The organism is Vreelandella sedimenti (assembly GCF_013416325.1).
Taxonomy (GTDB): Bacteria; Pseudomonadota; Gammaproteobacteria; order Pseudomonadales; family Halomonadaceae; genus Vreelandella; species Vreelandella sedimenti.
The window spans coordinates 1-56,744 of the sequence record NZ_JACCGK010000021.1 but is presented as its reverse complement, the minus strand read 5'-3'; the positions used below and the strand labels follow the sequence as shown (position 1 = coordinate 56,744).

The 56,744-nt window shown below is 54.9% G+C and carries 57 protein-coding genes and 1 pseudogene (1 of these 58 running past the window's edge); 25 read left to right on the top strand and 33 right to left on the bottom strand.

Annotated elements, in window-relative coordinates; translation table 11 throughout:
- A protein-coding gene (coxB, locus tag HZU72_RS20405) for a cytochrome c oxidase subunit II (protein WP_180095412.1) crosses the window boundary here: on the bottom strand, nt 1-721 show its 5' portion. The gene continues 323 nt to the left of window position 1, outside the view; 721 of the gene's 1,044 nt are visible here — the first part of the coding sequence; its start codon is at nt 719-721; its stop codon lies beyond the left edge, outside the window.
- Between the two features lie 36 nt (nt 722-757).
- On the opposite strand from coxB, the gene HZU72_RS20400 reads away from it, so the two are divergent.
- On the top strand, nt 758-1,219 hold the full coding sequence (locus HZU72_RS20400; protein WP_180095409.1) for a DUF2231 domain-containing protein: 462 nt from the start codon (nt 758-760) through the stop codon (nt 1,217-1,219).
- Nucleotides 1,220-1,244: 25 nt separating this feature from the next.
- Here HZU72_RS20400 and HZU72_RS20395 read toward each other — a convergent pair whose 3' ends face one another.
- The 8 genes from HZU72_RS20395 to HZU72_RS20360 all read right to left on the bottom strand — a co-directional run bounded on the left by HZU72_RS20395 (nt 1,245) and on the right by HZU72_RS20360 (nt 7,471).
- Complete coding sequence (locus tag HZU72_RS20395) at nt 1,245-1,670, bottom strand: CopD family protein (protein WP_071693584.1); 426 nt, start codon at nt 1,668-1,670, stop codon at nt 1,245-1,247.
- A gap of 78 nt (nt 1,671-1,748) precedes the next feature.
- A complete protein-coding gene (locus HZU72_RS20390) occupies nt 1,749-2,594 on the bottom strand; it encodes a DUF2797 domain-containing protein (protein ID WP_180095406.1) in 846 nt (281 codons plus the stop codon).
- On the bottom strand, nt 2,578-2,862 hold the full coding sequence (locus tag HZU72_RS20385) for a YeaC family protein (RefSeq protein WP_088700504.1): 285 nt from the start codon (nt 2,860-2,862) through the stop codon (nt 2,578-2,580). The genes HZU72_RS20390 and HZU72_RS20385 overlap by 17 nt, the downstream gene beginning before the upstream one ends.
- 10 nt (nt 2,863-2,872) lie before the next feature.
- The gene (locus HZU72_RS20380) at nt 2,873-3,724 is read right to left on the bottom strand and encodes a rhomboid family intramembrane serine protease (RefSeq protein ID WP_180095403.1); all 852 of its coding nucleotides are present in this window, start codon (nt 3,722-3,724) and stop codon (nt 2,873-2,875) included.
- A 240-nt stretch (nt 3,725-3,964) separates the two neighbouring features.
- Nucleotides 3,965-4,951: a metallophosphoesterase gene (locus tag HZU72_RS20375; protein WP_180095399.1), complete on the bottom strand. Its 987-nt coding sequence runs from the start codon at nt 4,949-4,951 to the stop codon at nt 3,965-3,967.
- Nucleotides 4,952-4,953: 2 nt separating this feature from the next.
- On the bottom strand, nt 4,954-5,889 hold the full coding sequence (locus HZU72_RS20370; protein WP_180095397.1) for an NAD(+) kinase: 936 nt from the start codon (nt 5,887-5,889) through the stop codon (nt 4,954-4,956).
- A 63-nt stretch (nt 5,890-5,952) separates the two neighbouring features.
- A complete protein-coding gene (locus HZU72_RS20365; protein WP_180095394.1) occupies nt 5,953-6,822 on the bottom strand; it encodes a carboxylate/amino acid/amine transporter in 870 nt (289 codons plus the stop codon).
- Between the two features lie 88 nt (nt 6,823-6,910).
- Nucleotides 6,911-7,471: a YqaE/Pmp3 family membrane protein gene (locus HZU72_RS20360; protein ID WP_180095391.1), complete on the bottom strand. Its 561-nt coding sequence runs from the start codon at nt 7,469-7,471 to the stop codon at nt 6,911-6,913.
- 241 nt (nt 7,472-7,712) lie between these two features.
- On the opposite strand from HZU72_RS20360, the gene HZU72_RS20355 reads away from it, so the two are divergent.
- The 6 genes from HZU72_RS20355 (at nt 7,713) to putA (HZU72_RS20330) (ending at nt 18,499) form a co-directional block, all read left to right on the top strand.
- Nucleotides 7,713-8,120, top strand: a complete 408-nt coding sequence (locus tag HZU72_RS20355) for a CBS domain-containing protein (protein WP_022522993.1) — start codon at nt 7,713-7,715, stop codon at nt 8,118-8,120.
- A gap of 297 nt (nt 8,121-8,417) precedes the next feature.
- Nucleotides 8,418-8,777 carry a hypothetical protein gene (locus tag HZU72_RS20350; protein WP_180095389.1) on the top strand — a complete coding sequence of 120 codons (360 nt, stop codon included), beginning with the start codon at nt 8,418-8,420 and terminating at the stop codon, nt 8,775-8,777.
- Nucleotides 8,778-8,837: 60 nt separating this feature from the next.
- Nucleotides 8,838-9,671, top strand: coding sequence for an AraC family transcriptional regulator (locus HZU72_RS20345; protein ID WP_180095386.1), 834 nt, complete (start codon nt 8,838-8,840; stop codon nt 9,669-9,671).
- A 150-nt stretch (nt 9,672-9,821) separates the two neighbouring features.
- Nucleotides 9,822-13,013: a bifunctional proline dehydrogenase/L-glutamate gamma-semialdehyde dehydrogenase PutA gene (putA, locus tag HZU72_RS20340; protein WP_180095384.1), complete on the top strand. Its 3,192-nt coding sequence runs from the start codon at nt 9,822-9,824 to the stop codon at nt 13,011-13,013.
- A 251-nt stretch (nt 13,014-13,264) separates the two neighbouring features.
- Nucleotides 13,265-14,755: a sodium/proline symporter PutP gene (gene putP / locus HZU72_RS20335; RefSeq protein ID WP_180095381.1), complete on the top strand. Its 1,491-nt coding sequence runs from the start codon at nt 13,265-13,267 to the stop codon at nt 14,753-14,755.
- 78 nt (nt 14,756-14,833) lie between these two features.
- Entirely contained in the window at nt 14,834-18,499 is a 3,666-nt protein-coding gene (putA, locus tag HZU72_RS20330; protein WP_180095378.1) for a bifunctional proline dehydrogenase/L-glutamate gamma-semialdehyde dehydrogenase PutA, read from the top strand.
- A gap of 169 nt (nt 18,500-18,668) precedes the next feature.
- On the opposite strand, the pseudogene HZU72_RS23920 reads toward putA (HZU72_RS20330), so the two are convergent.
- The 4 genes and pseudogenes from HZU72_RS23920 to HZU72_RS20310 all read right to left on the bottom strand — a co-directional run.
- Nucleotides 18,669-18,836: pseudogene (locus HZU72_RS23920) on the bottom strand (type II toxin-antitoxin system RelE/ParE family toxin); the annotation flags it as partial.
- Between the two features lie 173 nt (nt 18,837-19,009).
- Nucleotides 19,010-19,138 (bottom strand): addiction module protein, encoded by a 129-nt coding sequence (locus tag HZU72_RS24260; protein ID WP_371829552.1) that lies wholly within the window; start codon nt 19,136-19,138, stop codon nt 19,010-19,012.
- A 558-nt stretch (nt 19,139-19,696) separates the two neighbouring features.
- Complete coding sequence (locus HZU72_RS20315) at nt 19,697-20,344, bottom strand: class I SAM-dependent methyltransferase (RefSeq protein WP_180095375.1); 648 nt, start codon at nt 20,342-20,344, stop codon at nt 19,697-19,699.
- A gap of 115 nt (nt 20,345-20,459) precedes the next feature.
- A complete protein-coding gene (locus HZU72_RS20310) occupies nt 20,460-20,939 on the bottom strand; it encodes a VOC family protein (protein WP_180095372.1) in 480 nt (159 codons plus the stop codon).
- A gap of 570 nt (nt 20,940-21,509) precedes the next feature.
- Between HZU72_RS20310 and HZU72_RS20305 the strand changes: the two genes are divergently transcribed.
- Nucleotides 21,510-22,136, top strand: a complete 627-nt coding sequence (locus HZU72_RS20305; RefSeq protein ID WP_180095370.1) for an OmpW/AlkL family protein — start codon at nt 21,510-21,512, stop codon at nt 22,134-22,136.
- Between the two features lie 79 nt (nt 22,137-22,215).
- On the opposite strand, the gene HZU72_RS20300 is transcribed toward HZU72_RS20305, so the two are convergent.
- Nucleotides 22,216-22,551 (bottom strand): YqcC family protein, encoded by a 336-nt coding sequence (locus HZU72_RS20300; protein ID WP_180095367.1) that lies wholly within the window; start codon nt 22,549-22,551, stop codon nt 22,216-22,218.
- Nucleotides 22,552-22,878: 327 nt separating this feature from the next.
- Between HZU72_RS20300 and HZU72_RS20295 the strand changes: the two genes are divergently transcribed.
- The 4 genes from HZU72_RS20295 (at nt 22,879) to HZU72_RS20280 (ending at nt 25,874) form a co-directional block, all read left to right on the top strand.
- A complete protein-coding gene (locus HZU72_RS20295; RefSeq protein WP_180095364.1) occupies nt 22,879-23,916 on the top strand; it encodes a DUF3549 family protein in 1,038 nt (345 codons plus the stop codon).
- 33 nt (nt 23,917-23,949) lie between these two features.
- Nucleotides 23,950-24,390, top strand: coding sequence for an ATP-dependent zinc protease family protein (locus HZU72_RS20290; RefSeq protein ID WP_088700492.1), 441 nt, complete (start codon nt 23,950-23,952; stop codon nt 24,388-24,390).
- A gap of 41 nt (nt 24,391-24,431) precedes the next feature.
- A complete protein-coding gene (gene rimK / locus HZU72_RS20285; RefSeq protein WP_009287111.1) occupies nt 24,432-25,340 on the top strand; it encodes a 30S ribosomal protein S6--L-glutamate ligase in 909 nt (302 codons plus the stop codon).
- A gap of 87 nt (nt 25,341-25,427) precedes the next feature.
- Nucleotides 25,428-25,874, top strand: coding sequence for a hypothetical protein (locus tag HZU72_RS20280; RefSeq protein ID WP_180095361.1), 447 nt, complete (start codon nt 25,428-25,430; stop codon nt 25,872-25,874).
- 65 nt (nt 25,875-25,939) lie between these two features.
- On the opposite strand, the gene HZU72_RS20275 is transcribed toward HZU72_RS20280, so the two are convergent.
- From HZU72_RS20275 to HZU72_RS20245, 7 genes are all read right to left on the bottom strand, one after another.
- Nucleotides 25,940-26,662, bottom strand: a complete 723-nt coding sequence (locus HZU72_RS20275) for a SanA/YdcF family protein (RefSeq protein WP_180095358.1) — start codon at nt 26,660-26,662, stop codon at nt 25,940-25,942.
- Between the two features lie 18 nt (nt 26,663-26,680).
- Nucleotides 26,681-27,250: a putative Fe-S cluster assembly protein SufT gene (sufT, locus tag HZU72_RS20270; protein WP_180095355.1), complete on the bottom strand. Its 570-nt coding sequence runs from the start codon at nt 27,248-27,250 to the stop codon at nt 26,681-26,683.
- A 36-nt stretch (nt 27,251-27,286) separates the two neighbouring features.
- The gene (locus HZU72_RS20265; protein ID WP_180095352.1) at nt 27,287-28,582 is read right to left on the bottom strand and encodes a cysteine desulfurase; all 1,296 of its coding nucleotides are present in this window, start codon (nt 28,580-28,582) and stop codon (nt 27,287-27,289) included.
- A 26-nt stretch (nt 28,583-28,608) separates the two neighbouring features.
- A complete protein-coding gene (gene sufD, locus HZU72_RS20260; protein WP_180095349.1) occupies nt 28,609-29,949 on the bottom strand; it encodes a Fe-S cluster assembly protein SufD in 1,341 nt (446 codons plus the stop codon).
- Nucleotides 29,946-30,695 (bottom strand): Fe-S cluster assembly ATPase SufC, encoded by a 750-nt coding sequence (gene sufC, locus HZU72_RS20255; protein WP_144812929.1) that lies wholly within the window; start codon nt 30,693-30,695, stop codon nt 29,946-29,948. Before sufC ends, sufD begins: the two co-directional genes overlap by 4 nt.
- Nucleotides 30,696-30,768: 73 nt before the next feature.
- Entirely contained in the window at nt 30,769-32,211 is a 1,443-nt protein-coding gene (gene sufB, locus HZU72_RS20250) for a Fe-S cluster assembly protein SufB (RefSeq protein WP_022522975.1), read from the bottom strand.
- A 78-nt stretch (nt 32,212-32,289) separates the two neighbouring features.
- The gene (locus HZU72_RS20245; RefSeq protein WP_022522974.1) at nt 32,290-32,754 is read right to left on the bottom strand and encodes an SUF system Fe-S cluster assembly regulator; all 465 of its coding nucleotides are present in this window, start codon (nt 32,752-32,754) and stop codon (nt 32,290-32,292) included.
- Nucleotides 32,755-33,049: 295 nt separating this feature from the next.
- On the opposite strand from HZU72_RS20245, the gene HZU72_RS20240 reads away from it, so the two are divergent.
- Entirely contained in the window at nt 33,050-33,253 is a 204-nt protein-coding gene (locus HZU72_RS20240; protein ID WP_144812926.1) for a putative motility protein, read from the top strand.
- 74 nt (nt 33,254-33,327) lie between these two features.
- Here the strand turns inward: HZU72_RS20240 and HZU72_RS20235 are convergent, their stop codons facing one another.
- From HZU72_RS20235 to HZU72_RS20225, 3 genes are all read right to left on the bottom strand, one after another.
- Nucleotides 33,328-33,669, bottom strand: a complete 342-nt coding sequence (locus tag HZU72_RS20235) for a zinc ribbon domain-containing protein YjdM (RefSeq protein ID WP_144812921.1) — start codon at nt 33,667-33,669, stop codon at nt 33,328-33,330.
- A 76-nt stretch (nt 33,670-33,745) separates the two neighbouring features.
- On the bottom strand, nt 33,746-34,222 hold the full coding sequence (locus tag HZU72_RS20230) for a YbhB/YbcL family Raf kinase inhibitor-like protein (protein ID WP_180095346.1): 477 nt from the start codon (nt 34,220-34,222) through the stop codon (nt 33,746-33,748).
- A gap of 43 nt (nt 34,223-34,265) precedes the next feature.
- Nucleotides 34,266-34,640: a thiol-disulfide oxidoreductase DCC family protein gene (locus HZU72_RS20225; RefSeq protein ID WP_180095343.1), complete on the bottom strand. Its 375-nt coding sequence runs from the start codon at nt 34,638-34,640 to the stop codon at nt 34,266-34,268.
- 93 nt (nt 34,641-34,733) lie between these two features.
- Between HZU72_RS20225 and HZU72_RS20220 the strand changes: the two genes are divergently transcribed.
- On the top strand, nt 34,734-35,210 hold the full coding sequence (locus tag HZU72_RS20220; RefSeq protein ID WP_180095341.1) for a flavodoxin family protein: 477 nt from the start codon (nt 34,734-34,736) through the stop codon (nt 35,208-35,210).
- 150 nt (nt 35,211-35,360) lie between these two features.
- Nucleotides 35,361-36,449, top strand: coding sequence for a histone deacetylase family protein (locus HZU72_RS20215; protein ID WP_180095338.1), 1,089 nt, complete (start codon nt 35,361-35,363; stop codon nt 36,447-36,449).
- Between the two features lie 90 nt (nt 36,450-36,539).
- Here the strand turns inward: HZU72_RS20215 and fadA are convergent, their stop codons facing one another.
- Nucleotides 36,540-37,718: an acetyl-CoA C-acyltransferase FadA gene (gene fadA / locus HZU72_RS20210; RefSeq protein ID WP_180095335.1), complete on the bottom strand. Its 1,179-nt coding sequence runs from the start codon at nt 37,716-37,718 to the stop codon at nt 36,540-36,542.
- 23 nt (nt 37,719-37,741) lie between these two features.
- Complete coding sequence (fadB, locus tag HZU72_RS20205) at nt 37,742-39,928, bottom strand: fatty acid oxidation complex subunit alpha FadB (RefSeq protein ID WP_180095332.1); 2,187 nt, start codon at nt 39,926-39,928, stop codon at nt 37,742-37,744.
- A gap of 310 nt (nt 39,929-40,238) precedes the next feature.
- On the opposite strand from fadB, the gene HZU72_RS20200 reads away from it, so the two are divergent.
- Nucleotides 40,239-41,393, top strand: coding sequence for a DUF5924 family protein (locus tag HZU72_RS20200; protein WP_180095329.1), 1,155 nt, complete (start codon nt 40,239-40,241; stop codon nt 41,391-41,393).
- 75 nt (nt 41,394-41,468) lie between these two features.
- On the top strand, nt 41,469-41,921 hold the full coding sequence (gene slyA / locus HZU72_RS20195) for a transcriptional regulator SlyA (protein WP_180095326.1): 453 nt from the start codon (nt 41,469-41,471) through the stop codon (nt 41,919-41,921).
- 23 nt (nt 41,922-41,944) lie between these two features.
- On the opposite strand, the gene HZU72_RS20190 is transcribed toward slyA, so the two are convergent.
- On the bottom strand, nt 41,945-42,466 hold the full coding sequence (locus tag HZU72_RS20190) for a preprotein translocase subunit YajC (RefSeq protein ID WP_180095324.1): 522 nt from the start codon (nt 42,464-42,466) through the stop codon (nt 41,945-41,947).
- A 182-nt stretch (nt 42,467-42,648) separates the two neighbouring features.
- On the opposite strand from HZU72_RS20190, the gene HZU72_RS20185 reads away from it, so the two are divergent.
- Nucleotides 42,649-43,101 carry a universal stress protein gene (locus HZU72_RS20185; protein WP_022522962.1) on the top strand — a complete coding sequence of 151 codons (453 nt, stop codon included), beginning with the start codon at nt 42,649-42,651 and terminating at the stop codon, nt 43,099-43,101.
- A 61-nt stretch (nt 43,102-43,162) separates the two neighbouring features.
- On the opposite strand, the gene HZU72_RS20180 is transcribed toward HZU72_RS20185, so the two are convergent.
- Nucleotides 43,163-45,079, bottom strand: a complete 1,917-nt coding sequence (locus tag HZU72_RS20180) for an ATP-binding cassette domain-containing protein (protein WP_180095322.1) — start codon at nt 45,077-45,079, stop codon at nt 43,163-43,165.
- A gap of 186 nt (nt 45,080-45,265) precedes the next feature.
- Between HZU72_RS20180 and HZU72_RS20175 the strand changes: the two genes are divergently transcribed.
- Nucleotides 45,266-46,261 (top strand): AraC family transcriptional regulator, encoded by a 996-nt coding sequence (locus HZU72_RS20175; RefSeq protein ID WP_208458168.1) that lies wholly within the window; start codon nt 45,266-45,268, stop codon nt 46,259-46,261.
- A gap of 13 nt (nt 46,262-46,274) precedes the next feature.
- Here the strand turns inward: HZU72_RS20175 and HZU72_RS20170 are convergent, their stop codons facing one another.
- Entirely contained in the window at nt 46,275-47,927 is a 1,653-nt protein-coding gene (locus HZU72_RS20170; protein ID WP_180095318.1) for a fatty acid--CoA ligase, read from the bottom strand.
- 22 nt (nt 47,928-47,949) lie between these two features.
- The gene (bktB, locus tag HZU72_RS20165) at nt 47,950-49,164 is read right to left on the bottom strand and encodes a beta-ketothiolase BktB (RefSeq protein ID WP_180095316.1); all 1,215 of its coding nucleotides are present in this window, start codon (nt 49,162-49,164) and stop codon (nt 47,950-47,952) included.
- A 381-nt stretch (nt 49,165-49,545) separates the two neighbouring features.
- Between bktB and HZU72_RS20160 the strand changes: the two genes are divergently transcribed.
- Together HZU72_RS20160 and HZU72_RS20155 are read left to right on the top strand one after the other, a co-directional pair.
- Entirely contained in the window at nt 49,546-50,397 is an 852-nt protein-coding gene (locus tag HZU72_RS20160; RefSeq protein ID WP_180095314.1) for a TatD family hydrolase, read from the top strand.
- 13 nt (nt 50,398-50,410) lie between these two features.
- Nucleotides 50,411-50,890, top strand: coding sequence for a hypothetical protein (locus HZU72_RS20155; RefSeq protein WP_180095313.1), 480 nt, complete (start codon nt 50,411-50,413; stop codon nt 50,888-50,890).
- Here HZU72_RS20155 and HZU72_RS20150 read toward each other — a convergent pair.
- Entirely contained in the window at nt 50,887-51,471 is a 585-nt protein-coding gene (locus tag HZU72_RS20150) for an elongation factor P hydroxylase (RefSeq protein ID WP_180095311.1), read from the bottom strand. The two genes, HZU72_RS20155 and HZU72_RS20150, sit on opposite strands and share 4 nt — an antisense overlap.
- A gap of 137 nt (nt 51,472-51,608) precedes the next feature.
- Between HZU72_RS20150 and HZU72_RS20145 the strand changes: the two genes are divergently transcribed.
- The 3 genes from HZU72_RS20145 to HZU72_RS20135 all read left to right on the top strand — a co-directional run bounded on the left by HZU72_RS20145 (nt 51,609) and on the right by HZU72_RS20135 (nt 54,821).
- A complete protein-coding gene (locus HZU72_RS20145; protein ID WP_180095303.1) occupies nt 51,609-53,024 on the top strand; it encodes an MATE family efflux transporter in 1,416 nt (471 codons plus the stop codon).
- Nucleotides 53,025-53,026: 2 nt separating this feature from the next.
- Nucleotides 53,027-54,016, top strand: a complete 990-nt coding sequence (locus tag HZU72_RS20140; protein WP_180095300.1) for a DUF3080 family protein — start codon at nt 53,027-53,029, stop codon at nt 54,014-54,016.
- Between the two features lie 109 nt (nt 54,017-54,125).
- A complete protein-coding gene (locus HZU72_RS20135) occupies nt 54,126-54,821 on the top strand; it encodes a hypothetical protein (protein WP_180095297.1) in 696 nt (231 codons plus the stop codon).
- 128 nt (nt 54,822-54,949) lie between these two features.
- Here HZU72_RS20135 and tusA read toward each other — a convergent pair whose 3' ends face one another.
- Nucleotides 54,950-55,204: a sulfurtransferase TusA gene (tusA, locus tag HZU72_RS20130; protein ID WP_180095294.1), complete on the bottom strand. Its 255-nt coding sequence runs from the start codon at nt 55,202-55,204 to the stop codon at nt 54,950-54,952.
- 29 nt (nt 55,205-55,233) lie between these two features.
- Here tusA and HZU72_RS20125 point away from each other — a divergent pair, with 29 nt between their 5' ends.
- On the top strand, nt 55,234-55,521 hold the full coding sequence (locus tag HZU72_RS20125) for an antibiotic biosynthesis monooxygenase family protein (protein WP_007113141.1): 288 nt from the start codon (nt 55,234-55,236) through the stop codon (nt 55,519-55,521).
- A 19-nt stretch (nt 55,522-55,540) separates the two neighbouring features.
- Here the strand turns inward: HZU72_RS20125 and rlmM are convergent, their stop codons facing one another.
- Nucleotides 55,541-56,611 carry a 23S rRNA (cytidine(2498)-2'-O)-methyltransferase RlmM gene (rlmM, locus tag HZU72_RS20120; protein ID WP_180095291.1) on the bottom strand — a complete coding sequence of 357 codons (1,071 nt, stop codon included), beginning with the start codon at nt 56,609-56,611 and terminating at the stop codon, nt 55,541-55,543.
- Nucleotides 56,612-56,744: the final 133 nt, after the last annotated feature.

The window sequence follows — 56,744 nt, the reverse complement described above, 5'->3', positions numbered from 1 at the left end:
CCAGCCAAGCGTCGTACTCGTCACGCCCGACGGCTTCCACATAGAGTTGCATTTGGGCATGTTGGGCGCCACAGAACTCGGCGCACTGAGCACCAAATACCGCCGGTTCGTCTGCCTCTAAGCGTATTTTATTCACTCGTCCAGGGATCATATCGATCTTTCCGCCCAGTCGAGGCACCCAGAAGGCGTGAATAACGTCCGCACCAGTAACGTGAAAATCGACTGGCTCCCCTGCAGGCATGATGAGCTGATTAGAAGTCACCACCTCACCCCCTTCTGCGCCGGGATAGCGCACTTCCCACCACCACTGGTGGCCGATTACTTCAATCACCTCCGGCGGTTCTGCCAGGGGCAACGGTAAAAGCCGCTGGCCGGTGGGCACACCAAAGGCCAGTAGAGCGGTAATGCTGGCCACCGGCAGCATAATGCCACCACCAATAATCCAGCGACGCGCTATTTTTCGCTCCTCAGCAGGCGTACGTACGACCTCACTGCGCTTGAAGGTATACAGCCAAAAAGCAGTCACCAGCACCAATACCACAGTGCCAAAACCCAGCATTACCCACCAAATCATCGCCACGTCTCGCGCAGCTTGGCCTGCCGGGTCTAGAATAGACTTATCCCCCGCACAACCGGCTAATAGCAGGCCGAAAAACAGCGCAAGCGGTGTGCCAAGTGAGTTGACCCGCTGCTTGGTTAAGCGTTGAATAATCAACCTCATCCCTTGAATTCCTTTTTCTGCCCACAGGAAGTGACCATGGCAAAGCCTCGCCAGCGCTCGATTAAAAGCCGCGCATCCCTCGCCGGACATCCGCTTCATCCCGTGATGATTCACTTTCCCGTCGCGGCCCTGATGGCGCTGGTGGCAAGCGATATCGGTTTCATGCTGAGCGGCGATCCATTCTGGTTGCGCGCCAGCTTGTGGCTGGCCGGTGTCGGCGCATTTGGCGGTTGGATTGCCAGCACGGCAGGTATTATTGATCTGGTCACTGTGCCGCGTATTCGCCGCCTGATTACCGGCTGGAGCCACGCTATCGTCGCGGTGGTGATGCTCTCGTTGGCGTCGCTGAACTGGCTGCTGCGTTTCAACGACCCGAGTGCGATTTTGCCTTGGGGGCTGGCCGTATCGCTGCTCACCGCCGCGTTGATCGCTTTGGCTGGCTGGCTGGGGGGGCAGTTGGTGTATGAGCACGCCGTGGGGGTCGATGTTGAGGATTAAAACTAAGTTGTTTAAAGACACGGCGTTAGCTCCAGTCCAGTGGCTTAGCTAACACAAGCCCCAGCACACCTATAATGCCCGCCAACGCAACGCATAGCGCCGTCCAGTTGGCGGGTTTTACCCAGCGGTAGTGGCCCATCTCAAGGCGCAAGATTAACCAGCCAAAGCAGCCGTGGGCGGCGACCATGGCCACTACGGCACCCAGCTTTAAGATCAGCCAGCCGCCCAGCACACCATGGATGAGAAATAGCAGCGTGCCCGAGGCAATAGCCACTAAAGCGGCCGGGGTAGCAACTGAGTTATAAAAAAACCGCGGCATGGGCGGGGTGCCCTGAGCGAAGCCCGCGTCTTTGCGAAGCTGCAGCGCCTGGCTAAGCAAGGCGGGCAGATAAAGCAGTGAGCCGCACCAGATCACTAGCGCGGCAATGTGAAGCAGTTTAAGCCAAGGCATCAGGGCTTCCTTGCGTTGCGTAAGGCGGGTCAGATCACCCCCTAACCTTAGTCAAAACACCCCCTTATGGCTAGCCGCTTAACTCACCTGGATTTCGTAACCGGTGAATTTTCGGAGATTAATGACCCCACTATCAAGGATCAAATACTGCCCTTTGACGCCTTGCAGCACGCCTTCTACCAGCGGCTGTTTATCAAAGTTATGCGACACCACTTTTTTGGGAAAAACGCTGACGGGGTAGTGAAAATGTTGCGCTGGCTGTTCCAACAAGCGAATGGCGTCCGCACCATGGGTTTCGCGCAGTTGGTGCAACCCATCGGCTAGCAGGGTTAGCAAACGATCACGCTCGGCGCTTAAATCCATGGTTTCGACGTCGCCTTTGAGCATCGCCCGCCAGTTGGTGCGGTCGGCCACCTGCTCTTTAAACAGCATTTCGACAAACCCAGACTGCTGGCGAGTATCCACTTCAAGAATCGGCAGCGCCTGAATCGCGCCTTGGTCCAGCCAGCGAGTAGGCATTTGGGTTTTGCGGGTGATGCCGACTTTAAGCCCCGACGAGTTAGCCAAGTAGACGATATGGGGCTGGAAGCAGTGCCGCTCGCCCCACTCCGGCTCACGGCAAGTGCCTTGGAAAAAGTGGCAGGTTTCTGGCTTCATAATGCAGGTATCACACTGGGCTAGCCGCTTGAAGCAGGGGTAACAGTGGCCTTGGGCAAAGCTCTTATTGGTTGCTCGCCCGCAGTGGGTACAAGCAATGGCTCCCGTCCAACGCAGGCTGAGCGGCTCACCGATACGCTCGTTAAGCGCAACACGGTGCTCACCCGCTCGCAAGTGGTAAACCACCGGTTGGTCTTGGAGACCAGGGATCGCTGCCGCCATTTTGCTTAAACAGCCTTGCACTGCCGCTTCAATCACGTGTGGCATCCCGTGCCAAGCCCGCCATTTCAGGCGTTACGCCAGCTCCGCTAGCCGCTGCACCGCAGGTACGCTGCTCTAAATACCCTACTCGGTTTTCTTCCGGCACGTTGTTCTCCACCTCAAAGCGCATGACGGCTTCCAAGCAGAGTTCGGTCTGTTCCGGCGTTAAGCGGCGACCGTCGGGCCATTTGCGCAGCGATACTGCCTGTTTAAGGCTTTCGTAAATCGCCGGGGTCATCTGGTTGATCATTTTTTCGAACGTCATTTCGCTCATTGCAGGCCTCTTAGCGGTTTTTCAAACGGCGGGATGAATAATACCAGCCTGTGACAAGCCCCACGAGTAGACCACCCAAATGTGCTTCATTAGCGACATTGCCAAAGCCAACGCTGCCCGCCATATCGGTCATGGTGAACACCATCCAGCCGAGCATAAAGACCACCAGCATTTGCGGTACAAAGAAGCCACTTTGGGGAACCCTGCGGGACATCAACCAAACGTGAGCCAGTAAGGCATATACTACCCCGGACATGCCGCCGAATAGCACGGTGCCGGTCGCGTACTGCGCCACATTCGCGCCAACGCCCGCGACAATCAGCAGCAGTAACATGGTACGGCTGCCCTGAAGTGCTTCAATCTGACGTCCGAAGTACCACACCCACATCAGGTTAAATATTAAATGCATCCAGCCAAAGTGCAGGAAAGCAGGCGATAAAAAGCGCCAGACTTGCCCTGACGCAAGCGTTTGAGACAGATCGCCGAAGACCAGCTCACCACCTGAAATACCTATCGGCACGATGGTTAGAGTGACAATCAACTGGTCACCAAAAACACCAATCAGGGCAAATATCACCAGACTAATGACAACCATCAGCGCCGTTACCGGCACTTGCTTTAGCGATGCCAAGAAGTTGGTCATGGTGCGCGGGCGCTGAGCAGCCTGATGAAGCACCAGGGGTTCGCCCCGTTGCCAGCGCTCTAGCAGTGCTTTAAGTTCGCCAAGCTGGCGTGGGTCGGCTATCCATAGCAGTTGGCCGTCCGCTTCATCGGTAATGCGGTGGCCAATGCGGTGGCGCCAGAGTGCCTGGCGAAGTTCATTGGTATCCGCGTGATCGGGCAGAAGCATCACTGGATGCATGACATCCCTCTAATCAAAGCGCTTGCGGCATGCTGACCGCAGCGGGTAGCTATTGAAGACAACTACTGAATGAACCACACCGCTGCCAACAAACAGGCAAAAAAAACCGGCGGTGGGAACCGCCGGAGAATAAAAGCAAGGGATCATTCAAGGGAACACTTACTCAGATGGCCGGCGGCAGGGTTAGTTCAGCCGTTTTGAAAAAAATATGTAATTTTATGTAATTAAATGAAACAATTGTTAATCAAAGTCGATTTCCCAGGGTTTGGGCAGCGCCCTTTCCTCTTTTGGTACCTTAATCCATACAAAATGGTCGGCATTTAAGACTGTCTCACCACTCCAGCGATAAGCCACTAAACGCCCATATTTGACGGCACTGTAATCGAGGCAGGCAATATTATGTGTCGGCAGCGCTGGTATGCCTTCACACCAGTAGTGGCCGATAAACAGTGGCGGTTGCTCTGGCCCGTAGTAGCTAAGTTTCTGGCGCTCTTCGTGGGTCAATGCGCGCGTTTCAAGGTCGCCGGGCAAGTTATCCGGTTGAAAGACGACATCACCCCACTGCTGAGGTGCCTGGGCCCAAAAGTGGGCGCGAAAGCTTTGCCTTGTAAAGCCATCGCCAGAGTGTATCGCAATACCTTGGGGTAGTGAGACGTGAGGGCCTCGGGTCAGGCGGTCTAAAATCCGAAACGCCTGGGTGGAGGGGTCGGTGGACTCAATCAGAAACTGCGTGTCCATGCAGTAATCAGGATGGCGCTGTTTCAGCTCTTCAATCAGCGCCCCATCCCAGCAAGCATGCACCACGCGGATACCATCGATTTCCAAACACAGCGGGATGGTTTTAAACCACGCCAAGGTGTCTTCCCACTCGTTGGTGTAGTCGCGATACTGCTCTAGGGTGTCCTGAATAATACGATTATGCCGCGGCGTATGTTCGCGCAACCAGCGTTTGTGGCTACCTGCGGGCCCAGGATGGGTATACGCCAGGGCGTTATACTCGTGATTACCCATGACGATATACGCTTCGCCCTGCTCGACCATTCGCCGGGCAATGGTCACTGCCAGGCGAATTCTTGGGCCGCGATCAATCAAATCACCGAGGAAAATCACTTTGCGACGCGGGTGGCGATAGACGCCGTTGCGCTGATGGTAACCCAATTTTTCCAATAGTGAGGCCAGCGTAGCACCGCAGCCATGGACATCCCCTATGAGGTCGTATCCCTCCATACTCAATCCCCCAACCGATGGCTCCAGCCTAATTTGCTGCGCAACACTTCGTAAAAATTATGCCCGATGGGGTGCACCAGTTGGATACGTTCAGGCTTGCGGGTAATCACCAGCACATCGTTGGGCTTGGCTACCGCTCTAGTTTGTCCATCGCAGCTGATATGCGGGTAGGACTGGTTGGTTTCGCCAATGTGAATACGTATTTCACTAGCGGCATCGATCACAATGGGGCGACTCGACAGCGTATGAGGGAACATCGGCACCAGCGTCACAACATCCAGTTTGGGGTGCATGATCGGCCCGCCACCAGAGAGCGCGTAGGCCGTAGAACCGGTGGGAGTGGCAACGATCAAGCCATCGCTGCGCTGGCTATACACAAACTGGCCATCAATAAACAGCTCAAACTCTATCATGCGTACCGCTTTGCCAGGGTGCAGCACGACTTCGTTCAAGGCATCGCCATTACCTACGGCAACGCCATTACGGTAGAGCACGGTATCGAGTAAAAAACGCTGTTCAACCTCAAACTCCCCCGCCAGCACTTCACTGACGCGGGTTTCCAACTCATCAGGGGAGATATCGGTAAGAAACCCCAAGCGGCCCCGATTAACGCCTAAAATCAGCGTACCGCTGCGGCATAGCGCCCGCGCCGCGCCCAATAGACTGCCATCGCCCCCTACCACAATCACCAAGTCACACAGCTCGCCCAGCATGCGGCGGCTGGCTTCCGGCTGACCATGGTGCGGTATGACAGTAGCGGTGCGATCTTCCACTAATACCGAGTAGTCATGGGCGACCAGGTAGGTTACCAGCCGCTGAAGGGAGTCGACCACTTTGTCACTCCCCAGCCGACCAATCAGCCCAATAGTTTTAAAGGTTCTGCTTGATCGATCGCTGGAGGGCGCTGACTTAGCGTCTGCTGATAAGGTGTTGCTCATGGGCCGACTCTCGCTAACATAAGTCGCCATTATGGGGACACCTCAGCTATCGGGCAAATAGGCTCAGCTAACGGCTACCTGACGACGCTGGCACCACCAGTGGTTGAGCCATAGGGAGGCGGCCATGATAAGTGCCCCCAACAGCAAACGCGGAATATCCGCATCGCGGTTCCAAATCACTAGATTGACGATTAATCCCGCCGGCACCAGCGCATTATTCATAATCGCTAAAGTACCTGCATCTACTTTGGTGGCACCCTGGTTCCATGCAAAATAGCCCACGCCAGAAGCCACTAGCCCCAACCATGCAAGCACGCCCCACTGTAGTGACGTGGTAGGCAGTGCCGCGCTGTTACCAAAGAGTAAATAGGCAGGCAGGGCCACGACCATCGCACCAATAAAGAACCAACCAAATACGTTGTGCCACGCCAGGGTAGGTGGCAAATCAGCCGCTAAGCGGCGATAACCTACCTGGCCAAGCGCGAAACAGAGATTGGCTCCCTGCACGACCATAAAGCCTGCCCAGAAGCCGCTATCAACGCCGTCATAGCGAATCACCCCCGCCCCGACGACGGCGAGCAGTGCGGTCACGATATAAATCGGCGTAAAACGCCCAAACAGCAGATCATCCAGCAACGCGATATAAATTGGCGTGAAGATAGTAAACAGCAGCACTTCAGGTACCGACAGCAGCAGAAAGGATTGATAGAAGAAGGTGTACATTACTCCCAGCTGTATGGCACCTAAGCCCATAAGCGCCAGCCGATGTTTACCACGCAGAAGGCTGGGTCTTAAAAAAGGCAGGAAGACCAGGGTGGCAAGCGTTACCCGCAAAAGTACTGCAAAGTAGCTGTCGACCTGGCCCGCCAAGTAGACGCCTATCAGCGAAAAGGAGAACGCCCATAGCGCCGTGACGCCTATCAGATAACCCATCGTAAACCCTGCCTTATAAATTAGTTTACCGGGATTATACGCACCTGGATGAAGCTGCCAAGTAGTTAACGTCTGCAAGGGTCTTTAGTTAACGCTGCTGCAACCACCAAAAAGCATACAAAACGCCGGGCAGCCAGCCCGCTAGCGTTAGCAACACGGCTACCCCAACTCGCTTATTACCACCATTAGTCAGCCCTACCGCCAGCGGTGGCAATAGTAACGCCAGGGCATAATAGGCGAGCTTTAACGCTTCAGGCTCCGGGACAGTTTGCTCCGCTTGCGCTATGGGCGTCGCTTTAGGCGGCGTGGTTTTGGCAGACGCGGCTTCGGCAGGCGCTGGATCAACGTTCGGCGCCGGAGTGAAGTGCTCCACGGAGCTGGAGGCTGGTTCAGCCGCGGCCTCATCTGCTCGCTCCTGGGCAAGTCGGTGGGCTTCTTTATCAATTTTTTGCTCTAGGGTGTCAGCCCCTTCTGCCAAGTCATCGTGATAACGCTCCCACTCCTCCCAGTCGTGAGGCGTCCCCGATTTTGGCCGCTGGTGACCGGAAACTCGCGCACGCTCCCAGGCCTTCTCTTCCAAGGTATTTGGCCGGTCAGGGTCGCGGTCAAGCCCTACCCCTTTGCGGTTTAAGTACTCACGTGCATCCATGAGTGGCTCCTTAGTTCGTTAACTTGCAGGTCATTTGAGCAGTTAGAAAATTAATGGCTTAGAAAATTCAGTACTTGCAGCGTTGAAAAAACACGGCTTGCAGTTAGAACACAGCGGCTTAAATCACCTACAGTGAAAGTGTTGAAGCTACTTTAGCACTTAGCGACGACTTAACAGTTCGCATAATTTGCGATGCCCGATTTGCCTTAGCGATGCATACGATGATCGAGGAGCGTCCACCATGAATAGAGCCACCCCCAGCATCGTCCGCGATATCATGTCCCGTGATTGCTACCGCGTTTCTCCCAACGCCTCGATAACAACCTTGGCCAAGGGGCTGGCACTGCATCGCCTGCCTGGCGCACCGGTTGTGGATGAGAGTGATCGTTTAATCGGCTTTATTTCGGAGCAGGATGTCATGGGACGTGTGCTGGACAGCATTTATCATGACGATGAAGCGCCTCTGGTGAAAGAGATGATGCGCCACGAAGTGCTCAGCGTCTCTCCCAATAAAAGCATTACTGACCTGGCCCAGGAGATGCTAGGCCCTAAACCCAAAGTCTACCCAGTGGTGGAACAGCAGCGTCTAATAGGAATTGTGACACGACGTGATATCCTGGTAGCGCTGCTAGCTATACGTCGCCACTAGCAGAGTGCTTAACGGTTTCAAAACAAGCTTCTCAAAACAGGCTTTCAAATCAGGTGTCGAAGAACAGTTGAGCTTTAGACAAAAAAAAGCCGCTACTCAAGAAGTAGCGGAAGCAAGGGATCAAAACAATAGAGCCAGGACAACAACTTTAGCGACTGCTATCGCGATGCTGCCTGTACATACTCAGACACGCTATGAAGTAAAAGTTCGCAAAAAAGTAAAATTTTCGACCCTAGCGGCGCCAAGCGTATAATAACGTAGCTATTTATTAACGGACGACGCCCAGGAGCAGAGCGAATGGCGCTGTATTTATTAGTGTTTGGAGTCTGCTTGCTCGTGATTGGTGCGGTAATGCTGGTGCTGATGACATCAAGCACTCCACGCTACCGCACGGAGCCCAAAGATTTACTGGCGCTATTTGATAAAGCGCTCAGCAGCCAAGTGAGCGAAACCGAGTGGAACGCGATAATCGGTTACCCTATTCGGCACAACGAGTACTTGGACGGCATCAGACGCCGTGCCGCACACCTAATGGAACAGCACGGACGCCGCTGGATGGTTGCCCAGGGCAAGCCGTTGCTCAATCAAGAGGGACAGGCGGAGCTTCAGGCCCTTCGCGACCATTTATACGCCCACACTGCCCTTCGCCAGCAGTAACTGTTGTGCTTTGAAGGCGTATTGCGGTTCAGGAGACCTAATGCAATTCAGGAGAACTGCATGCCCAGTACCATTCGACAAATACCGCTAGCTAGCGCTACACATCACCACACACATGATTTTCATCAGATTGTGATTACGCTGTGCGGCTCTTCAGAATTTGAAATTGAAGGTTTGGGTGGGCGAGTAAACGCATTCTCGGGCTGTATCGTGCCCGCTAACCACGAGCACTACTACTCAGGTTACGGCCATAACCGGCAATTGATTTTCGATCTTCCCGAAGATGCACCCGCGCTAACTGGCGAGAACCGCGAACTGGTAGCGCTATTCGACGCCCCACGCTTTTTTGGCCTAGATAACGCACTACGACACTACCTAGCGTTTATGCAGAGCGAACTTGCTCAAGGGTTTGATACATCGACAAACTCCTTTCAGCAAGACCGTTTAGCCGCCACGCTTTTGGGTTCACTAAAAGCGCGCCTAGGTACTACCGCCAACAGTACCCAGCAGCGCCTGGATTTGACTCGCATTAACCGCTTCATTCGTCAACACCTCGCCGAAGACCTGCGCGTCGCCGATCTAGCGCGGCTAGCCTGTCTAAGCGAAGCGCATTTTTCCGACTGCTTCCGCGCTCAAACAGGGCTTTCGCCCTGGCAGTACGTCAAGCGCCAACGTCTACATGCGGCCCGTCAACTGATCCTGCAAAGCCGCCTGCCCCTCACCGATATTGCGATTCAAACCGGCTTTGCCAACCAAAGCGCGCTCTCTCATGCATTTCGCCGCAGTTACGGATTATCGCCGCGGAAATTACGCCAAGCAGATGTGCCACCGATCTCGATTAACCCTTCAAATGCTGCTTTAGGGTCAGTAGCAGGCCAGCAAAAACTCTACTAAAGTCGTATAAAGGCTACTCTTGCCGCGGAATTGACACGTTTTGCCCTGAAATCAACATACACCAAAGGTAGCTGCACTCTACATTCGCTTATTTGCTTGGGCGAAATGCCCTGTTACCCATTTGTTCTGTTCAGACTTTCGGGGGCTTCAATGCTCAATGCCAACCACATGCGTGACCCTGCCATCTGGCAAACCGATCTCGACACTCTCATGGCGCGCGTTAGCGACCACTACCTAGTGGACGAAAACAGTTACGTCAGTGAACTGATCGAGGTGCTGAGTGCCAACCGCGAAGATTTTGCTCGCATTGAAGCCAATACTGCTGCGCTGGTTGAGGACGTCCGTAAGATGGACACGGCTGTCGATACCATCGATGAGCTGTTACAGCAGTACAGCCTGGATACCCATGAAGGCCTGATGCTGATGTGTCTGGCGGAAGCCATGCTGCGCATCCCCGATAAAGCCACCGCCGACGCCTTGATCGAGGACAAACTCGGCCCCGCCGATTGGCAGTCTCACTTAGGTAAGAGTGAATCCTGGATGGTCAATGCCTCTACCTGGGGCTTATTGATGACTGGCCGCGTGCTGAAAATGGATCACCCTAAAGAGGGTCAGCCCGCCAGCTTTATTAATCGCATGGTCAATCGCATGGGTGAGCCGGTGATTCGCCGCGCCATGTACGAAGCGATGAAGATCATGGGCAAGCAGTTTGTGCTGGGCCGCGATATCAATGAAGCCCTCAAACGCTCCAAGCCACTGTTCAATAAAGGCTACACCTACTCTTACGATATGCTGGGTGAAGCTGCGCGCACCCGAGAAGATGCACAACGCTATTTTGACGACTACGCACGCGCGATCGAGCAAGTGGGCAAAACATGCAAAACCTTAAGCGATAAGACTCCGGCGCCGTCGGTCTCCATCAAGCTCTCTGCGCTCCACCCCCGCTATGAGTTTGGCCGCCGGGAACAGGTGCTAGCCGAGCTGGTCGACACGGTTATCAAGCTAGTGAGCAAAGCGCGCGAGCTGGATGTGGCCGTTACGATTGACGCTGAAGAGGTTGATCGCCTGGAGATTTCCCTGGAGGTCTTCCGCGCGGTTTACGAAAGCGCAGCCGCCAAAGGCTGGGGGCACTTTGGCTTGGTTGTCCAAGCTTACTCCAAGCGCGCCCTGCCGGTGCTGCACTACATCAATCGTTTGGCCGACCAGCAGGGGGATGAGATTCCGCTGCGCTTGGTCAAAGGCGCCTATTGGGATACTGAAATTAAAGAGTCCCAGCAGCTCGGGGTCGACGGCTACCCGGTATTTACCCGCAAAGCGGGTACCGATGTTGCCTACCTCGCCTGTGCACAGTTCCTGCTTTCTAACGATACCCGTGGGCGTATTTTCCCGCAGTTCGCGACCCACAACGCTCACACGGTGACGACGATCCTGGAGTTCGCCAACCGCGACAGCCGTCCGTTCGAATTTCAACGCCTACACGGCATGGGTGAAGCCCTTTATGATGCAGCGCTTGAGCGCGCACCGAAAGGCACCTACTGCCGCATTTATGCCCCGGTGGGAGCACATAAAGACCTGCTGCCCTACTTGGTTCGTCGCCTGCTTGAGAACGGTGCCAACTCATCGTTTGTTCACCAGTTGGTCGACCCGGATGTACCGGTCAAGTCACTGTGTCAGCACCCGATTGAGACCCTGCGCCAGCAGAAAAACCTTGCCAATGCGAACATTCCACTGCCCAAGGATATTTACGGCCCTAAACGACGCAACTCTCGCGGGGTCAACCTAAACATTCGCAGCCACTACTACCCGCTGATGGAGAAGATGGCCGCGTTTATGGACAAGCAGTACCCGGCCAAGCCGCTGCTGGCCTTTGAGGTCGCCGACGACGCCGCCAACACTCATAGCGTCACCAGCCCTTATGACCGCCGCAAGACCGTGGGCAGCGTGCAGTGGACTAGCAAAGAACAGGCAACCAAGGCCCTGGATGCTGCCTGGGCCGCGTTCCCTCGCTGGGATGCCACGCCCGTGGCCGAACGCGCCGCTATCATGCGTCGCCTGGGCGATTTGATGGAAGAGCACATGGCGGAACTGATGACGCTCTGCTCCCGGGAAGGCGGCAAACTGCTTACCGATGGTGTCGATGAGATCAGAGAAGCCGTCGACTTCTGCCGCTTCTATGCCATGCGCGCAGAAGAGAACTTTGGCGAAGCCATTGTGCTGCCCGGCCCCACCGGCGAATCCAACCGCTTGATGCTGGGCGGCAAAGGCGTATTCGCGGCGATTAGCCCCTGGAACTTCCCAGTGGCAATTTTCTGTGGCCAGGTAGTGGCCGCGGCGGTGGCGGGTAACACCGTACTGGCCAAACCAGCGGAGCAAACCTCCATTATTGCCCACCGAGTCATAGAGCTGCTCTACGAAGCCGGTATGCCCCGGGATGTGGTTCAGCTACTGCCCGGCGATGGCCCGACGGTAGGCAACGTGTTGTCCTCCGACCCGCGGATTACCGGCGTGGTCTTTACGGGGGGTACTGACACCGCGCAAATTATCAACCGCGCCCTGGCGGCACGAGAAAACGCTCCGCTGCCCACGTTAATCGCCGAAACCGGCGGCATGAACACCATGATTGTCGACTCCACCGCCCTTCCCGAGCAGGTCGTGGTGGATGTGGTTCAGTCAGCCTTCCAGAGTGCCGGCCAGCGCTGTTCGGCACTGCGCGTACTGTATCTGCAAGACGACGTTGCCGACCGGGTGATCGAGATTCTCAAAGGCGCCATGAACGAACTGCGCATTGGCGACCCCCGCGAATTGGGAACAGATGTAGGGCCTGTTATCGACGAAGACGCACGAAAAGGTCTGCTGGAACACATCGAAAAACTCAAGGCTGAAAATCGCCTTGTCGCTGAAACGCCAATGGCCGTTGAGCAGACCCGGGAGGGCACTTTCGTGGCCCCTGTCGCTTTCACTATCGACAGCATCGATGCGCTGACCCGCGAGCAATTCGGGCCAGTCCTGCATATCGTGCGCTACAAATCTAGCCAGCTTGATAAGGTCATCAACGACATCAACGGTCGCAACTACGGCCTGACGTTTGGCGTGCATAGCCGCAACGAATCGTTTGCCGCTGAAGTCGCCCAGAAAATGCGCGTGGGTAACGTGTACATCAACCGCAATATCATCGGCGCCGTGGTGGGCGTGCAGCCGTTTGGTGGTCAAGGCCTTTCAGGCACTGGCCCAAAAGCCGGTGGCCCTCACTACCTACAGCGCTTTGTCAATGAGAAAACGATTACCAATAACACCGCCGCCTTAGGCGGGAATGCGTCGCTGTTGGCGCTAGGCGATGAGTGAACTACTCATCAACATCACTAACCTGAACTCCTGAACAGGAAACTATCTCATGGTCGAAAATAATATAGGGATCGTTACATACAAAGGCACCACCGACCTTTCTGTCTTCATCTATAGCGGGCTCACCAGGGCCAGTAACATGGATATGAAAAGGGGCTAACAACAACAAGACTGCGCCACTACCGTATTCTTGTCGGTAGGCGTAATAACCTGTCGGAGCTAGCTCCGTCCTGAATAATTGGAGAAGTTACATGGCTATAGGTGTTTGGATCAGTCTCATTGCGTACTTTGCGCTAATGATCGCCATCGGTATTTATGCGATGCGCAAATCCACCTCTTCATCCGAGGATTACATGCTGGGTGGGCGTACCCTCAGCCCGAAAGTGGCAGCCCTGTCGGCGGGTGCTTCAGATATGAGCGGCTGGTTGCTGCTGGGTTTACCCGGTGCAATGTTCGTCTCGGGTTTGGGCTCGGCGTGGATCGGTATTGGTTTGCTCGTGGGGGCACTATTCAACTGGATTCTGGTTGCTCCGCGGCTGCGTGAACAGACCGTTCACTACGGCAATGCAATCACCATTCCGGCTTTCCTGGCAAACCGGTTCCCAACGCGGTCAATGTCACTGCGGACAGTCTCAGCTGTCGTCATCGTGATCTTTTTCGCGGTTTACACCGCATCAGGCTTAGTGGCCGGCGGCAAGCTGTTCGAAAGCGCGTTTTCCGGCATTTACAACTTCGGTGACATGAGCAACTACGACATGGGTGTCATGATCACCCTGGGCGTCGTGCTCATCTACACTGTTGTCGGGGGCTTTCTGGCAGTGAGCATGACCGACTTCGTGCAAGGCTGCATCATGATGCTGGCACTGGTGATCATGCCGGCGGTGGTTCTCTTTGGTGAAGGTGGAGGCGGCTTTTCCCAAGCCTCACAGACGCTGAACGAGGTCGACCCCACCCTGCTATCCTGGACATCGGGGCTGACCTTTATCGGCTGGCTTTCTGCGGTGACCTGGGGGCTCGGTTATTTCGGACAGCCGCATATCATCGTACGCTTCATGGCGATCCGGACGCTCAAGGATGTACCGATTGCCCGCAACATTGGCATGGGCTGGATGCTGATCTCCTTGATAGGCGCCGTTTCTCTGGGTATTTTCGGCCGTGCCTATGCGATTCGCAATGGCCTGGATATCGAGGATCCGGAAACGATCTTTATCGTCCTGGCGAATCTGCTCTTCCACCCGCTGATTACCGGCTTCCTCTACGCGGCGCTACTGGCTGCGGTAATGAGTACCGTTTCCAGTCAGCTTCTAGTGGCATCCTCTTCACTGACTGAGGACTTCTATCGTCTATTCCTGCACAAGAACGCGACCGAGCAGCAGTGTGTAGCCGTAGGCCGCGTTTGTGTAGTGCTGGTGGGCATTGTGGCCGCCGTTATTGCCTCTGACGAAAATTCTCAGGTACTGGGACTGGTCAGTAATGCTTGGGCAGGCTTCGGTGCGGCGTTTGGGCCGCTGATCATTCTGTCGCTAATGTGGCCACGCACGAACGGTAATGGTGCCATCGCGGGCATGGTGGTGGGTGCTGTTACCGTTATGATCTGGATCTCACTGGGCTGGAACGGCGAGTTCATGGGTGGCCCTGGTGTGTATGAGATTATTCCTGGCTTCATCGCGTCCTTCATTGCCATCCTAGTGGTGAGCAACATGACTAACGACTCTGGTGAATATCAACATATCGAGCGCTAAACGAGTACGTAGGACGCATTCAAAGTATTGAGGAGGGCTCCCGCGGGAGCCCTTTCGTGTAGCAAGGAGAGACCCTGTATGAACGAAGCCAAACCCCATCTGCATAGCGACGTGAGTGAACTACGCTCACGTATTCGCAACAACTACGACGCCAATGAGTCAGATGTGCTGCACGGGCTTATCGAGCGCATCAAGCTTTCAGAAGACGACCGCAAGAAGGTCGCCGCCGTTGGCGCCAATTACGTGGAGCGTGTGCGTAAGGAAAGGTCGCCCTCGATGATGGAGGCGTTCCTGGCCGAGTACGGGCTCTCGACCACTGAGGGCGTCGGCCTGATGTGTCTGGCAGAAGCGCTACTGCGCGTACCCGATGCAGAAACCATCGACGACCTGATCCACGATAAGATCGAGCCCTCCGACTGGGGCGCCCACCTGGGCAAGTCTTCATCTTCAATGGTCAATGCCTCTACCTGGGCGCTGCTGCTCACCGGCAAGGTGCTGGAAGAAGACCCCAAGGGTCCGACCCGAGCGCTGCGCGGCCTGGTACGCCGGATGGGCGAGCCGGTGGTGCGCAAGGCGGTTGGTCAGTCGATGAAGATTCTCGGCCGCCAGTTCGTGCTCGGCCAAACCATCGAAGAAGGCATGAGGAATGCCCGCGAACTCGAGAAACAGGGCTACACCTACTCCTACGACATGCTAGGCGAAGCAGCGCGCACCGACGAAGATGCCGTCCGCTATCACCAGGCTTATGCCAAGGCGATCTCCGCCATCGCCGAGCAGGCCAAGGGCGATGTACGCGGTAGCCCCGGCATTTCAGTGAAGCTCTCGGCGCTGCATCCGCGTTATGAATACACACACCGTGACACGGTGATGGCAGAGCTATTGCCACGCGCCAAGGAGTTGGTGCAGCAGGCGGCCAAGGCCAATATCGGTTTCAATATCGACGCCGAAGAGCAGGATCGATTGGATCTCTCCCTCGACGTGATTGAGGCCCTAATGGCCGACCCCAGCCTGGACGGATGGGATGGCTTTGGGGTCGTCGTGCAAGCCTACGGGCGCCGCGCCGCGCCGATGATCGAGACACTCTACGAACTCGCCAAGCGGTTTGACCGCAAAATCATGGTGCGGCTGGTTAAGGGCGCCTACTGGGATACCGAGATCAAGCTCTCCCAGGAGATGGGGGTCAAGACCTTCCCGGTCTTCACTCGCAAGGTCAACACCGATGTCAGCTACATGGCCTGCGCGCAAATGCTGCTCGACCGGCGCGACCGCATCTACCCGCAGTTCGCGACCCACAACGCCCACACCTGCGCCGCCGTTGTAGAAATGGCGGGCAGCGATAAGGACAGCTACGAGTTCCAGCGCCTGCATGGCATGGGCGAATCGCTGCACCACATCGTCAAGGAGTCGGCAGGCACCCACTGCCGCATCTACGCCCCTGTCGGTGCGCACCGCGACCTGCTGGCCTATCTGGTACGCCGTCTGCTGGAGAACGGCGCAAACTCCTCGTTCGTCAATCAGGTGGTGGATAGCTCGATTCCGCCGAGCGAGGTTTCAAGGGATCCCATTGAAGGGTTTAAGCAGCTCGGTAACGACGTTTCAAGCCCGTTGATCCGCCAGCCCAGTGAGCTGTTCGAGCCCGAACGCAAGAACTCCAAGGGTTACCGCATCAACGAACCCGCCTCGATCCTGCCGCTGCTCAACGCCCGCGAAGCATTTGCCGACGCCAGTTGGACGGCAGGCCCCATGCTGGTAGGAAACCCAGCGCCCCAGGGGCCGGCTCGCGATGCCCTCTCCCCCGCTGACGGCTCGCGTGTGATCGGCAAGGTACACGAAGCTACCCCGGCTGAGGTAACGGCCGCCCTCGACGCCGCAGAGGAAGGCTTCCGCGAATGGTCGGCGCGCCCGGCGGCCGAACGCGCCGCGGTGCTGCGCCGCACCGCCGACCTCTACGAAGAACATATCGCCGAGCTGACCGTGATCGCCACCCGCGAAGCGGGCAAGATGATGTTCGACGGCATCGCCGAAGTGCGCGAGGCGGTGGATTTCCTACGCTACTACGCCAACGAAGGCGAGCGGCTGGAAGCGGAAGAGCCCGGCAACGCCCGCGGCATCTTCGTCTGCATTAGCCCGTGGAACTTCCCGCTGGCCATCACCACCGGACAGATCGCTGCTGCGCTGATCGCTGGCAACGCGGTCATTGCCAAGCCCGCCGAGCAGACGCCCCTGATCGCCGCCCGTGCCGTCGAGCTGATGCGTGAGGCAGGCCTACCGGAAGCGGCACTACAGTTGCTGCCGGGCGATGGCCCAACAGTAGGCGGCCCGCTGACCAGCGACCCACGCATCGCCGGTGTCTGTTTCACCGGTTCAACTCCGGTGGCCCAGATTATCCACAAAGCGCTGGCCGAGAACGCCGGCCCCGATGCCGTGCTGATCGCCGAGACCGGTGGCCTGAACTCCATGATCGTGGACTCCACGGCACTGACCGAGCAGGCAGTGCGCGATATTCTGATTTCCTCCTTCCAGTCGGCTGGCCAGCGCTGTTCCGCGCTGCGCATGCTGTATGTCCAGGAAGAGGCGCGGGATCGGTTGCTCAACATGCTCTACGGCGCCATGGACGCGCTCACCATTGGCGACCCCTGGAACACCGATACCGACGTCTCGCCAGTGATCGACGTCGATGCCCAACAGGAAATCAGCGACTACGTGATGTCGAATGAGAAAGCTGGCAAAGTACTGAAGAAGCTGTCTGCGCCGGACACCGGTACCTTTGTGACCCCGGCGGTGATCGAGGTTGGAGGCATTGAAGATCTCGAACGTGAAATCTTCGGCCCGGTGCTGCACGTGGCCACCTTCAAGGCGCGCGACATCGACAAGGTCGTCGATGACATCAATGGCAAGGGCTACGGGCTGACCTTCGGCCTGCATACCCGCATCGACGACCGCGTGCAGCAGATCGTTGAGCGCATCCATGTCGGCAACGTCTACGTCAACCGTAATCAGATCGGCGCGATCGTTGGCTCTCAGCCGTTCGGCGGCGAGGGCCTATCAGGTACCGGGCCTAAGGCTGGCGGCCCGCTCTACGTCAATCGCTTCCGCCGCACCGCTGACGCCGAGTGCCACGAGACGGCGGAGGGGAAAACCGTATCACTCGGCGATCTCCAATCGGCCATAGACGGGCTGGATGCGCGTAACTGGGCGGTACGACCCAATCGCATCGAGGTATTGCGCAAGGCGCTCTCCGGTAAAGGTGGCGTGATCCGCAAGGCGCTTGCCGAAACAGCAGCGCTGGATATGACACCGCAGACCCTCCCAGGGCCGACAGGTGAAAGCAATCGCCTGGCAATGTACCCCAAGAGAGTGGTTCTGTGCCTAGGGCCAACTCTGGATATCGCCATTGCTCAAGCAGCGCAGGCGCTAGGCGCGGGCTGTGCCGCTGTCGTAGTGGCGCCAGACGCCGAGCAGGCCGTGAAGCCGTTGGTCGATGCCGGAGTACCGGTGTCCGGGCTTGATGGCAGCGTCTCGGCGGAGACAGTGAGCGAGGTCAAAGGCATTGCAGCTGTTGCCGCTGCTGGCGCCAGCGACTGGACTCGTGAACTGCGGATAGCGCTGGCCAAGCGCGACGGTGCCATCGTACCGCTAGAGACCCAGACCATCTCGCCGAATCGCTACGTGGTGGAACGTCATCTGTGCATAGACACAACCGCGGCGGGTGGCAACGCCAGCCTGCTGGCAACGGCTGAATAGGTCGGCGCTAAGAGGTAGGTGCTTAGGAGGTGAGCAGCGGATTAATGCCGCTCACCTTCCTCCCAGATAATGTGAACGACATTGGTAGAACCTCAGATCCTAACACCGCCATAAACAGCACCAGAAACGACCGTCCAACGTACTAAGAGAGCGTATTCAATGGCTTGGATTATATGCGGCTGACCCAAGATGTAGGATCTTTTCGCGCATGAAAAACCGCCGTGACAATTATTTGTTGGCCTTGAATGAAAAAGAAGGCTCGATAAGGAAACCGACGTATTGGCATTCGCCTCAAGTCATTATAAATCTTACGGTAAATAACCGGGTTTCGCTGGAGCCTATCTAAAGCTTATTCAACGCATAAAAGAAAATCGTGGCCAAGACCATCGCGTTTTTCTTCGTAGAAATTGAAGTGCTCGTCAATATCAAATTCGGCTTCTTTACGAAGTGTAAGCGCGTAATTCATTTACTTGGACAATATTCGCGCTTTAACACTTGACCAGGAAGATCCTATATCTTGGTCGACCTCGAAAGTCGCCGGTCTAGCTCCCTCTTCTGGGTCTCAGTAAGCTCAATTTCCGTATCTTCAGCTACTACGCTGTCCCACAAAGCTTCGGCAAGGATAATCCGCTCAGACACTGTAAGAGATTGTATTTCCACAAGATTAGCCTCCGACAGAACAAGTAGGACATAATTTTATCATAAGTTTAGCACTGAAACTGTAAGCCGATCAGCACATAACGCCAGCAATCACTGGTGGTAAAGGCGGCACCAAACAGAGTTTATTCTGCCTTATCCATGAGGCGGGATAAAAAGACAGCCAACATATAATGCTGAAAAACCACTAAGCCAACTATCTGTTGTAGGAGGTAGCTTCAGAGGTGGCCTGACATTTCGGCGAAGGGTACCCAGGCACCCTTAAAGCTGTCAGGCTGGCAGCCTAAATGGTCGCGAGCTAAAGCTACCTCTAACAGGTCAGCTATCAGACTGGCAGAAATAATTCCATACAGAATGACGAAAAGCCCTTTTTTAAGAGTAGCCGGTGCTTCCACTGTCTAGTGAAAAAATAGGTCATTTGATCAAAGCTCTCTGAACTCTTCTGACGGAGATTCTAGACTCAATACCAATCGCTGAATCAGCTGTGCTCGCTCCTCTTTTGGCAGCTGGAGCGCCTCGATTTCTAAGCTTTAACGCCGCCTAAGTACGCGCGGTTACGGAATGGTGGTAAAGCCGCAATGCAGTAACCTCGCCGTGACTAGCCTTGTTAAGTGGCTTTGTGAAAAAGGCACGGTAGCTTTGCGCATCCTTGCCACTCATGGTAGTTGTGCCAACAACCTCGTCATGGAAATACTGAAAGCCCCCAAATAGCTCCTGCAGTTCCTCAGGCCTGCTATAGCGCATCGATATTCCTAGGCCTGAAGTAAAAACCGCCCTTTCTTCTGAACAAAACTCAGCAATGTGAACGACCCCACCGGGCTTCAATACACGCGTAATCTCCGCCACTGCTACGGCCCGCTCCTCCAATGAAGTAATGCACGTAAAAACCGCACAAGCCACGACTGCGTCGAACGTCCCGTCATGAAAGGGCAGTACTGCTTTAGATGAATGCAACAGAGAAAGTCTGGGGAACATTCTATGCCCTCGCTCAACCATTACAGAAGACGGATCTATACCCGTTACATCGGTGTACCCGCACTCAGTCAACTCCTTAACGATCCGGCCATAGCCACACCCAAAATCAAGCACTTTGGCGTGCAGGTTAACCATACCGAGAAATCGTTCCCGATCTATTTCCAGGTTGAAGTTGGCTTGGCTTGCGACTTTATCCCAACCTTCTGAGAACATGCTATTTCCCACTAACGCAGAGTGAACCGGCGATTTAAAGTGGCACTACTTTTCAAAAGACGCCGTAAATTGTCAGAGTTGCACTTATTGTTAGTTGTTAGGTTGTTAGGCGGTTTCATGGGAACGAAAATAGGTTAACGAGAAGCCCATTCGGGTCAGCGACCATGAAGCGTCTCATACCAAAGCTTTCATCGCGCAGTCCGTGATCGATTTGGAAACCGCGCTTCACTGTTTCGGCGTACGCGGCATCAACATCTTCAACTTGTACGGAAATGATGACACCCTGGGCACCATGCTGAAAGACCTCCGGCGTAAACTCATGCCTAAGCCGCACAATGCCAACTTGAAGCTGAGGATTGGTTGGTGATGCCATTTGGATGTACCAACCCTGGTGTTCAAACCCGACAACGAAACCAAGCAGATCCATGTAAAAATCTCTAGTCTCCTCCATTCTATCCGTGCAGATGTTCGGAATAAGTCTCGTGACTGATATATTTCTTATCCCGGTTTTTTTATTTGGCATGATGCCTCCGCCGATTAGGTTGAATGCTATAGATTGGGCCGTCTCATCGCCTACCTGTTTATTAATGCGCATGTGCGTTTTCCCTGGAAAGCTCAACTTCACCAAAAAGTTACAAAACATAGACATATAATGGAAAATCACCAGCACACATACTAAAGCTCGATAGAACAATGCGAATGCACGTTATGATCCAAGTCATCTTTACAAGTTGCACATATACAAGCAAAGGCATTTATCAAACCGTTGCTATCTATAGGTTTAATACAACCGTACCCGCAAATTTGAGCACATGCCCAGCCAATGATAAGGAAAAACACGCATTGCAGATCGAAAACACTTGATAGCGCTGTCTTTATATACAAAATTAAGATGGAAGGCTCTAGATGGCCAGTGGCCCGCTCCTTAATTAGGTAGCCTTGCCGTTTAGATGACAGGTCAGGTGCATTGTCACGGTAAGGCCTCGTGCATTTTAGCCCTGGGCTCCCGGCCCTACGCCCCCCCCCTAAATCCCACTTGTCTAATAACCCTTGCCCTGGATCAATAATCCACTCCCTGGGTCTCGTTACACTTGTTGCATCGTTAAGCGGCTATCGAAAGGCCGCCCTGTTTTGCTACTACTCGTTAGAACCCAGGAGTGAATCCATGCGTAAAGCCGCCCTGCCTACCTTATTCGTCACCACTCTTGCTGCTGTGGCAATGATGCCCAGCAGTCAGGCATTCGCCTACGGCGCTGGCGATTTCTTCACCCGCGTGGGTGTGGCCAAAGTCGCCCCCACCAGCGACAACGGCTCTTTGGCCAACGGTGCACTATCAGTGGATGTACAGGATAAAACCGATTTCGCGTTCACCTTGGGCTATCGCTTCCACGACAAAGTCGGCGTGGAGCTCCTGGCCGCGCTGCCGTTTGAACACGACATCCATTTAAACGGCGATAACATTGCCTCAACCAAGCACCTGCCGCCTACCCTAACACTGCAGTACTACCCGCTGGGCGGCACTCAGTCACGCGTACAGCCCTATGTCGGCGCCGGTATTAACTACACCTTTTTCTCCGATGAGGAGCTGACAATTGGCGATTTAGACCTGGATGACTCCTGGGGCGCAGCAGGCCAGGTAGGTGTTGATCTATTAATTGATGACCATTGGGCGCTGAACGCCGCTGCTTGGTACATCGATATCGATACCGATGCGAGCGTTAACGGTGCGGCGGCAGGTACCGTTGAGATCGACCCTCTCGTGGTCATGGCGGGCCTAAGTTACCGCTTCTAAGCCACTTGCAAAACCGCTAGCACTTGTTATCCACAAAGCCTGCCTCACGGCGGGCTTTGTGCGTTTAGTGGCACGCTTTTTAAGTGCTTTCAGTGACGATCTGATCGACCTTTTCTACTGCCCGCACAATCAGCAGTTGGTGGTGGGCAGGTGTGTTCTCCTGCTGCAAATAGGCCGCCACGGCGGGAGCCACCTCGCACTTCGCGGGCATGGCTGCACGGGCATCCATCAAAGCGTTCAAGCGGGCAATAAACACAAAGCGTATCCATTGAGGCAGCGACATCGTGTCGATGCAAAATGGCTGCTGGCTGGCAAACGCCTCTGCATCGGGTGTTGGCATGCGCCATAAATCGGCGGCTTTCATCGACGCTTCAAGCTCTAGAAGCGCTGTCTGCAACGGTTGATAAGTACTCATAAAGACGTGTGTCACTACCTCGGAAAATGAAAAGTGTGTCGTCTGCCCATTATCCCCACTCGGCGGGTGCCTTGCCACCTATCAACGCTTGCGGAAAGTTATCCATAGACTCACAGAAAACCTGCACGAGCCTGTGGATAAACTATGGAAAGGTGTCGCAACGCGTGCTCTCACGGGGCTTTCGCACAGTTGATTAATTTTTAACCGTATTGTCATTAATGCTAATGCCTTAAGGCACTGTCATTAACGCCATGTTTTATCAGTCACTGCGGCTGACAGTGTCACATCAGCAAGGTAGAGTGCAGGCTTGCAACGCGGAAGGATGTCATGCAACCAATTCAAACCCTTGATGAGTTTTTTACCCGCAGCGGTGGCGAGGTTTCTCTTTACCATATGGGGCGCCATGTCGTCCCCTGCCCGCGGGAGTCACTCGCCGCCTTTGAAGGTGGCGAAATGGCCTGGCCAGAACCCTGGCAAGGCCAAGCGCGCTTAGCCATTGTGTTTCGCCTTGGCGATATGCCCGAGCCGGCTATTTGGTTCTTAGCCTTGCCACTGGATGAACAGGGAATGATTGCCCCCGCCCAGCGCGATGCGTTTCTAAACCGGCTGCTGGAAACACTGGGGCGTGCGGTGTCTAACGTGGGTCGTGAAGAAACAGCGGACGTGGATCACTTAATGAAGGATAATACCCTCGCCTTCACGCCTAGCGTCACCTTCCAAGCCATGCTCAATGCACGCGCCACCCATGCGCGTGGGCTACCCGCCAGCCAGCATTTTGAGCCGGTTGATGCCTACTTGAGCGGCCAGCAAGCAATCGATTGGCAGGCGTTGGGGTTACAAGGGATTGCCGATTACGTCGTAAGAATGGAAATACTTGACGCTGAATCGCTCGCGCAGCGGCTGCCTGAACTGCCTACCGCCGTTATCCACTCCTTGTGCTACTGTTTAGAGCACCAGCCATTGCCACAGGCGTTAGTCGCGGCACTGCAGCGTCGTGGCGAAGCCGCTGCACAAGCGGGCGACATCGAAACGCTGTGTGCCTGTCTGCGTGCAGTGGGCAATACGGATGCATCAGAGGTGGGCATTTGGTACACGGCCTTACTTAACGACTCAGCGGCCTGTGGGCCGGATGTGCTCGCGGCAATAGCCGGGCGTGGCTGGGGCTATCTTGAAGATGCACAGCGCCTGCCACTTTTTCTGCAACGCTTAGCAGAAGATGAGCGTAGCGATTTTGCCGCCGTAGTGCGTGATATTGCGTTAATACCACGACTACGCTTACCGGTCATGATGGCACTGCGGGATGCGCCTGCTGGCTCCGCAACTCAACGCCGTTTGACACTGATGATGTCACAGAGGAACGCTTGATCCGATGTCACTTTTAATTGCAAGGAGTGAGCCGTGAAGGAATTACCCTATCAGGCCAAAGCGGTCATTGGCCGCCGCGAGATGGTGACGCTACCTGAGCTTGGGCTTCACCTATGCTGTAAAGCTGACACTGGCGCGCGAACATCTGCTCTGCACGCAGAAGAGATAGAGACACATGAAGATGAACATGGTCAACTGTGGGTCAGCTTTATTACCCACAGCGGCGGCCCGGAAACGCCGGCCCACCGCTACAGTTTGCACTTGCATGATCGGCGCCGCGTTACCAGCTCCAACGGTCATAGCGAGTGGCGTTATGTAATACGTACCCCTATGCAGATGGGCGATTTGAATTTTCCAGTTGAACTGACCCTTACTGACCGCAGCAATATGCGTCACCCGATGCTACTAGGACGCCGCGCAATGCGCCGACTCATGGTGGCACCCGGCGCGGCATTTTTGCACGGTGAGCCTTAACCCCTTATTAGTCGCCTCAATCTAAGCTCGGAGTCTCCTACATGCATATCGCTCTGCTGTCACGCAATCGCAATTTGTACTCTACCCGCCGCCTGGTTGAAGCCGCAGAGCAGCGTGGGCATACCGCCCGCGTGGTGGACACGCTGCGTTGCTATATGAGTATTACATCGCACCACCCTTCGATTCACTATAAAGGCCAAGAGATTGAGCCTTTCGATGCGGTGATACCGCGCATTGGTTCATCGGTCACCTTTTACGGCTGTGCCGTGCTGCGCCAGTTTGAAATGATGGGCACCTACGTTATCAACGATAACGTCTCGATTACCCGTTCGCGGGATAAATTGCGCTCACTGCAACTGCTGTCACGTAAAGGGCTGGGGCTGCCAATTACCGGTTTTGCCCACTCCCCCGATGACATTCCCGACCTAATCACCATGGTCAAAGGCGCGCCGCTGGTCATCAAGCTGCTCGAAGGCACCCAGGGGATTGGTGTGGTATTGGCGGAAACCAACCAGGCCGCTGAATCCGTCATTCAAGCGTTCATGGGCATGAAAGCCAATATCATGGTGCAGGAGTACATCAAAGAGGCGCGTGGCGCCGATATTCGCTGCTTCGTGATTGGCGATAAAGTGGTGGCTTCAATGAAGCGCCAGGCGGCGGACGGTGAGTTTCGCTCGAATCTACACCGCGGCGGCACCGCCACCGTGATCCGCATCACCCCTGAAGAGCGTTCAACGGCGATCCGTGCAGCCAAAGCCATGGGTCTGCGCGTTGCCGGTGTCGATTTGCTACGCTCCAATCACGGCCCGGTGATTATGGAAGTCAACTCTTCGCCTGGTTTGCAGGGCATTGAGAACGCCACCGGCAAAGATATTGCGGGAATGATCATTGAGCACATTGAAAGAAACGCTTCACCAGCCCGTAAAGCACCCCCCAAGCCTAAAGGCTAAGGCAAAATATTAAAATAATCCGCTTCGGGGGTGGCAAATAGTCGCTGTCCCCCCCACAATCTGCGTCACCGAAGGAGGTAGACGCTCATGTTTCTCGATAATCGCCAAGTGGCGATGGACAGCGTATTGGAAGCGCTGGCCGATAGCATTGATTATTTCCAAGACAATATTGAACGCTTGCGCCCGTCGCTGCGTGACGCTTTAAAGCCGCATTATGCTTCGCGGCTCAAGCAGATGCGCCAGCTGCAGGAGCTAGCCCGTGCGCATTTAAAAATGCTGCCCCGGGATGCAGACGTTGAGCGAGATGATTTTTTATGGCTTTGGAGCCGTCTAAAAAGCTTTGTCGGCAACGATAGCCAAGTACTCATCAATGAGCTATTGGAGCAAGAGCGTGTATTAATGCAGGCGCTCTCCTCTCTGTATACCCACCCGTTACCTGATCCCATTGAACCGGTGGTAGAAGAGTGCATGCAGGGGTGCCGTAAGCTTATCCGCGAGCTGTATGCGCTGCAAAAGCGCAAAACCCACCGCTAACGCCCTTTAGACACACTGCTAGGGGCTTTAAGCTATCTATTGCTCAAAGGGCTACAGACAAAGGGCTATGGAGGGCTAAAGCGCTCGTTCAGTGATGGCAGAATAAGGTCTATGGGCGTCCGCCTGGGTAACTCGATAGGCTCAGGCGTACCGAGAAAATAGGGCTCCCTCCCCCATACATAGAGATCGCCCAGGGTGGCTACGCGCGCTGCCCACTCGCGCAGCTTTAAACGCCACCCCACTGCTACGGTAGGATCATCCGCCACACAGCCAGTGACATCGATCCCTAGCGCACGACCAATAAATACCGCACGGGGAAGATGCCAGCTCTGGGTGATCAGCAGGGCTTTATCCAGTTGAAAGACGTCCCGGGCACGCGCTAGCGTGTCGTAGGTGCTAAAACCAGCAAAGTCCATAGTCAGCTGTTCAGACGCGACACCGCGTCGATACAGTTCGCGCCACATTGCGCGCGGCTCGTTATACGCCTGGGTACGATTATCCCCAGAGAGTAAAAGATGCTCGATCTGAGTCTGCTCAATTAAAGTAGCAGCGGTTCGCATGCGCGCATGGAAGTGCGGGTTTCGCACCCCGCTACGCGTCCAGTGAGACGTACCGAAGACAATCCCCACTTCAGCTGGACGACACTGCTGCGGCTGACGCTCAATGTATGCGGCGGTAGTCGCGAGCACCCAAAAATTGCCGCCTATAAACAGCAATGTCGCCAGCAGCAATAGGGCTCCTAGCGACATTAAAAAACGCTTCGACCACGTTAATAACACGTTATGCATCCAGCTCCCCAGCCGGGGTTAGAACATGCCGAGTTCAAGCTTGGCCTCGTCACTCATCATGTCACGGCTCCAGGGCGGGCTGAAGACTATTTCGGTGTGAACCTTGCTGATCTGCGGCGCACCGAGGATTTTATTGCGCGCATCCGCCGCGATCACATCGCCCATCCCACATCCAGGGGCGGTCAGCGTCATGCGGATAGTTACCATACGCTCACCACTGATAAGGCGCTCGATGCGGCAGCCGTAGACAAGCCCTAAGTCAACGATATTGACCGGTATCTCCGGGTCAAAGCAGGTGCGCAGTTGATCCCACACGAACTGTTCAATCTCTTCCTCGGTCGCCGTTTCGGGCAGCGTAGAACGCGGTAGCGACTCAAGCCCCAGGGCATCCAGGTTTTGCCCCTCAATCAAATAGAGGCGCCCCTCAAAACCGACGCTTACCGTACTGCCTTTCGCCTGCATAACGCTAACAACGCTATCTTCAGCCAGTGTTTCCGTACTGCCAAACGGAATGGCAATGGCTTCCACATCGCGCTGGAGCGGTAACTGTTGGCCACGTTCCAGACTGGCAACTTGCTCAAGATCCATAACTGTCCTTAAATGACGATTCTTAAAGAACCGACCTTAACGCACCATACCAATGACACGTTGGAGTGCTTCTACAAAGCGATCCACTTCTTCGAGCGTATTATACGCAGCAAATGAAGCACGGCACGTCGCGTCGACCCCAAAATGATGCAACAAGGGCTGCGCGCAGTGGTGACCGGTACGAATAGCGACGCCAAGCTGATCGATCAGCAGGCCAATATCTTGCGAATGCGCCCCTTCCACAATAAATGAAAGAACAGCCGCTTTATCCGGCGCAGTGCCTAAAATACGCAGACCATCGATTTGACCGACCGCCTGGGTAGCGTGATCGAGCAACTGGCCTTCCCAGGCACCGATGGCGTCTATGCCAATGCTCTCCATCCACTCAAGCGCTCGGCCCAGAGCAATTACCTCCGCAATAGCGGGCGTGCCCGCTTCAAACTTATGCGGAATAGCGGCAAAAGTGGTACCCGCATCAAAGGAGACCGTGCTGATCATCTCCCCGCCCCCCTGCCAGGGCGGCATCGCTTCAAGCAGCGCCTGCTTGCCGTAGAGCGTGCCAACGCCTGTCGGCCCGTATACTTTGTGGCCAGAGAAGGCATAGAAGTCAGCATCGATTGCCTGCACATCGACCACTTGGTGAGGTGCTGCCTGAGCACCATCAATCAGGATCAGCGCACCCTGCTGATGGGCAAGCGTTGCCATCTCTTGCACCGGGTTAATGGTTCCCAGGGCATTAGAGACATGGTTCACCGCCACCAGTTTAGTGCGCTCACTCAGCAGCGAGCGATAGGCAGCCATATCCAGCGCGCCGTTGGCCTCAACGGGAATCACCTTAATGGTAAAGCCAATCTCGGCGGCCAACAGCTGCCAGGGAACAATATTGGAGTGATGCTCCAACATCGAAATCAGTACCTCATCGCCAGGGGCGAGGTTTTTACGCCCCCAGCTATGCACGACCAGATTAATCGCTTCCGTAGTGCCGCGGGTAAAGATGATCTGACGCGCATCTTCCGCATTAAGGAACGCCTTAACCCGGTGACGCGTGCCTTCAAACGCCGCCGTCGCCTCATCGGCGAGAGTATGCAGCCCGCGGTGAATATTGGCGTTATAGCGCGAGAAGTAATCGCTAAACACGTCAATCACCTGCTGAGGCGTTTGGCTAGTGGCCGCATTATCTAAATAGATCAGCGGCTTGCCGTGCACCTCACGAGCCAGCACCGGAAAGTCCTGGCGCAGACGCATAACATCAAAGGTCGTTTGCGCAGGGCTCGTTTGCAAAGGGCCTGTTTGAAAAGAGCGAGGCGTTGGCTCAATAACGGAATGTGGCATCAGACGCTCCTGATTGGGTAGTGGCGCTAGTCGTTAAGTGAAACCGCCGCTTCGACAAGCCCGGCAAGGTTGAAGCGCTCTGGCAGCTTACCGGCGACCGCTAACTCAACGCGCTCGGCAATCGCATCCAGGGTGACTTTGTCCAACACCTCGCCAGCGAAAGCGAGCGTTAGCAGACCACGAGCGGTGGCTTCATCAATACCGCGGGTGCGCAGCGCATAAATCGCCTCTTCGTCTAGCTGGCCGGTAGTCGTGCCGTGTGAGCACTTAACGTCATCGGCGTAAATCTCAAGCTCAGGCTTGGCATCAATGTGGGCGCGATCCGATAGCAGTAGGTTTTGATTACTCTGAAAACCTTCGATCTTCTGGCTATCGCGCTTGACATAGACCTTGCCGTTAAACACCCCGTGGGCGCGATCATCCAGAATGCCCTTGTAGTTCTCATTGGAGAACGTCAGCGGCGCATTGTGGTTGACCTTGGTATGGTTGTCGACGTGTTGGCGACCCTGACCAAAGAACAGACCCAGGAAGTTGGTTTCAGCGCCCTGGCCGTTCAAGTCACTGATCAGGTCATTGCGAACCAGCGCACCGCCCAGGCTCAGGTTGTAGGAGGTATAGCGCGTATCGCGTCCCTGCTCTACGTGAATGCTCGCCACGTGCAAATCACCCAACGGCGCTTCTTGCAGCTTGTAGTGGGCCAGTATCGCGCCCCGGTCTAGCATCAGCTCGCCAACCACATTGGTGAAGTTCGTCGCTTCGCTTTCGCCTGTGTAGTGCTCGATCAGCGTCGCCTCGCTGCGGCCTCCTGCTTCCACTAACACCCGCGGGTGACACATCATCGGCTGGCCTGCGCGGGAAAGAAACTGCAGCAGGATGGGCTTCTCAACCACTGTTCCCGGTGCAATGCGAACCACTGCACCCTCTTCCATAAACGCCGTGTTTAGCGCGGCGAAGGGCGAAAAATCCACGCCGGTTAGGCGCCCAAGCGGGCCACCCACGGCTTCGTGGTTCTCTGCTAGCGCCTTGGAAAGCGGTAATACCTGAACGCTTGACGGCAGCGAATCCAAATCAGAGAGCGCCGATGAGAAAACACCATCCACGAAGGTCAGCCGGTAGGCATCAATCGGCAGTGTTAGTGCCGCGGCGGTGGCCGGAGAGAACTCAGCATTGTCGGCTATCGCAAAGTTGCCCTGGGCAATTGAACGTACGTCGGTGTACTTCCACTCTTCATCGCGACGCGTAGGAAAACCCAGCGCCTCAAAACGTGCGGTACCCGCCTGGCGACGAGCGGCAATCCAGGTCGGTTCCGCTGTGTAGTTCGAGCTGCGCGCCTTCAGCGTGTCTAAAAAGGTTTGCGTATCGCTCATGCCACAGACTCCTCGATACCTTCGTACCCATTGGCTTCCAGCTGCTTGGCCAGCTCGGCGTCACCGGTTTTGACAATACGACCATCGACCAGAACGTGAACCTGGTCTGGCACGATGTAATCCAGCAGACGCTGGTAGTGAGTCACCAGCAGAATGGCGCGGTCTTCAGCGCGCAGGCTGTTGACACCATCGGCGACCACTTTCATAGCGTCGATATCCAGGCCGGAGTCGATCTCATCGAGCATCGCAAGCTTCGGCTGAAGCACCAGCATTTGCAGGATCTCGTTACGTTTTTTCTCACCGCCAGAGAAGCCTTCATTAACGGCGCGCTGTAGGAAGCTAGCGTCCATTTTCATGTAACCAAGCTTCTCTTTCACCAGCTTCATAAACTCCGGTGCTGGCATTTCGCCTTCGCCGCGGGCTACGCGCTGGGCATTAAGCGCAGACTTCAGCAGGTAAATGTTTTTAACCCCTGGAATCTCGACCGGGTACTGGAAACCCAACAGCAAGCCAGCCTGGGCGCGCTCTTCAATTTCCATTTCGAGCACATCCTTGCCTTCGAAGGTAACCGTTCCCTGGGTGACTTCGTAGCCATCTTTACCGGCAATCACCGCGGATAGCGTCGATTTACCCGCGCCGTTAGGCCCCATGATGGCGTGCACTTCACCCGCATTGATGGTCAGGGTGAGGCCTTTGAGGATTTCATTGCCTTCGACGGTGACGTGTAAATCTTTCACTTGCAACATATTGAATACCTTCTGATTCTGGCGAGTCGCCACGGCGACACTGATAAAATTGAGTGAACTGGACGACCAGTGATTACCCTACCGCGCCTTCCAGGGTGACGTTGAGCAGCGCTTCGGCTTCAACGGCAAACTCCATCGGCAGCTCTTGGAAAACGTCTTTACAGAAACCATTGACGATCATGCTGACCGCGTCTTCTTCAGAGATACCGCGGCTCTGACAGTAGAACAGCTGGTCTTCACCGATTTTCGAGGTGGTCGCTTCGTGTTCAATGGTCGCGGTACTGTTGCCAATTTCCTGATAAGGAAAAGTGTGCGCGCCGCACTTATCGCCAATCAGCAGGGAGTCGCACTGGGTAAAGTTACGCGCCCCTTTAGCCCGCGGGCCAATTTTCACCAGGCCGCGATAGGATTGGTCACTCCTGCCCGCTGAGATACCTTTGGCGACGATATACGAACGCGTGCCTTCGCCAATATGAATCATCTTGGTGCCGGTATCGGCCTGCTGGCGACCATTGGTAACGGCGACGGAGTAGAACTCGCCGATACTGTCTTTGCCGCGCAGTACGCAGGAGGGGTATTTCCAGGTAATCGCCGAGCCGGTTTCTACCTGTGTCCAGCTAATCCGTGAACGGTCACCGCGGCAGTCGCCGCGCTTGGTGACGAAGTTATAGATACCGCCTACACCATTTTCATCACCGGGGTACCAGTTCTGCACGGTGGAGTATTTGATATAGGCGTCGTCCAGGGCGACAAGCTCGACCACCGCGGCGTGAAGCTGGTTCTCATCGCGCATTGGAGCGGTACAGCCTTCCAGGTAGGAGACCTGGGCACGGCTTTCGCAAATAATCAGCGTGCGCTCAAACTGGCCAGTGTTGGCCGCGTTAATGCGGAAGTACGTAGACAGCTCCATCGGGCAAGTCACGCCTTCCGGCACAAACACAAAGGAGCCATCGGTAAACACCGCTGAGTTCAGCGCGGCAAAGTAGTTGTCTGCCACGGGAACCACGGTGCCCAAATACTGCTTGATCAGCTCTGGGTAGTCACGGATAGCTTCAGAGATAGAGCAGAAAATAACTCCTGCTTCGCCAAGCTGCTTTTTGAAGGTGGTGGCGACTGAAACGGAGTCAAACACCGCATCGACGGCAACGCCTGCCAGCGCGGCGCGTTCGTGCAACGGGATACCCAGTTTCTCATAGGTTTCCAGCAGTTTGGGATCCACTTCATCCAGGCTCTGCGGGCGGTCTTCCGGGCGTTTCGGCGCACTGAAATAGGAGATCGATTGGTAATCAATCGGCGGATAGTCGAGATGCGCCCAGGAAGGAGCTTCCATCTTCAGCCACTGGCGGTAGGCATCCAGGCGCCACTCCAGCATCCACTCCGGCTCGCCCTTCTTTTTGGAGATAAAGGCGATGGTGTTTTCATCCAGGCCAGGTGGCAGGGTGTCGCTCTCAATATCGGTTACAAAGCCATCTTTGTATTCGCGACGAACCAACTGTTCCATTTCTTCGCTTGCCATGGTGATACCCTCCGGGCAGTTGGGTGGCGAGGTCATCGCCTTTAATAATAAATTAGGCCTGCGGTACTCGCGCCGCCGTTAGGCCGACGCCGCCGACAGGCTGATCGTTTGAATAGGCAACTGAACTGGCAGCTTAATCGGCGCTGTATCAGCCAGATGCGCCAGGGTCACGCTCTCTAACAGAGTACGCATGGCCAAGGAGACCCGCTGCCAGTTGTCTGCCACACCGCAGGTAGCCACAAGCTCACAATCGCCTTCTGCTTGGCTGCACTCGGTCATGGCGACGGGGCCTTCAATCGCCGCAATAATATCGGCGGCAGTAATCTGCGATGCGGGACGGGCCAGGCGGTAACCGCCTTGGGCGCCACGCTGGGAAACCAGCAGCCCTGCCCGCACTAGCATTTTGAGCGTTTTACTCACCGTCGGATGGGGCAACTGCACGGCCTCTGCTAACTCTGCCGCCGCATGCGACGCCTGGGAATGGCGGGCAATTTGCGCCATGACCACCGCGGCATAGTCTGTCAGCCGAGAAAGCTTAAGCATGTCGACTCCCTTTATGTCATCACTGCGCAGCAAATCAAATGGTCGCCGCGTCAATTGAGTACCATTTTAGTCCTGTATAAATTTGATGTGAAGCCCCAGAGCAAAATGGATAGCAATTTACGCAAAATATCGGCACGTTCGGCGCTGATAGCATCAAAAACAACAATCATTATCATTTAGAAAAGCTATTACTTCTGTATCTGCTGCTTTGTATTGAGTAGCCGAATCTGATAGCGTCAGAACGTATTAGATGCCCCTACTGTATCAGGCATCCCGATATGTGGAGGAGGCAGCTATGGATGTAGCAGTTAACAACATGGTAAATGCGACGCTGGATATGAAACAGGCGCAAGCGATCCAACGGGCTCAGTTCGGTGTTTTTAAAGAGGCATTAGACGGTCAGGCAGCGCAAATCACCGCTCTGATGGACAGCGTTGCTTTAGATCCACAGCTGGCTGCCAGTGGCAGCGTAGGTACGCAGATTAATACGACTGCGTAATAAACGTTAGGCTAGATAAATCAATAGCCCCTGGTCAATGCCAGGGGCTATTTTTTTAACGATCTGCTTTAGCGCTAGGCTTTCTTAACAAATTCGGATTTCAACTTCATCGGGCCGATACCGTCAATTTTACAATCGATATCGTGATCACCCTCAACCAAGCGAATACTTTTCACTTTGGTGCCCACTTTAACCACCAGTGAACTGCCCTTAACCTTCAAGTCCTTGATCACCGTTACACTATCACCGTTGGCTAGCATATTACCGTTGGCATCACGCACGCCTGAAGCCTCATCAACGCCCTCTTCTTCTACCACTTTTGACCACTCATGGCCGCACTCTGGGCAGACATACTGAAGACCATCATCGTAGCTAAACTCAGAGGCACAGGCAGGACAGTTAGGCAGATCACTCATCAGTCGGCTCCATCACCACGGTTAGAAAGCGATGGAGCCTACACGGGTTACGCAAAATGTCCAGCCAGAGGCTAGATCAATCGCGCTGGTAAGTGCCAACCAAGCGGTTCATTCCTAGCAGGTTCGGTTCTACTTCTTTGAGCAGCTCAGTCAGCGTGAGCCCTTCAGGAAGCGAGGTTTGATGATCCAGCGCCAGCACCCAGAAATAATAAAGATGCGTGCCGTGCCCTTCTGGCGGCATCGGGCCACAATAGCCAGTATCACCTTTATCATTTGCGCCGATGGTGCCCACCGCCGTCTTTTCAGTTAATTCCTGAATATCACCGGGTAGGTTATAGAGCACCCAGTGGACAAAGCCGTAGCTACCGTCTTTGACCAACGGTGCGTCTGGGTCGTGACAGATCACTGCAAACCCCTGGGTTCCCTCGGGAGCGTCTTGCCAAGCAAGGGCTGGCGAAACATCCTCACCTTCCCCGGTGTGCTTGGCAGGGATCGCCTGATGGTCAGCAAACGCCGAGCTGGTAACCTTCATTGATGCAAGTGCAAATGCCATATTTTATCTCCTTGGTTTATCTGATGTGCCTTTCGCTCCCAGCCTAACAACTCCACCGGCCTTGTTTCTTCAGGCGGCGCTTCACCCAGACATCATAAAGCGCCCGCAAGCCCGATTTAATGCCCGGTAGACCAATGATCCAGGCAACCGGCACCAATAAGGGAATACGCTTCATTAGTAAACGGTAAGCATCGATCCCCTCCACCAGTTGCCCTGATTCCGTTTCGATATGCAGAGAACGCAGCGCCATGTCGGGATCAACGCCCTTTTGCTGTAGCGCCTGGTGATGTTCGCTCACATCAAGCCAAGTGATCTCAGCGGCATGCCGCCCCGACCAGTGCTCATAGCGGCGGCGCTCTTTACGACACAGCGGGCACCGCGCATCGTAAAAGACATTGATAGGGGTATTATTGGGCATATAGCCTCTTTAATTAACGACACTGAAGCAGTGTGGCATTTTCAGTACTAGACGCAAACCTTTACATTTTCACTGCTGATTTAGGCTGCTGCCATGACATCTGAGTTCAAAAAACAGCTATTAATTGTTGCCCATGCCCCTTCGGCGAATACCCGCTTACTGTGTGATGCGGCCTTCCAGGGTGCTAGTCATCCCGACCTTGAGAAAGTGCATTGCGTGGTAAAAGCGCCCCTGGAAGCTGGCCCAGACGATGTACTTGCCTGCGATGCGATTCTGCTCGGCACCACAGAAAACCTGGGTTATATGAGCGGTGCCCTCAAGGATTTTTTTGATCGCAGCTACTATTCTGTCATTGAAAAGAAACAGGGATTACCCTGCGCGCTCTATATTCGAGCGGGGCACGATGGCACGGGCACCCAACGCGCAGTAGAAAGCATCGCCACTGGCTTACGCTGGCGATGGGTACAGCCACCGCTCATTTTGCGCGGCGAGTGGCAGCCCTCATTTGCAGATCAGGTAGAAGAACTCAGCATGACCCTAGCGTTTAGTGTTGAGAGCGGCATTGTTTGAGAGTCATAATGCTTGAGAGTGATATTGTATAACCTCGCCTGGCCTGCCTTACTGTAGATAAGCATTTCATGCCCATTGTGCGATTAAAGGGCGGCAGTACTTGCTTGAATTTACTGCTGTGACTTAGCGCACGTACATTAGGTAGCCATTATGCATAAAGTCATTGCTTTCTATGATGATCGGGTGCTCGCTCACGAGCCCAATATTGACGCCGACTTCCTACCTCAGCGAATCGATAAGCGCATTCGACATCTGCTTGCAGGGCTCCCTGTGCCATGGAAATACCCCGAACACCCCGGCCGCTTGAAAGCCATTCAGCACCTGCTTGAGAAAGCGCCCATTGCGGGCCTGCACATTGAAGGTGGCAAAGCAGCCACCCATGAACAACTCGCCAGGGTGCATACCACTTCTTATCTAAGCGATATTTTTAGCCTGCGCGGGAAAAATGCCTGGTTGGATGTGGATACCACCGCGGTCTCACCGGGTAGCGTCGATGCCGCCGCAGTCGCCGCGGGAACGGCCATTGCCGCAGTAGAAGCGGTCATGGAGAGGCGCGCTAAAAGTGCCTTTGCACTTGTGTGTCCGCCAGGGCACCACGCAGAGCCCGTTCGCGCCCGCGGCTTTTGTTTATTCAACAATGTAGCGGTCGCCGCAGCCCATGCGCGCAGCGCGCTGGGTTGCGAAAGAGTGCTGATTGTTGATTGGGACGCCCATCACGGCAACGGCACCCAGGATATTTTTTGGGCAGAGCCGGACGTAATGTTTTTCGATATCCACCGCGCGGCGCCCTTCTATCCCGGCTCAGGCCATCTGGAAGAGGTGGGCGCCGGTTTAGCTGAGGGCACCACGATTAATGTTCCGTTACCGGCTGGCGCTGGCGACGAAGCGTATCTCAAGGCATTTAGTGACATTCTTGCCCCGGCCGCAGCGTGGTTTAAGCCCGACATTATTTTAGTCTCAGCAGGATTTGACCCCCACTGGCACGATTTGGCCTTAAACGTTTCCTATGAAGGTTTTGGCGCACTGACCGGTTTCATGCAACAACTGGCCGAACAACACTGCGATGGCCGTTTGGTGTTTGTATTAGAGGGCGGCTACAACCTGGAGTCACTGGCGAACGGCACAAGAGCTGTGCTTTCGGTACTAGCAGGCAATACCGTACCAGTACCTGATACCTGCGGCATTGCCGAAGTCCAAGCCGCCGCGGATTTCCACCGCACGGCTTTTCAATCGGAATAATTTCGTTGCTCATAAAAACGGCACCTTGGGTGTGTGAGGTGCCGTTTGGCAATGCCGATTGCCGATTTAAAGCAATGAAAAGCTAGATAGTTATTTCAAGCGTTCAAACACCGTCGCAACTCCTTGCCCCATGCCGATACACATGGTTGCCAAGCCCAGAGTGGTATCGCGCTGCTGCATAACGTTCAACAGCGTTGTGCAGATACGTGAACCCGAGCAGCCCAGCGGGTGCCCCAGAGCGATTGCACCACCGTTGAGGTTAACCTTGTCGTCCATCGCATCCAGGAAGCCGAGATCTTTCAGCACCGGAATACCCTGCGCCGCGAAGGCCTCGTTGAGTTCAACGGTTTGGATATCTGCCGCGGAAAGACCGGCGATTTTCAGCGCTTTCTTAGACGCGGGTACCGGGCCATAGCCCATGATCGACGCATCACAACCCGCGACGCCTGTAGAGAGCACCTTCGCAATAGGCTCTAAGCCAAGCGCTTGAGCGCGCTCGTAGCTCATCACTGCCATTGCCGAGGCACCCACGGAAAGCGCCGAGGAGGTACCCGCCGTAACCGTACCGTTGCGCGGGTCAAACACCGGTTTCAGATTCGCCATGGACTCCAGGCTAGCGTCACCGCGAATCACTTCATCACGCTGAACCATGACTCTAAAGCCGCGTTGATCGTGGCCTTCGACGCCGATAATTTCGTTATCGAAATAACCCTTCTCCATGGCCGTCTGGGCGCGCTGGTGAGAGCGTACGCCGAATTTATCCTGTTCTTCCCGGGAAACGCCGTGCATTTTACCCAGTAGTTCCGCTGTTAGGCCCATCATCATCGCCGCTTTGGCAGCGTATTTGCTGGCGGCGGGGTTAACGTCAACGCCGTGAGCCATGGGGACGTGCTCCATGTGCTCAACGCCGCCGATGATAAAGAAGTCGCCCATACCCGCTTTGATATTGGCGGCGGCGATATGCAGCGCTGTCATTGAAGAGCCACACAAACGGTTAACGGTTTGCGCGGGCACCGAGCGCGGAATACCGGTCATAATCGCCGCATTACGAGCAATGTTCATCGACTGTTCGAGCGTCTGGTTCACACAGCCCCAGATCACATCATCCACTTCAGAAGGATCTAGATTAGGATTGCGGGTAAACAGCGCCTGCATAGCCGCAGCAGAGAGATTCTCTGCGCGAACATTACGAAAAGCACCATTTTTGGCTTTCGCCATGGCGGTACGAACACCGTCTACCACCACAATGTCTCTCGGATTCAAACTCATCTTATATCTCCTGTGCGTGGTGGTTAGGCCTGGGTGGCAGAGTTATCACGGGAATAGAATTGCTCGTTGTTCTGAGCCATCTGACGCAGCTTGTCGGTGGGCGCGTATAGCGGCCCGAGCTCCGCAGCTAGCCCTTCCGCCAGCTTCACGAACTCTGCAATGCCCATGGCATCGATGTAGCGCAGCGCACCACCGCGGAACGGCGGGAAGCCGATGCCATAGATCAACGCCATATCGGCTTCGGCTGGCGTGGCCACAATGCCATCTTCCAGGCAGCGCACAGTTTCCAAGCAGAGCGGTACCATCATGCGAGCGATAATATCCTCGTCGGAAAACGCTTTATGCTCTTTCACCACCTCTTTGACCAATGCGTAAGCCGCTTCGTCGGTCACTTTCTTCGGCTTCCCCTTCTTGTCCTCTTCGTAGGCGTAAAAGCCCTTGTCGTTCTTCTGGCCTAAACGGTCGTTGTCGTACATGACCTGAATGGCGGTTTTTCCGTCGCGAGCCATACGATCAGGGAAGCCTTCAGCCATTACTTCATTGGCGTGAACGGCGGTATCCAGGCCGACCACGTCCAGCAGGTAGGCCGGGCCCATGGGCCAGCCGAACTTCTCCATCACTTTATCAACGTGCTGGAAGTCAGCGCCCTGCTCAACCAGGAAGCTAAAGCCGCCAAAGTAAGGGAAGAGTACCCGGTTAACCAAGAAGCCTGGGCAGTCATTCACCACAATCGGTGTTTTGCCCATTGCCCGGGCGTAGGCCACGGTGGCGGCAACGGCGGCATCCGAGGTCTTCTCACCACGGATGACTTCTACCAGAGGCATACGGTGTACGGGGTTGAAGAAGTGCATACCGCAGAAATTTTCCGGCCGCTTGAGGTTTTGCGCCAAGCGGTTGATGGAAATCGTCGATGTGTTCGAGGTGAGAATGGTATTTTCGCTCACCATACCTTCCACTTCGGTGAGCACGGCGTCTTTGACTTTGGGGTTTTCAACCACCGCTTCGACGACGAGATCGACGTTGCCAAAATCTCCGTAGGAGAGCGTCGGACGAATATTGGTCAGCTTCTCCGCCATCTGCTCGGTGGTCAGCTTTTTGCGCTCCACCTGTTTGGCAAATAGCTTACGGGCTTCTTTCAGGCCCAGTTCAATGGCGTCATCCTTGATATCTTTCATCACAATCGGTGTGCCTTTAGAGGCACTCTGATAAGCGATACCACCGCCCATGATACCCGCACCCAGCACAGCCGTTTGCTCCACCGGCTGCGCCTGTTTCTGATACTTGCTAGCTTTTTTCTTGACCACTTGGTCGTTCAAGAACAGACCCACCAAGTTGAACGCCACGCTGCTGAGTGCCATCTTGGCGAAAGCTTTGGCTTCAATCGCCTGGGCACGGCCACGCTCCTCGCCAGCGCCTTTCTGAATCACTTTGATCGCTTCTACCGGCGCCGGATAATGAGGCCCCGCTTTACCGGCGACATAGCCTTTCGCCGTTTCAAACGCCATCATCTGCTCAATCGGGTTGAGCTTCAGCGGGCTGGTCTTTTCAGCACGACGGGCCTGGTAATCCAGCTCACCGGCATTAGCACGGTCAAGAATATCCAGCGCGGCTTCTTCCAACTGCTCATCCGTCACCACCGCGTCGACGGCGCCCACTTTTAGCGCGACATCGGCACGGTTTTCGGTACCACCAGCAATCCACTCGATGGCGTTATCGGCGCCAATAATGCGCGGCAAGCGTACACAGCCGCCCCAACCGGGCAGAATGCCGAGCTTGGTTTCTGGCAGGCCGATCTTGGCTTTCTCGCCCATCACACGAAAATCGGTGGTCAGCAATACTTCGCAGCCACCACCCAGCGCCAGACCATTGATCGCCGTTACGGTAGGGAACGGCAGATCTTCAATAGCGTTAAAAATATCGTGAACCTTGAGATTCATCTCCTCAAGATACGCTTCGCCTTTATCAAATAGGCTGTGAAACTCGGTGATATCGGCGCCCACGATAAACACATCTTTCCCGCTCGCAATAAGTAAGCCTTTTAAGCTATTTTCAGCTTGAATGGCTTTTACTGCTTCGCTCAGCTCTGCGACCACCGCGCTGGAAAGCTTGTTGACGGACTCATCTTTCAGATCGAAAGTGAGCATTGCGATATCATTGCCACTCGGGGTGTCACGACGTGTCACCGTGATGGCGTTGCCTTGATAGATCATCCGCGCTCTCTCCACATTTTCGGGCTGGCTCTGAAAAGAGAACCCGCCACATTTCTCATACGGCTTCCACACGACTTTCATACGGTCGTTTGATTGCCTTAGCTTGGTTGAGTTGCCTGATAACGTCAAGCCCAGACTTTTGGCTAATTTACCCATTTAGTAAGACCAGCGTTCTCCGGCTTCCGTTCATAGAGCGCCGTCTGAGTGAATGTAACCGATCCCGCCAGAAACATGGATTTGCAGTAGATCAGCGTTAAGCCTAACAGCCTGTTAGAATCGCGCTTTCTTTTACTTTGCAGGTTATCTTGTTATGGGCGCACTGCTCACGCCTTCGCGTATTGAAGCTATTCAGCAGCGAATTGAACGCATTGTCGAACGCCTCAAGCCCTGGAGCTGGCTTTGGCCACCAATGGCCTTTGCTGCCGGGCTAAGCAGCTTCTTTTTAGTTGATCGTCAGCAGTGGTTAGGCGCAGCGCTGGCGCTGGGACTACTGTTTGCCTGGACGCTACTGCTTTCCGAAGGCTTGATCAGCCGCTGGTTATCGCGTCGGGGCCACCCCACGCCACCGCGGGGCGTAACCACTTTTATTGCCCAGATGATTCACCAGGAGACACTTTTCTTCACCCTGCCGTTTATCATAGTCACCACGGTGTGGAATAGCGGGCAAACGCTGTTTGCGCTTCTGGTGGGCGGTATGGCACTACTGTCGATTATCGATCCACTCTACTTCAAAGTCGCGGAGCGCTGGCGCAGTCTCTATTTCGTCTTTCATGCCCAGTGCGTCTTCCTGGTATTGCTGGTCACGCTCCCCATCATGGTGCACCTGACCACCGGCCAGAGCCTGCTACTGGCCCTGGGGATCACCATTCTGGTAGCTTTGCCGAGTTTTTGGCACTTGCTTAAGCAGCGCTCGCTCAAACGCTGGTGCGCTTTTTTTGTGTTGACGCTGCTACTCGCCTATGGAGCTTGGCTGGGACGTATATGGGTACCGCCTGCCAGTCTCTGGATGACCAGTAGCGCACTCTCTCCTGGTTTTAATGTTGAGCAGCGCCTGCCTCAAGGCTCAATGGCGTTAACGCCACAAGCCATCAGCGAAAATGGCCTTTATGTTTACACCGCTATTCGGGCACCGCGGGGATTAAGTGAAACTATTACCCATGCATGGCATCACAATGGTGTGCCAATGGATGTCGTGGAGCTTAATATCGATGGCGGGCGCGAGCAGGGTTACCGCGCCTGGAGTCACAAACAAAACTTTCCCGAAGATCCTACTGGCGATTGGCGCATTGATATCATGACAGGTACGGGCCAGCGCTTGGGATTAATACGTTTTGAGGTCTCAGACGATGCTCAGCAAGCCACGCTGGCAGATGGAGAGATACGCGCCAGTGGCCTAAGTGGATTAAACTTACGGCGGTTTGTGCCGGGTCGCCCGAACGATGAAGAGGCGCGACCGGAAGATTGAAGGGTTAGCGCCTTGCATTCAGCGGCGTAGCTTATGACAATTCGACTACTCACACTTATTGGCAGCTAGTTACCTATGGCTTCAACGATTGGATTTCGCATCGCACGCTTGCCCCACTTATGGCGCTCCATCTTGGATCGCCGCTTGGCGCCGTTGGGATTAACCCAAACACGCTGGGTGACGCTGTATCACCTGTGGCGTCTTGGCGAAGGCCATCCACAGTGCGATCTCGCCCGTGCGATTGGTGTTGAGGCGCCCTCTCTTGTGCGCACCCTGGGCCAGCTCGAAGAACAAGGCTTAGTTGAGCGCCGAGCCTGCGACAACGACCGTCGCAGCAAGCGGATTTATCTTACCCCTGCCGCGATGCCGCTGTTGGAAAAAATCGACAGCGTTGCGCAACAAGCGCGCAAAGAGATGTTCGCTGGCTTAAGCGAGGAGAACCTCGAACAACTCAACGATTGGTTGGCAGTGATCGAGGCAAACGGCTTGGCGATACAAGCACGGGATCAGGATAATCCGGTATCTTGATCGCTGACTGTGGATGACGCCTGCTAAGTGCCCTTTAACGGCTGGCTGAAAGGCTGGTCGGCACGGCCACGCAACGCCTCCCGCAGTTGCTGAAATTCGGGTAGATAGGTCGCGAATCGCTCCGCGGTTTGCGACTCCCACCACCAAAGCGTCAATGCATAGGGCGTTGACTGCACCACCAAGGCGTCTTGCGGCAAGCGTTCAAGTAGTGTTTTTAACGCTGCTGTGGCGGCATCGGGTAATGGCCGCAAGGGGGCAATCCGCCAGCGCCAGCCAGCATGAAATGGCGTTAAGGCTTCACTGGCATTGCTGTCTCTTACCAATAGAAAATCAGGGCCCGGCCCTTCCTGGGGATAGTGCCAGCGATAAGCCGGCATGGTACCTCTAAAATGATGTAGCGGCGGCTTTTCCAGTTTGATGCTGACGCCCTGTTTGGCGATTTGAGTGCGCAGCGCCTGCTGGCGTTTTTGACGCGGGCTAGGCTTTAGCCACATCACCGGCGCAATTACAAACAGCATAATAAACACGATAATCAACCATTCCATCTCTACATTTTCTCCCACATAAGCCACACTGTATAAACTAATCTAAAAACCATGACTCAGGTCGCTGTTTTGACTCAAGTCATTGTTAAAACGCTTGCTATTGTTAAAACAGGACACGCCATCTAAAGTAACGGTTATTGAACAAAGAGCCTCTTTGTTACCTACTGCCAAGGAGATACGCCATGAGCTATCACCACATTTTAGTTGCCGTTGACTTAACCAAAGACTCCCACAAGATTCTGGAGCGTGCCGTTGCAATCGCTGAACGCAACGACCAAGCCAAAATCTCCATTATGCATACCCTGGAACCGCTTGGGTTTGCCTACGGTGGCGATATCCCCATGGACTTGACCAGCATCCAGGATCAATTGGATGAACACGCCAAAAAACGCTTAGCCGAAATCGCCGCCCCGCATATTGCCGAGGCTGACCAGCACGTAGTGGTGGGTATGCCCGACACTGAAATTCACCGTTTTGCTGAGGAGCATGATGTTGATCTAATCGTAGTGGGCTCCCATGGCCGCCACGGTTTTGCTCTACTGCTCGGCTCAACCTCTACCGGCGTATTGCACGGTGCCCAATGCGATGTGCTAGCCGTTCGCGTCGGTAAAAAAGGCGAAGAAAGCGACGAGTAACCTAAGGCACGATAACGTTTATAAAAAAGGCGCCCTTACGGCGCCTTTTAACGTTTTCAAGCTACTCACCGGCAGCCATCGCTTCCAGTTCCATCCAGCGCTCCATGGCAACTTCTAACGCTTTCTGCACTTTTTCAAGCGTTTGCAGCTTAGCCGTAACGGCGTCGGCATCCTGCTGATAAAACGCTGGGTCACCGATTTCACTCTCCAGCGCCTCTACTTGGCCCTCAAGACGTTCGATTTCGGCGGGCAGTGCATCTAACTCGCGTTGCAAATTATACGAGAGCTTGACGCTTTTCTTAGCCGTTGCGGCAGGTGCTTCAGCCACTTTCTTGGGCGCTTCTGAGGTGGGTTCGGTACGTTGACGCGCCGCCCCCTCCCAAGGTGCTGGCGGCAGCTTGCCCCCCTGGCGAATCCAGTCAGTATAGCCACCCACGTATTCACGTACAACGCCATCGCCTTCAAAGGCGAGCATGCTGGTCACCACGTTGTCCATAAAGGTTCGGTCGTGGGAGACCAGTAGCAGCGTGCCATCGAAATCGAGCAGCAGCTCTTCGAGCAGCTCCAGGGTTTCCATGTCGAGGTCATTGGTCGGCTCATCGAGCACCAGCACGTTAGCTGGCTGAGTGAACAACTTGGCCAGCAGCAGGCGGTTGGACTCGCCACCAGAGAGCGCTTTCACCGGCTGGCGCACCCGCTCGGGGGTGAAAAGAAAGTCCTGCAGGTAGCTCATCACATGGCGGTCTTTACCGCCCACACTGACACGATCACTGCCTTGGGCAACGTTGTCGTAAACAGTTTTTTCCAGTTCAAGCCCGGCGCGCAGTTGGTCGAAATAAGCTACTTTCAGGTTGGTGCCCATCTGCACCTTGCCTTCAGTGGGTTCCAACTCACCCAGCAGGATTTTTAGCAGGGTTGTCTTGCCCGCACCGTTGCGCCCCAGGAAGCCAATACGGTCACCGCGCAGTACCTCAAGGTTGATATCGCGCAGTATGACCTCATCACCAAACCGCTGGTTGACGCCTTGCAGTTCCACAACGCGCTTGCCGGTACGCTCACCACGATCTACCGTCAGGTTGGCATTACCCTGGCGCTCGCGGCGCTGGCTACGCTCGTTACGCATTGCCTCGAGCGCTCGAACCCGGCCTTCGTTGCGGGTACGCCGTGCTTTAACGCCCTGACGAATCCAGGCTTCCTCTTGGGCAAGTTTTTTATCGAATTCGGCGTTCTCCCGCGCCTCTACTTCAAGCTCGTGCTGCTTGCGAGCCTGATACTCCTCGTACTTGCCGGGGTAGCGCCCAAGCTGGCCGCGATCCAGCTCTAGAATATTGGTGGCCAGCTTGGAAAGAAACGCCCTATCGTGAGTAATCAGCAGTACCGCGCCGTTAAACGCCAGCAGTTGCTCTTCCAACCAGGCAATGGTGTCTAAGTCCAAATGGTTGGTAGGCTCATCGAGCAGCAGTAGATCAGGCTCGGCCACCAGGGCACGCGCCAGCGCCACACGACGGCGCCAGCCACCGGAGAGTGAGCTCATCTCAGCCGCTGGGGGCAGGCCCAAACGGGTCAGTACGGTGTCGATACGCTGGTGGAATGACCAACCATCGATGGCTTCCAGACGCGTTTGCAGGGTCGCCATGCGATCCATATCGGGGTCGGGATCATTGATAAGGTGATCGTACTCGGAGAGTAACTCTCCGGCTTCCGGCAGACCTTGGGCGACCATATCGAAAATGGTCAGGCCAGATGACTCGGGCAACTCCTGGGCCAGCACGCCTATCTTGAGGCCAGGTGCTCGCCAGATTGAGCCATCGTCGGGCAGGATATCCCCCGCTACCAGCTTCAGCAGAGTGGACTTGCCGGTGCCGTTGCGCCCGACCAGCGCCAGCCGCTCGCCTTTTTCAACCGTCAGGTCGGCGCGATTTAGCAGTACATGGGTGCCGTAGGCGAGTTGCAGCTGTTCGAGTCGTAACAGGGTCACGCGGTGTCCTCCTTAGTCGTGAGGCGCACAGTGTAACGCATGAGCGGCCCAGGAGGGGGAACGTTATGGAGGACAACGCTATAGAGAGCAAATCGTCAGCGTGATAACGTTTTGTCAGCCAAAACAATAACCCTATTAAACATCACTCTTTTCAAAGGCGGGCTGACAGTGACGGTGACCGTCTCGATGCATTTTGTAAATGAGCTGTTTAAAGGCTTGCCGAACAGCACAATATCCCCCGCCCGTTATCTTGAGCGGGTGGGGATCTCGCCCTTTTTACTTTCGGCCCCCCATGGCCGCGTCACGGTTGAGCAGTTTGCCGAACTGTACCGCGGGCTGGTGAACGAACTGGACGACGAAACGCCCGGTTTTTTTCCCCGCCCGCTGCGGGGTGGCACCCTGAAGCTGCTGTGTTTAAGCATGCTGGATGCGCCCAATTTGCAGGTAGCACTGCACCGCTATACGCAGTTTTTTCGCATTCTTCTCGACGACTTTGGCTATGCGTTTACCCTTGAAGGAGACTTCGCTCGTATGGCGCTGGTGGAGCATGCTCCACCGGTGGGCAGTCGCACTCTGATTCATGAGCTGATGCTCAAGCTGTTTCACGGCATCGCGTCGTGGATGATTGCGCGTAAAATACCCCCCATTTTGATGGAGTGCGCTTACCCCCAGCCGCCGCACAGCGCTGATTATCTATACTTTTATCCTGGTACAGTACGCTTTGGGCAGCCGCAAACCGCGATCTATATAGATCGCGGTTTGCTTGATCATCCTATCCGCCAGACCAAGAGACACCTGGGCGCTTTTTTAAAGCGCGCCCCCGCAGACTGGTTCTATGTGTCGTTTGCAGATCGCCTGCTCTCCCACCGGGTGCGCGAACACCTCTCACGTCATCTGACTACGTCTGGCACCGTGCATAGCGTAGCCGATGCGCTGCATATCTCTGCTCGCACGCTGGCGCGGCACCTCAAAAGGGAGGGAACCCACTTTCAAGCGGTCAAGGATGAGTACCGCCGCGATGTCGCTATTCAGGCTCTCACCTGTAGTGAGAAGCCCCTGGTTAGCATCGCGGAGGCGTTGAGCTTTGAGGATCTAGCCTGCTTTAGTCGTGCCTTCAAAACCTGGACGGGCAATTCTCCCGCCGCGTATCGCAAAGCACGCACGGCGGGCAATGTCCGCTAGCCAGCCCGATAGGCTAAATTTCGGTGCGAATACGTTTCTTATCCAGCTTGCCCACGCTGGTCTTGGGTATCTCATCGACGAAGCGAATCATGCTGGGAATCCCCCAGCGGTTGAGTTTTCCCTGGGCGACAAACTGCTCTAAAAACGCCTGCACGGTCTCGGTGGTAGGCGGATTGTTCAGGTCGACGGGGACAGCTAACGCCGCTGGCCGCTCCCCCCACTTTTCGTCCGTCACCCCGATCACCGCCACTTCGGCAATACCTGGGCATTGGCTGATATAGCTCTCCAGCTCTAACGACGAGAGCCACTCACCGCCGGTTTTAATCACGTCTTTTATGCGGTCGCTAATGGTCAGAAAGCCCCGCTCATCAAGCGAGCCGACATCCCCGGTATGCAGCCAGCCGTTGCGCCATAACTCCGCACTGCGTTTCTCCTCTTTGTAGTAGGCCTGGGTAAGCCAAGGCGCTTGAACACGCACTTCACCAACGCTTTTACCATCATTGGGCAGTGGCTCGCCGTTCGCATCGACCACTTGAAGCTTAACCAATGGTATCGGCAGGCCCGCTTTACAGCGCCAGGGTAGCTGGGCCTCAAAATCAGCCTCGCCGATATCCTTCGGAAGAATATCGGCGGTAAGTAGCGGACAGGTTTCCGACATGCCATAAGCACTACGTGTATCGATTCCCAACGCCCATGCCTTGCTTGCCAGCGACTGGGTTAACGCACTGCCGCCGACCAGCACTTTCCAGCCGGAGAGATCGACCTGTTTTGAGACAATCGCCTCGGCGCTGACCACCATGTTGAGCAGAGTCGGTACGCAGTGGGAGAAGTCGACCTTCTCGCTGACCAGCAGCTTGACCAGCATTTCCGGCTCGTAGCGGCCAGGGTAAACCTGGGTAGCCCCCATCAGCGTGGCGGTATATGGCACACCCCAGGCGTGAACGTGAAACATGGGGGTAATCGGCATGTAGACCTTGTCGCGGTTGAGCAGCTCAAAACCGGGCGCCTGAAAAGCGCTAGACTCGTTCAATGTATGCAGCACCAACTGGCGGTGGGTGAAGAAAACCCCTTTGGGGTTACCCGTGGTGCCGGTAGTGTAGAACAGTGTGGCGACGGCGTTCTCATCAAAAGTGGGGAAATCGTAGTGGGTGGGCTGCTGGCTTAATAGCGCTTCAAACTCGCCCACCAGTGGCAGAGTGGTATCGACTGTTTGCGGGGTCTCCTGACACAGCAGGTAGCCACGCACTTGGGGTAGCTTATCGGCCAGCGGATCAAGCAGTGGCACAAACTCTTCGTGCACGATGACGAAAACGTCTTCGGCATGATCCATGGTGTAGAGGATTTGCTCCGGAGCCAGGCGCACGTTCACCGTGTGGAGTACCGCACCGATCATCGGAATGGCGAAGAAGCACTCCAGGTAGCGGTGGCTATCCCAATCCAGCACCGCCACCACGTCACCAGCTTGTACGCCCTGTGACGTCAGCGTATGGGCCAGTTGGTGCACCCGCTCACGAAAACGCTCATAGCTGTGGCGGCTCTGATCCCGGTAGACAATCTGATTGTCGCACGCCATTCGCACGCCAGCCTCCAGCAGGTCGCCAATCATCAAGGCGGGATTGGTCGCAGAGGCCGCGGAGGGTAAAATTTTCGGGGTAACTGAAGGCATAAACACTCCTTTAACTTTGTTCTTATAGCACTGTTTTTGTAGCAATCGATTTGGATCGCTCGATAAGCAGGGCGATGCCCTGCCCTCCACCAATACACAGGGTTATCAATCCGTAGCGGCCATTGATGCGCTCCAATTCGTGCAGAGCCTTAAGAATCAGAATAGCCCCCGTGGCTCCCACCGGGTGCCCCAAGGCAACCGCACCGCCGTTGGGGTTTAGCTTCGCTAACGGGAAACCGAGCGTTTCCGCCACTGCCATGGCTTGGGCAGCAAACGCCTCATTGGATTCAATCACATCAATATCGTTGATGCTTAGCCCTGCCTGCTGCAGGCAGCGTTTCACCGCAGGAATGGGCCCTAACCCCATCAGCGTTGGGTCAACGCCTGCGGTCGTGGCAACACGAAGATGCGCCCTGGGCGCTAAGGCGCGCTGTGTGGCTTCATTGGCATGAGCAAGCACTAACGTGGCTGCACCATCGTTGATACCCGAGGCATTGCCTGCGGTAACCAAGCCGTCTTTTTGGAAGGTGGGCTTGAGCCGCGCCAAATCGCTAAGTTGGACGCCATCGCGCACGTGTTCATCGCGGGAAAAATGAACCGTTTGCTTACCGCGACTGACCTCCACCGCTACGATCTGATCGTCAAAGCGGCCTTCCGCGATGGCACGCCCCGCTTTTTGATGGCTTTCAAGAGCAAACTGATCCAACTGCTCACGGCTTAGGCCATACTGTTTAGCGATGTTCTCGGCAGTGCAGCCCATGTGGCCGCTGCCAAAGGGGTCGCTTAAGATGCCCAGGGTTAAATCCTGAACGTTTACATCACCCATACGCACACCGTTGCGCGCTTGAGGAGGCAGCAGATAAGCCCCGCGCGACATCGACTCAGCGCCACCTGCCAGTGCTAAGCGGCTGTCGCCCGTGGCAATCTGCTGGGCGGCTGAGACCACCGCCTGTACGCCGGAACCACACAGCCGATTGACGTTGAATGCCCCCGCCTCTTTCGGCACGCCAGCTTCTAGCGCAATATGGCGCGCCAGATAGGCATCCTGGGGGCCGGTGGTAATAATGTGACCATAGACCGAGTGATCGATATCTCCGCCCTCAACGCCAGCACGGCGCAACGCCTCTTTGGCGGTGATCGCCCCCAGCTCGAACGGTGCCATTGTCGAGAGCGAACCGCCAAAACTACCGATCGCGGTACGTGCGCCGCCTAGAATCACTACCTCATCCAACCGCATGGTTCTCTCCAGTGTTCAAACGCCAGCTTGTGTTCAATCGCCTTGCTTTTTCAATCACATAGCTAAGCCACTTTTCCCAGCAGCTAGGGTGGAAGTAGCAAAGCGGTGAGATGCACGATGAGATGGACGATAAAATAGTTGCATAGTTATGAGGCTCTCTTTTGTTGTTATTAAAGGGTGTTTTTGAATCAATCGCAGTGACGTAGCACTTAATAGCTTGAGTTCATCTTAGGCGGTAATAAGCCCTAGCTGTTTACCTATCGAGCCAGTTTTTTTGCAATTCGTGCCATTTCCTTGTGCTCACCTTCTTCAATACACCATTAGTCGATGCTCGCGCATGCCGTTACAATGGTGCCTTTACATATTGAACGGGAGAGACCTTTGGCCACTGCTGATGCCGATGACTTTTTACCCGAAGCACTACAGTTTCGGCCTAGCGCCCCTTTGGTGGATATCGGCGCTAACTTGACCCATGAAAGCTTCGATCGTGATCTTGAGGCGGTTATCCAGCGCGCCCAGACGGCGCAGGTAACGACCATGATCGTCACCGGCACCGACCTTGCCCACGCCAAGCAAGCGGTTACCCTGGCCAAGCAGTATCCTGGCCTCTACGCCACGGCGGGAGTGCACCCCCATGATGCCAGTCACTGGGATAAGAACCTTGAGCGTGCCATGGCAGCCCTGCATGCCATGCCGGAGGTCGTCGCTGTAGGCGAGTGTGGCTTGGATTTTAATCGCAACTTCTCGACGCCCCAGGAGCAGGAGCGTGCCTTTGAAGCGCAACTGGCTCTCGCAGTAGAAAGTGATCTGCCGCTGTTTTTACACGAACGAGATGCTGGCCAGCGTATGCGCGAAATCCTGCATGCGTGGCGAGACGAGATCAGCCATGCGGTGGTGCACTGTTTTACCGCCGACAGCGATACGCTGTTTGGTTATCTCGACCTAGACTTACATATAGGGTTGACGGGTTGGATTTGCGACGAGCGGCGCGGTCATCACCTGCGTCCGCTGGTAAGCGATATACCCTTAGAGCGCTTGATGGTAGAAACCGACTGCCCTTATCTGCTACCCCGTAACCTACCGGCGAAATTAAAGGGTCGCCGACACGAACCGGCGTTGCTACCGTGGATTGTCCGCGAGATCGCCCAGTGGCATGGTATTAGCGAAACAGAGCTAGGTGCGGCAACCACAAAGACCGCCCAGCGTTTTTTCCGTCTTCCCACGGAATCTTAAAAGGAGTATTAGCGTGGCCGATTATCCAGGGTTTATAGCCATTGAAACAGGCGAAGACGATGGGCTCCCGCTAGCCATTGCCTGGTCGCTACCCGATGGCCGGGTGAAGCAAACATTGATTCAGCCGGACGATAGCTGGATCAAAGAGGATACCAATGCCATGGGCGCTTACAGCATGGAAGAGCTGGAGAGCTTAGGGGTTAGCCCGCTTGAGGTAATTCGCGAGCTTGAGAACGACCACTTCTCCTCCACGCTGTATACCAGCGACAATGGCGACGACGAAGCGGCATTAGCGCGCCTTTTTGACACCTACGGGCTTGATCCTTTTGTTGAGCTAGCCCCTGCGTCGGTACTCTACCCTTCGCTTACCCCAGGCGAATGGCACCGCCAAAGGCGCGAAACGTTCAGCGAGCTGGGCTTAGAGCCGATGCGCCCAGAACATGAGCTTGAGGTTATGCTATCGATGCATCAGCGCCTGACCGAAGAGGATTAAGCCGGCAACGCTTTATCCATTTTATCCAACGCGGCATGCGCCTGGGCCACAGCTTCCGCTAGCGTCGCCTGGCCAGAGTAGAAGCGTTTAAGCGTCACCTGGAAGGCATTTGCGCGGGCGGGCAACCCCTCCTTCAAGTAGCGCTGGGCGCGGGCCTCCACTCGCGCTGCAAAGGCCTCTATATCTACCTCTATATCGCCGCCTAGATTGTCCACGCTGACATGAAACACGCGACCACAGGCACGTGTCAAGATAGATTCCAACGCCTGTGGCGCAATCTCAGCCTGCTCAAACGCTTTTTGCTGTTCAGCATCTCGCCCATCAGGGCAATACCAGTAGCCGTAATCCTCTTGTTGGCGCCGCTGCGCTCCTGCAATACACCAATGGCTGATTTCATGCAGCGCACTGGCATAGTAGCCCCGCGCAAAGATAACCTGATGATAAGGGGTTTCACTGTTAGCGGGCCGATAGAGAGGCTCGTCCCCGCCCCGAACCAATCGGGTTTGATACCGCTCAGCAAAAATCCCGTCAAAAAGCGCGGTAATATCCTCGAGCGTCCATCGCTCCTGCCTGTCACTCACATTGACCTCGTTTGATACTGGTTTTGGGGCATTATACCCACACGATTAATACAAGCTAACGGCTAACCCCAAAAGTGAGTCGCTCCTGCTAATATAGCGGCCTTTCACAGCAACTTTTCCCCTTCAGGAGCCAACAAGTGGGCGGCTTTACTCAGCAAATTAAATCGGTTTACTGGCCAGAAACACGAACGTTGATGCACTTGGCACTGCCTATTTGCGGTGCTCAGTTGGCTCAGGCCGGGATGAGTGTCGTCGACGTTATGATGACCGGTCGGCATGACGCCACCTCACTTGCCGCTGTATCGGTGGGCTCAAGCCTGTGGATGCCACTCATGCTATTTATGACGGGCACTTTAATGGGGCTTACCCCCATTGTGGCGCATTTGCTGGGTGGGAAGCGCAATGAAGCTATTCGTCCAGCCGTTCATCAGGCGCTTTGGGTCGCGCTGCTACTAGGCGCTATCGCGGCTGTGCTGCTTTGGTCGGCCATCATGCCGATATTTGAATTAATGAGTGTGCCCCCAGCGGTCGCCAGCCAGTCTGCCGCCTATCTGTCAGCCGTCGCCTTTGGCATGCCGGGGATTGCCCTTTTTCAGGCGCTTAGAGCGTTTTCAGATGGCATGAATCATACCCGCCCCGCGCTATGGATCAGCTTGGTCGGTTTAAGCGTGAATATTCCTGCCAACTACCTCTTGATCTACGGCGGTGATGGTTTGGTTGATTTATTTGGCGCCTGGGTTCCTACTAGTTTGCAACAGCTACCTGCCTTGGGCGCTTTTGGCTGTGGCATTGCGACGGCGCTCTCCATGTGGACGATGGCACTCGCGATGGCCTACTACACGCGCAGGGGAAGTACTTATAAAAGCGTTGCGATTTGGCAAAAACTGACACCGCCCCAGTGGCTAGGTATACGTGAATTAGTGGTGGTGGGCGTTCCCATTGGCGTGGCCATTTTTGTTGAAGTGACTCTGTTCACACTCATTGCGCTCTTCATTGCCAGCTTTGGTGAGGTCACGGTGGGAGCTCACCAAATAGCGCTAAGTTTCACCTCCATTCTGTTTATGCTGCCAATGTCGCTGAGTATGGCGCTGACCGTGCGAGTGGGTAATACGCTGGGTCAGCAGCGTTTAGCACTAGCCCGTAAAGTCGCCTGGAATGGAATTGTCATCAGCGTCATCATTGCCGCTATTAACAGTCTTATATTGTGGGTTAGCGCCAAGCCGGTAATCGCACTTTACACCTCCAATAGTGAGATACAGGCGCTAGCGCTCTCGATCATTGCTTTAGCCGTTATTTTTCAGCTCTCAGACTCGTTACAGGTCAATTTAGCGGGTGCTTTACGCGGCTATAAAGATACCCGCATTGTGATGGTGATTACGGTGCTCTCCTACTGGATTGTAGGCTTGGGTGGCGGCCACTGGCTGGGCTCCTATGGAGTGAGCGAGGTCGCCCCGCTAGGAGTTCATGGCTACTGGATTGGGTTGATTGCGGGCTTGAGCACTGCAGCACTGCTACTTGGCTGGCGTTTACAGCGTATTAGCATTCGGGGGTAAGCATGGCTCGATGGAGAAACCTTTCTCTAGCTATCATCCTAAGCGTCCTCCTGGCTGGCTGTGGGGATAACCCCGCTGAGCAGCAGTGGCAGCGTTATCATCAGCGACTCACCGATGACCTTGCACTATCAAACATTCAAAGAGCTGACCCGGGTAATATTGGCGACTTCCCTGAGCGCCCCGATCGAATTATAGATATCCCCGAAACCCGGGACAGCCTGCTGAATGTATACGCGCTACGCGAATGCCAAATCACGTCGCTAGTCGCTGCACGTAACAATCAACTGGGGCGTGTAGCGCCGCCTAGCCAACAGTGGTTATATGAGCGCACTCTATGGCAGCGGCTGAGCACCTGCTTAAATAGCGAAGTTCCTGAGCAGTTAAGCGATGAAGATAGAACGCGCCTAAACCGATTAACCACGACTAAAACGGCACAGTTACCCGCGGTAAGCTGGAACGCTATTTTTGATTCCAGCGAGTGGGTTAAAAGCTTTTCGCGGGCAAGCCAGCCTTTATCTAACATCGATGAAACTACTATTGCTGGCCAGCTTGAAGCGATCGATTACTTGCAGCAAATGACGGATCACCAGTTTGACCGCGACTGGCAGCAGGACTCTTCAACCCTTGAAAACCATTTGAAAACCCTGCAAGAGCGGCCATTGACCGCTGAGGTGTTGCGCGCCCTGCTACTCGCCACTCAACGCTTAACAGAAGCGAATGCATTGTTAGCTCAGCAGAGTGATACCACGCGTTGCTTGAGCCATTGGGATTCACCGTCGCTTGAGCGCTTGGCAAACGCTGCCCAGCAGTGGCTAACAGCGATCATTCGCTTAATTGACGCACAGCAGGTAGGCAAGCCAATAGCGATTCAACGCTATCAGGAACGCTGGCTTTCGCTGGATAATCCCCAAGCGCCCTGGGGCCAGTTTCAGCAAGCACTCTCTGAGCATCAAACGCTGCGAGCTCGCTTTCCAACTTGTTCAGATAATTAAAAAGCGCTGAACCCTTAACCTTATGAGCAAGTTGTGCTATTTGTGGATATGAGAGGCAAATGAGTCTGCTTTGCCAATCTGATGACCACGCAGCATAAGGAGGGACACAATGGGCGCATCCTTGTCACCCCGCTCTGCCCAGGTCATCGACCTGGAAACTGTGCGCCAGCGTCAGCAGGCGCAAAAGTGCCTTGTCCGTTTAGCCCCTGAGCTAGATGGCTTAGAGATGGTGTACCAACTCGCTGCGAGTCCCGACGCCTTCTATGGCCTGCCTATTTTGGCCTGGGGGTTAAGAGAGGACGGTAGCGTCATCGGTTTGGTGCCGTGGATGGAAAGTCTGGCAGCCTGCCATGATCTGAATAGCCAGGAAAATGGCTACTTCGTAGGTTATCGCGATCCTGAAACGGAAGAAATTTTTGATACGCCACCGGATCACAAATACCACGAGCTAGTTGCGGCGGCTGAATACTTTGATTATGAGGCTTCTGGCGAAGTCACCCTTATTCAGCAAATCCCCGACACTCTGGGCACCCACGCGCTGTGCATGAATCACCCCGACTCCCCCTGGCATATGAAGCCCGTTTACGGTTGGCGTCTCTATAGCGACGGCAGCCTTGACGCGCTCCTTGCCGACGAGAACAAAGCGGCGATGACGCCGATTTTATTAGGGGATAAGTGCCTGTACAGTGCTCATGCCCGCCATCAGACCGTTTACTTTTTCCAGCGCCATATCGCCAACCGTATCCTGGAAGAAGACCCAGCGACGCTTGATGCGCTAGCCATGATGGTTGTGGCCAGTGATTAACCGAGTGCCTTAATGCCGCTTTACGAGCGAGGCCAACATCAACGATGTTGATTTGAGCCTCGCATGGCTTTTCGGGCTATTTCGAAGAGCTATCTCGACGGACTATCTCAAAGGGCTATCTCAAAAGGTTATGCTAAACGAATAAAGTAGAGGTAGTTACTCTCAGAAGCGGTGTGCTGCTCTAGCAGTTCGTGCCCTAAAAACTGACAAAACTTGGGCACATCTCGTGTGGTGGCTGGATCAGTGGCAATCACTTTGAGCACTTGGCCTGGGGCCATGTCGCGCACTTTGTTATGCATCAGCATAATCGGCTCTGGGCAGTAGAGTCCGGTGGTATCCAGTACCGCGTCAACGTTGGGTAACGTACCCGTATTATCAGCCATTAATATCCTCGATGTAGGAAACAGACAGTATGATTAAAGTTATCATCGAACGGCGAATTATGCCCGGTCTTGAAGAAGAATTTGAGCAAGCAGCGCGGGAGGCAATGCGCGTTTCTCTAGGCGTAAGGGGCTTTATCGGTGGTGAAACGCTGGTAGAGCTGGGTCATACTGATCGCCGGCTGATGATTACCAAATGGCGTGACATCCGCGCTTGGAAGGAGTGGCACTCAAGCGAAGCGCGGGCAATGGCCATGCAGCGTATTTTACCGCTGTTAACCGAAGATGAAACTATCCGGATTTACGAGCCAGGCTATTAAACATGAGGCTTCACTAGCATTAATCCCTAAGCCTTACATGCACCGTTACCTCTTCCCGATCGTGATAGAGGTGACGGCATGATACGTTGGCATGCACACCCGCTTTTTCCAGCGACTCTTCCAGCGCCGTTAGGCAACGTGTTACCTCATCCCAGCGCTTTTTCATGGGCAGCTTGAGGTTGAAGATCGCCTCTTTACACCATTTACGAATCAGCCACCTTTCCACCATGGCTAGCACTCGCACTGGTTTATCAACAATATCGCAGACCAGCCAGTCTAAGCGCTGTGGTGGCTCCCAGGTAAAGCCATCCTCTTTGAGATGATCAATCTGCCCGGTCTTCATCAACTGCGATTCCATCGGTCCGTTATCGATGGCATACACGTACATGCCCCGCTGAACCAACTGCCATGTCCAACCTCCTGGGGCGGCCCCTAAGTCAGCTGCTTGCATATGCGGTGCTAGCCGCACATTCCACTCATCCCTAGGAATAAACTCGTGCCACGCCTCTTCCAACTTCAGCGTTGAGCGGCTAGGCGCACGGGAGGGGAAGCGCAGCCGACGAATACCATTAATCAAATCGCTACGATTGCCTGGGAAGCTCATCGCCAGCTGCACTTGATCACCATCAGTCCAGAAAATATGTAAACGTCGTGAGCCCGCGCTGCGCCTTAATGCACCACGCTTTTTCAACATACTTTCCAGCGGCTTGGTAAGCGCCTTAATCAGTCCGGCCAGTGCTTTGCCATCGTTGGTATCCGGTGTTTCATGCCAAATCTCTTCAAAGCTCCAACGGCTGGCTTTGACCTGTTCCAAGATAGCGGTAAGACGATCGTCACGTGAAAGAGTGAGCGCAGGTAAAGCCGCTAAGCTCTGGCGCGCGAAAATCAGATTTTTAAACGCTGCCTGGCGGTGTAAATCATTTACCGCCTCACCATCGACACGCGTTAAGCTTACCCACCCCTCACCATGAGATGACTCACAGGCGATGCCCTGTAATGCTGCGTGATGCTGTAGTTCTGCCAACGCATCACTCTCAAACCCAGGACGACAGTAAACCAACCATGACGTAGGTACCGTTTCACTCACCACTTCACCTCGATTCCGCCCATCACAAACGGTTAGGGCTGCCTAATTAATTGGGGCGCATCATAGCATTTATCCAGCACTTTTTATTTTCTTCCGCGCAAACAAGTGTGAGTGGTGAGTGGTGAGTGGTGAGTGG

Coding starts and splice junctions, on each gene's coding strand:
- HZU72_RS20135 (WP_180095297.1), top strand. CDS start 54,126: ATGGGCGCATCCTTGTCACCCCGCTCTGCCCAGGTCATCGACCTGGAA.
- slyA (WP_180095326.1), top strand. CDS start 41,469: ATGGCTTCAACGATTGGATTTCGCATCGCACGCTTGCCCCACTTATGG.
- HZU72_RS20265 (WP_180095352.1), bottom strand. CDS start 28,582: ATGCCACATTCCGTTATTGAGCCAACGCCTCGCTCTTTTCAAACAGGC.
- HZU72_RS20185 (WP_022522962.1), top strand. CDS start 42,649: ATGAGCTATCACCACATTTTAGTTGCCGTTGACTTAACCAAAGACTCC.
- HZU72_RS20240 (WP_144812926.1), top strand. CDS start 33,050: ATGGATGTAGCAGTTAACAACATGGTAAATGCGACGCTGGATATGAAA.
- HZU72_RS20380 (WP_180095403.1), bottom strand. CDS start 3,724: ATGCATCCAGTGATGCTTCTGCCCGATCACGCGGATACCAATGAACTT.
- HZU72_RS20295 (WP_180095364.1), top strand. CDS start 22,879: ATGCAACCAATTCAAACCCTTGATGAGTTTTTTACCCGCAGCGGTGGC.
- HZU72_RS20315 (WP_180095375.1), bottom strand. CDS start 20,344: ATGTTCTCAGAAGGTTGGGATAAAGTCGCAAGCCAAGCCAACTTCAAC.
- sufC (WP_144812929.1), bottom strand. CDS start 30,695: ATGTTGCAAGTGAAAGATTTACACGTCACCGTCGAAGGCAATGAAATC.
- HZU72_RS20170 (WP_180095318.1), bottom strand. CDS start 47,927: ATGCCTTCAGTTACCCCGAAAATTTTACCCTCCGCGGCCTCTGCGACC.
- HZU72_RS20305 (WP_180095370.1), top strand. CDS start 21,510: ATGCGTAAAGCCGCCCTGCCTACCTTATTCGTCACCACTCTTGCTGCT.
- putA (WP_180095384.1), top strand. CDS start 9,822: ATGCTCAATGCCAACCACATGCGTGACCCTGCCATCTGGCAAACCGAT.
- HZU72_RS20345 (WP_180095386.1), top strand. CDS start 8,838: ATGCCCAGTACCATTCGACAAATACCGCTAGCTAGCGCTACACATCAC.
- HZU72_RS20360 (WP_180095391.1), bottom strand. CDS start 7,471: ATGGATGCACGTGAGTACTTAAACCGCAAAGGGGTAGGGCTTGACCGC.
- HZU72_RS20370 (WP_180095397.1), bottom strand. CDS start 5,889: ATGAGCAACACCTTATCAGCAGACGCTAAGTCAGCGCCCTCCAGCGAT.
- HZU72_RS20350 (WP_180095389.1), top strand. CDS start 8,418: ATGGCGCTGTATTTATTAGTGTTTGGAGTCTGCTTGCTCGTGATTGGT.
- HZU72_RS20215 (WP_180095338.1), top strand. CDS start 35,361: ATGCATAAAGTCATTGCTTTCTATGATGATCGGGTGCTCGCTCACGAG.
- putA (WP_180095378.1), top strand. CDS start 14,834: ATGAACGAAGCCAAACCCCATCTGCATAGCGACGTGAGTGAACTACGC.
- fadB (WP_180095332.1), bottom strand. CDS start 39,928: ATGATCTATCAAGGCAACGCCATCACGGTGACACGTCGTGACACCCCG.
- bktB (WP_180095316.1), bottom strand. CDS start 49,164: ATGCGGTTGGATGAGGTAGTGATTCTAGGCGGCGCACGTACCGCGATC.
- HZU72_RS20220 (WP_180095341.1), top strand. CDS start 34,734: ATGACATCTGAGTTCAAAAAACAGCTATTAATTGTTGCCCATGCCCCT.
- HZU72_RS20125 (WP_007113141.1), top strand. CDS start 55,234: ATGATTAAAGTTATCATCGAACGGCGAATTATGCCCGGTCTTGAAGAA.
- tusA (WP_180095294.1), bottom strand. CDS start 55,204: ATGGCTGATAATACGGGTACGTTACCCAACGTTGACGCGGTACTGGAT.
- HZU72_RS20310 (WP_180095372.1), bottom strand. CDS start 20,939: ATGCGCATTAATAAACAGGTAGGCGATGAGACGGCCCAATCTATAGCA.
- HZU72_RS20390 (WP_180095406.1), bottom strand. CDS start 2,594: ATGCCACACGTGATTGAAGCGGCAGTGCAAGGCTGTTTAAGCAAAATG.
- HZU72_RS20280 (WP_180095361.1), top strand. CDS start 25,428: ATGTTTCTCGATAATCGCCAAGTGGCGATGGACAGCGTATTGGAAGCG.
- HZU72_RS20275 (WP_180095358.1), bottom strand. CDS start 26,662: ATGCATAACGTGTTATTAACGTGGTCGAAGCGTTTTTTAATGTCGCTA.
- sufT (WP_180095355.1), bottom strand. CDS start 27,250: ATGGATCTTGAGCAAGTTGCCAGTCTGGAACGTGGCCAACAGTTACCG.
- HZU72_RS20365 (WP_180095394.1), bottom strand. CDS start 6,822: ATGGGTTATCTGATAGGCGTCACGGCGCTATGGGCGTTCTCCTTTTCG.
- HZU72_RS20200 (WP_180095329.1), top strand. CDS start 40,239: ATGGGCGCACTGCTCACGCCTTCGCGTATTGAAGCTATTCAGCAGCGA.
- fadA (WP_180095335.1), bottom strand. CDS start 37,718: ATGAGTTTGAATCCGAGAGACATTGTGGTGGTAGACGGTGTTCGTACC.
- rimK (WP_009287111.1), top strand. CDS start 24,432: ATGCATATCGCTCTGCTGTCACGCAATCGCAATTTGTACTCTACCCGC.
- sufD (WP_180095349.1), bottom strand. CDS start 29,949: ATGAGCGATACGCAAACCTTTTTAGACACGCTGAAGGCGCGCAGCTCG.
- HZU72_RS20300 (WP_180095367.1), bottom strand. CDS start 22,551: ATGAGTACTTATCAACCGTTGCAGACAGCGCTTCTAGAGCTTGAAGCG.
- HZU72_RS20235 (WP_144812921.1), bottom strand. CDS start 33,669: ATGAGTGATCTGCCTAACTGTCCTGCCTGTGCCTCTGAGTTTAGCTAC.
- HZU72_RS20140 (WP_180095300.1), top strand. CDS start 53,027: ATGGCTCGATGGAGAAACCTTTCTCTAGCTATCATCCTAAGCGTCCTC.
- HZU72_RS20355 (WP_022522993.1), top strand. CDS start 7,713: ATGAATAGAGCCACCCCCAGCATCGTCCGCGATATCATGTCCCGTGAT.
- HZU72_RS20175 (WP_208458168.1), top strand. CDS start 45,266: ATGCATTTTGTAAATGAGCTGTTTAAAGGCTTGCCGAACAGCACAATA.
- HZU72_RS20190 (WP_180095324.1), bottom strand. CDS start 42,466: ATGGAATGGTTGATTATCGTGTTTATTATGCTGTTTGTAATTGCGCCG.
- putP (WP_180095381.1), top strand. CDS start 13,265: ATGGCTATAGGTGTTTGGATCAGTCTCATTGCGTACTTTGCGCTAATG.
- HZU72_RS20375 (WP_180095399.1), bottom strand. CDS start 4,951: ATGGAGGGATACGACCTCATAGGGGATGTCCATGGCTGCGGTGCTACG.
- HZU72_RS20225 (WP_180095343.1), bottom strand. CDS start 34,640: ATGCCCAATAATACCCCTATCAATGTCTTTTACGATGCGCGGTGCCCG.
- HZU72_RS20385 (WP_088700504.1), bottom strand. CDS start 2,862: ATGAGCGAAATGACGTTCGAAAAAATGATCAACCAGATGACCCCGGCG.
- HZU72_RS20400 (WP_180095409.1), top strand. CDS start 758: ATGGCAAAGCCTCGCCAGCGCTCGATTAAAAGCCGCGCATCCCTCGCC.
- sufB (WP_022522975.1), bottom strand. CDS start 32,211: ATGGCAAGCGAAGAAATGGAACAGTTGGTTCGTCGCGAATACAAAGAT.
- HZU72_RS20245 (WP_022522974.1), bottom strand. CDS start 32,754: ATGCTTAAGCTTTCTCGGCTGACAGACTATGCCGCGGTGGTCATGGCG.
- HZU72_RS20230 (WP_180095346.1), bottom strand. CDS start 34,222: ATGGCATTTGCACTTGCATCAATGAAGGTTACCAGCTCGGCGTTTGCT.
- HZU72_RS20395 (WP_071693584.1), bottom strand. CDS start 1,670: ATGCCTTGGCTTAAACTGCTTCACATTGCCGCGCTAGTGATCTGGTGC.